At 65.8% G+C, this 56,754-nt stretch carries 51 protein-coding genes and 1 tRNA gene (2 of these 52 cut by a window edge); 37 read left to right on the top strand and 15 right to left on the bottom strand.

The features are described 5' to 3' along the window. From ACYVGS_RS06290 to ACYVGS_RS06275, 4 genes are all read left to right on the top strand, one after another. Positions 1 to 279, top strand: the 3' portion of a protein-coding gene (locus ACYVGS_RS06290; protein WP_460587814.1) for a MarR family winged helix-turn-helix transcriptional regulator. It extends 171 nt beyond the left edge of the window; the window shows 279 of its 450 coding nt (coding positions 172-450); its start codon lies off the left edge, out of view; its stop codon occupies positions 277 to 279. After that, on the top strand, positions 276 to 1,325 hold the full coding sequence (locus ACYVGS_RS06285; RefSeq protein ID WP_460587813.1) for an efflux RND transporter periplasmic adaptor subunit: 1,050 nt from the start codon (positions 276 to 278) through the stop codon (positions 1,323 to 1,325). Before ACYVGS_RS06290 ends, ACYVGS_RS06285 begins: the two co-directional genes overlap by 4 nt. Further along, positions 1,322 to 2,797: an MDR family MFS transporter gene (locus tag ACYVGS_RS06280; protein ID WP_460587812.1), complete on the top strand. Its 1,476-nt coding sequence runs from the start codon at positions 1,322 to 1,324 to the stop codon at positions 2,795 to 2,797. The genes ACYVGS_RS06285 and ACYVGS_RS06280 overlap by 4 nt, the downstream gene beginning before the upstream one ends. 63 nt (positions 2,798 to 2,860) lie before the next feature. Beyond that, positions 2,861 to 4,330, top strand: a complete 1,470-nt coding sequence (locus ACYVGS_RS06275) for an AsmA family protein (RefSeq protein WP_460587811.1) — start codon at positions 2,861 to 2,863, stop codon at positions 4,328 to 4,330. A gap of 43 nt (positions 4,331 to 4,373) precedes the next feature. On the opposite strand, the gene ACYVGS_RS06270 is transcribed toward ACYVGS_RS06275, so the two are convergent. Further along, on the bottom strand, positions 4,374 to 6,242 hold the full coding sequence (locus tag ACYVGS_RS06270) for an N-acyl-D-amino-acid deacylase family protein (RefSeq protein WP_460587810.1): 1,869 nt from the start codon (positions 6,240 to 6,242) through the stop codon (positions 4,374 to 4,376). Positions 6,243 to 6,328: 86 nt separating this feature from the next. On the opposite strand from ACYVGS_RS06270, the gene ACYVGS_RS06265 reads away from it, so the two are divergent. Together ACYVGS_RS06265 and ACYVGS_RS06260 are read left to right on the top strand one after the other, a co-directional pair. Beyond that, positions 6,329 to 7,807, top strand: coding sequence for a protein adenylyltransferase SelO (locus tag ACYVGS_RS06265; RefSeq protein WP_460587809.1), 1,479 nt, complete (start codon positions 6,329 to 6,331; stop codon positions 7,805 to 7,807). A gap of 87 nt (positions 7,808 to 7,894) precedes the next feature. Next, a complete protein-coding gene (locus ACYVGS_RS06260) occupies positions 7,895 to 9,520 on the top strand; it encodes an iron-sulfur cluster-binding protein (RefSeq protein ID WP_460587808.1) in 1,626 nt (541 codons plus the stop codon). Between the two features lie 75 nt (positions 9,521 to 9,595). Here ACYVGS_RS06260 and ACYVGS_RS06255 read toward each other — a convergent pair whose 3' ends face one another. Further along, the gene (locus ACYVGS_RS06255) at positions 9,596 to 10,840 is read right to left on the bottom strand and encodes an NAD(P)/FAD-dependent oxidoreductase (protein WP_460587807.1); all 1,245 of its coding nucleotides are present in this window, start codon (positions 10,838 to 10,840) and stop codon (positions 9,596 to 9,598) included. A gap of 185 nt (positions 10,841 to 11,025) precedes the next feature. On the opposite strand from ACYVGS_RS06255, the gene ACYVGS_RS06250 reads away from it, so the two are divergent. Further along, on the top strand, positions 11,026 to 11,796 hold the full coding sequence (locus ACYVGS_RS06250; RefSeq protein ID WP_460587806.1) for a sterol desaturase family protein: 771 nt from the start codon (positions 11,026 to 11,028) through the stop codon (positions 11,794 to 11,796). Between the two features lie 79 nt (positions 11,797 to 11,875). On the opposite strand, the gene ACYVGS_RS06245 is transcribed toward ACYVGS_RS06250, so the two are convergent. Then, positions 11,876 to 13,825, bottom strand: a complete 1,950-nt coding sequence (locus ACYVGS_RS06245; RefSeq protein ID WP_460587805.1) for an acetoacetate--CoA ligase — start codon at positions 13,823 to 13,825, stop codon at positions 11,876 to 11,878. A gap of 168 nt (positions 13,826 to 13,993) precedes the next feature. Here ACYVGS_RS06245 and ACYVGS_RS06240 point away from each other — a divergent pair. Further along, positions 13,994 to 14,070: transfer RNA gene (locus ACYVGS_RS06240), tRNA-Val, on the top strand. Positions 14,071 to 14,072: 2 nt separating this feature from the next. Here ACYVGS_RS06240 and ACYVGS_RS06235 read toward each other — a convergent pair. Next, positions 14,073 to 15,719, bottom strand: a complete 1,647-nt coding sequence (locus ACYVGS_RS06235; protein ID WP_460587804.1) for a caspase family protein — start codon at positions 15,717 to 15,719, stop codon at positions 14,073 to 14,075. A gap of 80 nt (positions 15,720 to 15,799) precedes the next feature. Here ACYVGS_RS06235 and ACYVGS_RS06230 point away from each other — a divergent pair, with 80 nt between their 5' ends. Next, entirely contained in the window at positions 15,800 to 16,627 is an 828-nt protein-coding gene (locus ACYVGS_RS06230; RefSeq protein WP_460587803.1) for an alpha/beta fold hydrolase, read from the top strand. On the opposite strand, the gene ACYVGS_RS06225 is transcribed toward ACYVGS_RS06230, so the two are convergent. Further along, entirely contained in the window at positions 16,569 to 18,308 is a 1,740-nt protein-coding gene (locus ACYVGS_RS06225) for a serine/threonine-protein kinase (protein ID WP_460587802.1), read from the bottom strand. The genes ACYVGS_RS06230 and ACYVGS_RS06225 overlap by 59 nt on opposite strands. A 172-nt stretch (positions 18,309 to 18,480) precedes the next feature. Between ACYVGS_RS06225 and ACYVGS_RS06220 the strand changes: the two genes are divergently transcribed. From ACYVGS_RS06220 to ACYVGS_RS06155, 14 genes are all read left to right on the top strand, one after another. After that, positions 18,481 to 19,035 (top strand): NAD/FAD-utilizing enzyme, encoded by a 555-nt coding sequence (locus ACYVGS_RS06220; RefSeq protein WP_460587801.1) that lies wholly within the window; start codon positions 18,481 to 18,483, stop codon positions 19,033 to 19,035. 80 nt (positions 19,036 to 19,115) lie between these two features. Continuing rightward, a complete protein-coding gene (locus ACYVGS_RS06215) occupies positions 19,116 to 20,468 on the top strand; it encodes a c-type cytochrome (RefSeq protein WP_460587800.1) in 1,353 nt (450 codons plus the stop codon). A 25-nt stretch (positions 20,469 to 20,493) separates the two neighbouring features. Then, positions 20,494 to 22,233 (top strand): cytochrome c oxidase subunit I, encoded by a 1,740-nt coding sequence (locus tag ACYVGS_RS06210; RefSeq protein ID WP_460587799.1) that lies wholly within the window; start codon positions 20,494 to 20,496, stop codon positions 22,231 to 22,233. Next, positions 22,230 to 22,904 (top strand): cytochrome c oxidase subunit 3 family protein, encoded by a 675-nt coding sequence (locus ACYVGS_RS06205; protein WP_460587798.1) that lies wholly within the window; start codon positions 22,230 to 22,232, stop codon positions 22,902 to 22,904. The genes ACYVGS_RS06210 and ACYVGS_RS06205 overlap by 4 nt, the downstream gene beginning before the upstream one ends. 10 nt (positions 22,905 to 22,914) lie before the next feature. After that, a complete protein-coding gene (locus ACYVGS_RS06200; protein ID WP_460587797.1) occupies positions 22,915 to 23,595 on the top strand; it encodes a heme-copper oxidase subunit III family protein in 681 nt (226 codons plus the stop codon). A gap of 14 nt (positions 23,596 to 23,609) precedes the next feature. Beyond that, positions 23,610 to 23,927: a cytochrome C oxidase subunit IV family protein gene (locus tag ACYVGS_RS06195; protein ID WP_460587796.1), complete on the top strand. Its 318-nt coding sequence runs from the start codon at positions 23,610 to 23,612 to the stop codon at positions 23,925 to 23,927. Between the two features lie 11 nt (positions 23,928 to 23,938). Then, entirely contained in the window at positions 23,939 to 24,640 is a 702-nt protein-coding gene (locus tag ACYVGS_RS06190) for an SCO family protein (RefSeq protein WP_460587795.1), read from the top strand. Between the two features lie 102 nt (positions 24,641 to 24,742). Beyond that, entirely contained in the window at positions 24,743 to 25,177 is a 435-nt protein-coding gene (locus tag ACYVGS_RS06185; protein ID WP_460587794.1) for a nuclear transport factor 2 family protein, read from the top strand. A gap of 2 nt (positions 25,178 to 25,179) precedes the next feature. Further along, the gene (locus ACYVGS_RS06180) at positions 25,180 to 26,184 is read left to right on the top strand and encodes an NAD(P)H-dependent glycerol-3-phosphate dehydrogenase (RefSeq protein ID WP_460587793.1); all 1,005 of its coding nucleotides are present in this window, start codon (positions 25,180 to 25,182) and stop codon (positions 26,182 to 26,184) included. A gap of 64 nt (positions 26,185 to 26,248) precedes the next feature. Beyond that, positions 26,249 to 27,097: a serine hydrolase family protein gene (pbpG, locus tag ACYVGS_RS06175; RefSeq protein ID WP_460587792.1), complete on the top strand. Its 849-nt coding sequence runs from the start codon at positions 26,249 to 26,251 to the stop codon at positions 27,095 to 27,097. A 67-nt stretch (positions 27,098 to 27,164) separates the two neighbouring features. Further along, complete coding sequence (locus ACYVGS_RS06170; protein ID WP_460587791.1) at positions 27,165 to 28,079, top strand: aldo/keto reductase; 915 nt, start codon at positions 27,165 to 27,167, stop codon at positions 28,077 to 28,079. A gap of 4 nt (positions 28,080 to 28,083) precedes the next feature. Continuing rightward, positions 28,084 to 29,409 carry an NTP/NDP exchange transporter gene (locus tag ACYVGS_RS06165; protein ID WP_460587790.1) on the top strand — a complete coding sequence of 442 codons (1,326 nt, stop codon included), beginning with the start codon at positions 28,084 to 28,086 and terminating at the stop codon, positions 29,407 to 29,409. Positions 29,410 to 29,510: 101 nt separating this feature from the next. Beyond that, positions 29,511 to 30,599, top strand: a complete 1,089-nt coding sequence (locus ACYVGS_RS06160) for a Rieske 2Fe-2S domain-containing protein (RefSeq protein ID WP_460587789.1) — start codon at positions 29,511 to 29,513, stop codon at positions 30,597 to 30,599. Between the two features lie 109 nt (positions 30,600 to 30,708). After that, complete coding sequence (locus ACYVGS_RS06155) at positions 30,709 to 31,542, top strand: M48 family metallopeptidase (RefSeq protein ID WP_460587788.1); 834 nt, start codon at positions 30,709 to 30,711, stop codon at positions 31,540 to 31,542. A 31-nt stretch (positions 31,543 to 31,573) separates the two neighbouring features. Here the strand turns inward: ACYVGS_RS06155 and ACYVGS_RS06150 are convergent, their stop codons facing one another. Together ACYVGS_RS06150 and ACYVGS_RS06145 are read right to left on the bottom strand one after the other, a co-directional pair. Then, the gene (locus ACYVGS_RS06150) at positions 31,574 to 32,272 is read right to left on the bottom strand and encodes an OmpA family protein (RefSeq protein WP_460587787.1); all 699 of its coding nucleotides are present in this window, start codon (positions 32,270 to 32,272) and stop codon (positions 31,574 to 31,576) included. 68 nt (positions 32,273 to 32,340) lie between these two features. Further along, entirely contained in the window at positions 32,341 to 33,903 is a 1,563-nt protein-coding gene (locus ACYVGS_RS06145; RefSeq protein WP_460587786.1) for an EAL domain-containing protein, read from the bottom strand. Positions 33,904 to 34,024: 121 nt separating this feature from the next. Between ACYVGS_RS06145 and ACYVGS_RS06140 the strand changes: the two genes are divergently transcribed. The 3 genes from ACYVGS_RS06140 to ACYVGS_RS06130 all read left to right on the top strand — a co-directional run bounded on the left by ACYVGS_RS06140 (position 34,025) and on the right by ACYVGS_RS06130 (position 39,004). Further along, positions 34,025 to 34,879: a helix-turn-helix transcriptional regulator gene (locus ACYVGS_RS06140; RefSeq protein ID WP_460587785.1), complete on the top strand. Its 855-nt coding sequence runs from the start codon at positions 34,025 to 34,027 to the stop codon at positions 34,877 to 34,879. Then, positions 34,876 to 36,486, top strand: coding sequence for a tetratricopeptide repeat-containing sulfotransferase family protein (locus ACYVGS_RS06135; RefSeq protein WP_460587784.1), 1,611 nt, complete (start codon positions 34,876 to 34,878; stop codon positions 36,484 to 36,486). The genes ACYVGS_RS06140 and ACYVGS_RS06135 overlap by 4 nt, the downstream gene beginning before the upstream one ends. A gap of 157 nt (positions 36,487 to 36,643) precedes the next feature. After that, positions 36,644 to 39,004 (top strand): TonB-dependent receptor, encoded by a 2,361-nt coding sequence (locus ACYVGS_RS06130; RefSeq protein WP_460587783.1) that lies wholly within the window; start codon positions 36,644 to 36,646, stop codon positions 39,002 to 39,004. A 57-nt stretch (positions 39,005 to 39,061) separates the two neighbouring features. Here the strand turns inward: ACYVGS_RS06130 and ACYVGS_RS06125 are convergent, their stop codons facing one another. Continuing rightward, on the bottom strand, positions 39,062 to 40,417 hold the full coding sequence (locus tag ACYVGS_RS06125) for a glutamine synthetase family protein (protein WP_460587782.1): 1,356 nt from the start codon (positions 40,415 to 40,417) through the stop codon (positions 39,062 to 39,064). A gap of 164 nt (positions 40,418 to 40,581) precedes the next feature. Here ACYVGS_RS06125 and ACYVGS_RS06120 point away from each other — a divergent pair, with 164 nt between their 5' ends. The 5 genes from ACYVGS_RS06120 (at position 40,582) to ACYVGS_RS06100 (ending at position 45,200) form a co-directional block, all read left to right on the top strand. Further along, positions 40,582 to 41,949 (top strand): PLP-dependent aminotransferase family protein, encoded by a 1,368-nt coding sequence (locus ACYVGS_RS06120; RefSeq protein WP_460587781.1) that lies wholly within the window; start codon positions 40,582 to 40,584, stop codon positions 41,947 to 41,949. A gap of 62 nt (positions 41,950 to 42,011) precedes the next feature. Beyond that, a complete protein-coding gene (locus ACYVGS_RS06115) occupies positions 42,012 to 43,385 on the top strand; it encodes an APC family permease (protein WP_460587780.1) in 1,374 nt (457 codons plus the stop codon). 81 nt (positions 43,386 to 43,466) lie between these two features. Further along, the gene (locus ACYVGS_RS06110; protein WP_460587779.1) at positions 43,467 to 44,051 is read left to right on the top strand and encodes a nuclear transport factor 2 family protein; all 585 of its coding nucleotides are present in this window, start codon (positions 43,467 to 43,469) and stop codon (positions 44,049 to 44,051) included. A gap of 112 nt (positions 44,052 to 44,163) precedes the next feature. Then, the gene (locus ACYVGS_RS06105) at positions 44,164 to 44,703 is read left to right on the top strand and encodes a DUF2878 domain-containing protein (protein ID WP_460587778.1); all 540 of its coding nucleotides are present in this window, start codon (positions 44,164 to 44,166) and stop codon (positions 44,701 to 44,703) included. Further along, on the top strand, positions 44,700 to 45,200 hold the full coding sequence (locus ACYVGS_RS06100) for a chalcone isomerase family protein (protein WP_460587777.1): 501 nt from the start codon (positions 44,700 to 44,702) through the stop codon (positions 45,198 to 45,200). The genes ACYVGS_RS06105 and ACYVGS_RS06100 overlap by 4 nt, the downstream gene beginning before the upstream one ends. Positions 45,201 to 45,226: 26 nt before the next feature. Here the strand turns inward: ACYVGS_RS06100 and wrbA are convergent, their stop codons facing one another. Then, positions 45,227 to 45,832 carry an NAD(P)H:quinone oxidoreductase gene (gene wrbA / locus ACYVGS_RS06095; RefSeq protein WP_460587776.1) on the bottom strand — a complete coding sequence of 202 codons (606 nt, stop codon included), beginning with the start codon at positions 45,830 to 45,832 and terminating at the stop codon, positions 45,227 to 45,229. Positions 45,833 to 45,944: 112 nt separating this feature from the next. Next, a complete protein-coding gene (waaA, locus tag ACYVGS_RS06090) occupies positions 45,945 to 47,216 on the bottom strand; it encodes a 3-deoxy-D-manno-octulosonic acid transferase (RefSeq protein ID WP_460587775.1) in 1,272 nt (423 codons plus the stop codon). A gap of 130 nt (positions 47,217 to 47,346) precedes the next feature. On the opposite strand from waaA, the gene lpxL reads away from it, so the two are divergent. From lpxL to ACYVGS_RS06070, 4 genes are read left to right on the top strand one after another with little or no spacing between them, the layout of a single operon-like run. Beyond that, positions 47,347 to 48,288, top strand: a complete 942-nt coding sequence (gene lpxL / locus ACYVGS_RS06085) for a lysophospholipid acyltransferase family protein (RefSeq protein WP_460587774.1) — start codon at positions 47,347 to 47,349, stop codon at positions 48,286 to 48,288. Positions 48,289 to 48,292: 4 nt separating this feature from the next. Then, positions 48,293 to 49,201 carry a lysophospholipid acyltransferase family protein gene (locus ACYVGS_RS06080; protein ID WP_460587773.1) on the top strand — a complete coding sequence of 303 codons (909 nt, stop codon included), beginning with the start codon at positions 48,293 to 48,295 and terminating at the stop codon, positions 49,199 to 49,201. Beyond that, positions 49,198 to 50,052 carry a glycosyltransferase family 2 protein gene (locus ACYVGS_RS06075; RefSeq protein ID WP_460587772.1) on the top strand — a complete coding sequence of 285 codons (855 nt, stop codon included), beginning with the start codon at positions 49,198 to 49,200 and terminating at the stop codon, positions 50,050 to 50,052. The genes ACYVGS_RS06080 and ACYVGS_RS06075 overlap by 4 nt, the downstream gene beginning before the upstream one ends. After that, a complete protein-coding gene (locus ACYVGS_RS06070) occupies positions 50,045 to 51,190 on the top strand; it encodes a glycosyltransferase (protein WP_460587771.1) in 1,146 nt (381 codons plus the stop codon). Before ACYVGS_RS06075 ends, ACYVGS_RS06070 begins: the two co-directional genes overlap by 8 nt. A gap of 107 nt (positions 51,191 to 51,297) precedes the next feature. On the opposite strand, the gene ACYVGS_RS06065 is transcribed toward ACYVGS_RS06070, so the two are convergent. Together ACYVGS_RS06065 and ACYVGS_RS06060 are read right to left on the bottom strand one after the other, a co-directional pair. Continuing rightward, positions 51,298 to 51,993, bottom strand: a complete 696-nt coding sequence (locus tag ACYVGS_RS06065; protein WP_460587770.1) for a BUD32 family EKC/KEOPS complex subunit — start codon at positions 51,991 to 51,993, stop codon at positions 51,298 to 51,300. Position 51,994: 1 nt separating this feature from the next. Next, positions 51,995 to 52,726, bottom strand: coding sequence for a protein kinase family protein (locus tag ACYVGS_RS06060; RefSeq protein WP_460587769.1), 732 nt, complete (start codon positions 52,724 to 52,726; stop codon positions 51,995 to 51,997). Between the two features lie 63 nt (positions 52,727 to 52,789). On the opposite strand from ACYVGS_RS06060, the gene ACYVGS_RS06055 reads away from it, so the two are divergent. Further along, positions 52,790 to 53,995: a glycosyltransferase family 9 protein gene (locus ACYVGS_RS06055; RefSeq protein WP_460587768.1), complete on the top strand. Its 1,206-nt coding sequence runs from the start codon at positions 52,790 to 52,792 to the stop codon at positions 53,993 to 53,995. On the opposite strand, the gene ACYVGS_RS06050 is transcribed toward ACYVGS_RS06055, so the two are convergent. The 3 genes from ACYVGS_RS06050 to ACYVGS_RS06040 all read right to left on the bottom strand — a co-directional run bounded on the left by ACYVGS_RS06050 (position 53,964) and on the right by ACYVGS_RS06040 (position 56,083). Continuing rightward, positions 53,964 to 54,719 (bottom strand): SDR family NAD(P)-dependent oxidoreductase, encoded by a 756-nt coding sequence (locus ACYVGS_RS06050; RefSeq protein ID WP_460587767.1) that lies wholly within the window; start codon positions 54,717 to 54,719, stop codon positions 53,964 to 53,966. The genes ACYVGS_RS06055 and ACYVGS_RS06050 overlap by 32 nt on opposite strands. Positions 54,720 to 54,846: 127 nt before the next feature. Beyond that, positions 54,847 to 55,254 carry a DUF6165 family protein gene (locus tag ACYVGS_RS06045; protein WP_460587766.1) on the bottom strand — a complete coding sequence of 136 codons (408 nt, stop codon included), beginning with the start codon at positions 55,252 to 55,254 and terminating at the stop codon, positions 54,847 to 54,849. 166 nt (positions 55,255 to 55,420) lie between these two features. After that, positions 55,421 to 56,083, bottom strand: coding sequence for a TetR/AcrR family transcriptional regulator (locus tag ACYVGS_RS06040; protein ID WP_460587765.1), 663 nt, complete (start codon positions 56,081 to 56,083; stop codon positions 55,421 to 55,423). A gap of 126 nt (positions 56,084 to 56,209) precedes the next feature. Here ACYVGS_RS06040 and ACYVGS_RS06035 point away from each other — a divergent pair, with 126 nt between their 5' ends. Continuing rightward, positions 56,210 to 56,754, top strand: partial view of a Rieske 2Fe-2S domain-containing protein gene (locus ACYVGS_RS06035; RefSeq protein ID WP_460587764.1) — the 5' portion only. The gene runs 412 nt beyond the window's last position; the window shows 545 of its 957 coding nt (coding positions 1-545); its start codon is at positions 56,210 to 56,212; its stop codon lies off the right edge, out of view.

Here is a 56,754-nt window from a genome sequence, read left to right as displayed (position 1 = left end):
GCGGAGCGGATGGATGTGGCGCCCATCAGTCTGGCCCGTCAGCTGGACAACCTCGAGCAGGAGGGGCTGGTGGAGCGCCGCCGGGATCAGGGCGACCGTCGCTGCTTCCGCATTTACCTGCACGAGGCGGCGGAACCGGTTCTGGATACCCTGCGCAACGTGGCCAACCTGACCCGGAGCGACGCCCTGGCGGGCCTGAGCAAGACGGAAGTGGAGCAGCTGAGCGGGCTTCTGGCACGCGTACGCGCAAATCTGGCAAAGGAGGAATCAAGCGAGTGACACGGACAGGTCGACATCTTTCCATGGGCGCGGGCATTGCGGTCGCCGGCCTGGTCACCCTGTGGCTGGTTTTTGGCGGCCGCGGCAGTGTCAGCACGGAAAACGCCTACCTCAAGGCCGACAAACTGGCCCTCTCCAGCGAGGTCTCCGGCAAGATCGTCGAGGTTCCCGTGCGCGCCCACCAGGCGGTCGAAGCCGGCCAGTTGCTGGTGCAGATAGAGGATACCCCCTATCGCATCGCGGTCGCCGAGGCGGAGGCCAACCTGGCCCTGGTGCGCAACCAGGTCGAGGCGCGCCGCGCCGATTACCAGGAGGTCGCGGCAAACCTGGAGCAGGCGCGCAGCGATACCGCCTTTTATGAGCGCCAGCTGGCGCGCAGCGAGAAAATGGGCCCCAGCGCCATCAGCGAATCCGAGCTGGACCAGGCGCGCCAGGAACTGGCCCGTGCCCGCTCGCAGATTGCGATTACCACCCAGCAGCTGTCGGCCCTGCGCGCCGAACTCGGAGGCAGCCCGGAGGCGCCCCTGGAGGCCCAGGCAGACGTGCGCGTGGCCCAGGCCCAGCTGGATCGGGCCCGCTATCAGCTGGAGCGCACCCGCATCACGGCACCGGTCGCCGGCACCATCGCCAACGAAGTACCCCAGGTGGGTGAAATGGCCCATGGTGGCCTCACCCTCCTGACCGTGATGGACACGCATACGGTATGGGTAGAGGCGAACCTGAAAGAGACACAGCTCGAACACATCCGCGCTGGCCAGCCCGCCAGTGTGGAAGTGGATGCCTACCCCGGGCTGACACTGGAAGCCGAAGTGGAGAGCCTGAGCCCGGCCAGTGGCTCGGAATTCGCCCTGATCCCCGCCCAGAATGCCAGCGGCAACTGGGTCAAGGTGGTACAGCGGGTGCCGGTCAGGCTGCGCCTGGCCATGCCCGCACGGGACTACACCCTGCGCCCCGGGATGAGTGCCGAGGTGCACATTGATGTCCGCGAGGCTGTCGCTGCCGCCATCAACCAACCCGGCGATACGCTCACCGCCCTGCTCCCGTGAGCCCGCGACTGCACTTGCCATGGCTGGCCACCACCAGTGTGATGCTGGCCACCATCATCCAGGTACTGGACACCACCATCGCCAATGTAGCCCTGCCCCACATGCAGGGCCACCTGGGCGCCGGGAGCGACCAGATCACCTGGGTGCTGACCTCCTACATTGTAGCCACCGCCATCATGACCCTGCCCGTGGGCTACCTGGCCAAGCGCTACGGGCGCCGCGAGGTCATGCTTACCGCCGTGGTCGGCTTTACCCTCACTTCCATGCTCTGTGGCCAGGCCGGCTCGCTGGAGGAAATGGTCTTCTGGCGCATTCTCCAGGGCGTCTTCGGTGCCCCGCTGGCACCGCTGTCCCAGTCCATCATGCTGGACAGCTACCCGCGGGAGAAACACGCCTCCGCCATGAGCCTGTGGGGCATGGGCGTCATGCTCGGCCCGATTCTCGGGCCGACCCTGGGCGGCTGGCTCACTGACGCCTATTCCTGGCGCTGGGTGTTCTACATCAACGTGCCCCTGGGCATCATCTCCTTTGTCGGCATCTGGCTGACCATCGCGCCCTCGCCCCGGGAGCGCCAGCGCATGGATTTCGGCGGCTTCCTGCTGCTGGCCCTGGCGGTGGCCTGCCTGCAGCTGCTGCTGGACCGCGGCGAGCATGTGGACTGGTTCGAGGCGCTGGAAATACAGATTTACTGCCTGCTGGCGCTGCTCGCGATGTACCTGTTTACCGTACACAGCGTCGGCAACCGCAACAGCTTCCTGTCCCCGGCCCTGTTCCGCGACCGCAATTTCGTCACCGGCACCCTGTTCACCTTCCTATTGGGCATCGTGCTCTTGGCCACCATGGCGCTGATGCCACCCTTCCTGCAGCAGTGGCAGGGCTATCCGGTAATGACCGCCGGCATGGTCCTGATGCCCCGGGGGATCGGCACCATGGCGGGCATGCTCGCCGCGCCACGGCTGCTGCGCTACGTCGACGCCCGGGCGGTCATTCTGGCGGGCATGAGCCTGCTCTGCGTGTCGCTCTGGCAGATGAGCGGCTTCACCCTGGAGGTGGGGACCCGCGACCTGATCATCACCGGGCTCCTGCAGGGCCTGGGCCTCGGCCTGGTGGTGGTACCCACGACCACGCTGGCCTACGCCACCCTCGACCCGCAGCTGCGCAACGAGGGGGCGGGGCTCTACAGCCTGGCGCGGAACCTCGGCAACAGCATCGGTGTGGCAATTGTCATGTCGGTACTGACCCGCAAATTGTGGATCAACCAGCAGGAATTGTCCGAGCGCCTGCAGCCGGACCCGGCGCTGCTCGCCCTGCTGCCGGACACCTCCACCCTGACCGCGGTACCCGGCATGCTGATCGGTGAGGTCCAGCGCCAGGCCGCGGAAATCGCCTTTGCCAACGACTTCCTGCTGTTGCTGTGGATCAACCTGCTGGCCATGCCCTTGGTCCTGCTACTGCGCGAGGCGCGGCACTAAAGCTGTTCCGCCGGGGGCTCTCTGCTAGGATGAGCCAGACCACTACGCCAAGGGAGACCTGCCATGCGACGCCTGCTTCTGCTGATCATTGGCCTGCCACTGCTGCTGATCGCCCTGGGCGGCCTGCTGGCCTGGCTCCTGGTGGACCAGCAGCGCCTGGTGAGCCTCGCCGCCACGCAGCTGGAACAGCGCACCGGCGCAGTGCTGGAAGTGCACGGAGACAGCAGTCTGCGCCTGTTTCCGGAGCTGGCCCTGGCACTCGGCGACGCGGAACTGACACTGCCCGGCGAGTCCCCCACCCGGGTACGCGCCGAAACCCTCAGCCTGGCGGCGAAACTGCTGCCCCTGCTACAGGGGCGAGCGGAAATCGACAGCCTGAGCATTCGCCAGGCCCGGGTTTTTCTGCCCCCCCAGCCCGGCAAAACCGCGGGCGAGCCACTGCTGATCAATAGCTTCCAAGCCCGGGATATCAATCTCGCCGGCGAGCCAACGCCCATCAGCCTGGACCTGACCGTCCCCGGCGACGAGCCGCTTACGCTGACACTGGAAGGGCGTCTGCTGACGGCGGCGGGCTTGGAGAATCTGCAACTACAGGACCTGCAGGCGATCGTGCGCGAGGCATCGGGCGAGCCCAGGGTGACCCTGGAAAATGGCAGCGGCGAGTTCCAGCTTGCGGACATGCGCGCCACGCTCCGGGCAGAGCGCCTGCAGATTCAACAACACCCCCTGACGACGGTGATCCTGCAACTTCGCCTGCGCGCTGGCGGTGACCTGCGCATCGACTCCCTGACCGGGGATCTGCACCAGGGACAGCTGGCTACCCAGGGCAGCATCTGGATCGGCGAAACGGCCAATCGCTATGCCCTGGAGGGCAAACTCAGCGGACTGTCCCTGGAAGCACTGCTGCAGGCGATGGAGTTGGAAGCCGGCCTGCAGGGCAAAGGCGACCTGCAGTGGCAACTGCGCGCCGAGGGTGCCGAGACCGACGAGCTGCTGCAGAGCCTGAGTGGCACCGTGGAGCTGGACAGTGACGCGCTTACCCTGCGCGATATCGGTGTCGAAGGCATGCTTTGCCAGGTGGTGGCGCAAGTCAACCAGGAAGCCCTCAGCACGGCGTTTCCAGCCGATACCGAGCTGCGCCCTCTGCACGCCACCCTGCATTTTGCCGACGGCCAGATGCGACTGGACCCGCTGCGGGGCAGTCTGGAGCACATCGAGCTGCGTGGCGACGGGCGCCTGGCGCTGCTCTCCGGCGACCTGCGCGCCGAGTTGCGCGCGCGGCTGTCCGAGGGGCTTGGCGAGACAGACCGGGCCTGCCGGATCAACCCGCGCCTGGCCGCCATCGACTGGCCCGTGAAGTGTCGTGGCCAGCTGGGCACGTCACCGCAGGACTGGTGCCGGGTCGATGCCGAGAGCATTCTCGCCGACCTGGCGCGCAACGAGCTGGAAGGCAAGGCCCGCAAGGAAGCCGGGCGGTTGCTGCAGCGCCTGCTCGGGGGCGACCGCGAGGAGGCACCCGCGACACCGGAATAGGCCGTCGCGAGGCCGGCAGTCCTGGAGCCCTGGTCCCGGCGCCTCAAGCCGCCCGCAGCGCCCGGCCCAGGGGTCGGCTGCCCAGGGCGTCGGTGTAAGCGTTGTTCTCCCACACCGGCTCGCCGGCAATGAACACCCGGCTGACCACGCCGTCGGAGCGATTGACCATCTGCCGGTGGTCGAACAGCTCGCGGTAGACGAACTCGCGGTGGCTATTGGTATCCCACGCGCGCAGTTGCTCCGGGTCGATCAGCACAATATCCGCCTGGGCACCGATCTCCAGGCTGCCGACATCCAGCCCGAAGAATTGCGCCGGCTCCCGGGTCAGGCGCCGCACCAGCGTGCTGACCGTGTCCAGGCCCTGCGCCTGGGCCAGCTTCAGGCCCATCAGGTTGCTGTCGAAGAAGGCCATGTTGGTAATGTGAGCGCCGGAATCGTTGAAGCCAGGCAGGGTGTTGCGGTGCAGCAGCAGGTCGAGGGTGGCAACATTGTCCTTGTTGGCCACGTCCACCCAGAAGCGGAAGCGCTTGTCGTAACGGCGCAACAGCGCCAGCATGAAATCGGCGTCATCCGCCACGGGCTCGCCAAAGCCCTCGAAGGCTTCGCGCTCAACCTCGGAACGGGCCTCGCCCTGGTCTCCCGACTGGAAACGCTGCAGGCGCTCCATCACTGCCTGCAGGGTCTCCCCCTCCCACTCGGGTACCGGAGCCCCGTCGAAGACCATGCGCTGCAGGTCGCGTACTACCAGTTTGTCGGGGAAGCCCAGGTGGGTTTTCAGGGTCGCCAGGTTGCGCCCGACGCGACCGTGCTGCCACTCGCGCCGGAATTCCTCGACGAAGGCGGGATCATCCAGCAGGGCGCGCCGCCCCGCGACATCGTCGTATTCCTTGGCAATCAACTTGCAGGTGGAATCCAGCTCCTCGAACAGCGGGCTGACAATACCGTCCGACCAGACCCGGAAGTTGGTCGCCAGGGCCTGGAAATGGATGCGCCCCTTGAGCAGGCGGCTGTTGATCAGGGAGGCCAGGCCGAGGAAGGCATTGGAAGCCTTCGGTGCCAGCACGAACTCCATCGCCGACAGCGCCGAGGTTTTCAGGGTACGCCCGTAGAGGCGGCCACTGCTGAGCAGGAAATAGAACAGCGCCTTGGCCCGATTCTCCAGCAAGGGCGTGGTCTGCCAGACGCGATCGTAGCGGCGCACCACCCCGAGCAGGCGCTTCAGCTCCTTGTAACTGGCAAACTGGGTGGGGATGCGCTGATCGGTATTGGGCGCATTGGCCAGGTAGTGGAAGGGCAGGCCATCGGTGCTCATGCCCAGGTAGCCCTGGGCCATGGCCTCCTCGAGCAGGTTTTCCATCTCCCTCAGCTCGGCGTCGGTGGGGTCGCGGCTAATGCTGTCCTGCAGCCCCATGACCTCCACCCGCAACATCGAGTGGGGCACAAAGCTGGCCACATTGGGCCCCAGGGGCAGGCTGTCCAGGTGCTCCAGATAACCCTCGGTACTGTCCCAGGTAATCGCCTCCACGCACTTCGACAGCACCTTCTTGGGGATGTTCTCCACTCGGGTGAAGCAGTCGACGATGGGGTTTTGCTCGCCCTCGAGCTGCTTGCCGAAGCAGGTACCCAAACTGCAGTTACCCATCAGCACCGTGGTGGTGCCGTGGCGAACCACCTCCGGCAGGCGCGGGTCCAGGTCCACTTCCAGGTCGAGGTGGGTGTGAATGTCCAACAGGCCCGGCATCAGCCACTGCCCGCTGCCATCCACCACCCGCGCCGCCTCGCCGCGGGGCAGCCCCTGACCGCGGGCGGCCACGCGCCCGTCCTTGATGGCGATATCCAGGGTTTGCGGGGGGGTGCCGGTGCCGTCAAACACCAGCGCGTCGTGGATCAGGGTGTCCCAGCTACCACTCATGCTATTTTCTCCTGTCTGCCGGGTGGGCCCGACTCTAGTTATCGGCGTGTAATCTGCCAGTCCCGGGTGCTACAGTAAAGACCACGATGACTGCATTTCATTTCGACAACAGCTATAGCCGCCTGCCGGAGGCCTGCTTCCGGCGGATGGACCCGGTACCCGTTGCCGCCCCGACCCCGATTCGCGTCAACCGGGAGCTGGCGACCGGCCTGGGCCTGGACGCCGACTGGCTGGCCTCCCCGGCGGGCACCGCTGCGCTGGCGGGCAACGCTCCTTTCCCCGGTGCGGAACCGCTGGCGGCGGCCTATGCCGGCCACCAGTTCGGCAGTTTCAACCCTCAGCTGGGGGATGGCCGCGCGCTGCTGCTGGGGGAATTTCTCACCCCGGAGGGCCGGCGCTTCGACCTGCAGCTCAAGGGCAGTGGTCCCACCCCCTGGTCCCGGGGCGGGGATGGCCGCTCGCCCCTGGGCCCGGTACTGCGCGAGTACCTCCTCAGCGAGGCCATGGCGGCCCTGGGTGTACCCACGACCCGCGCCCTGGCGGCGGTCAGCACCGGTGAGCCGGTATACCGCGAGCAGGCGCTCCCCGGTGCCATTCTCGCCCGCGTGGCCAGCAGTCATATCCGCATCGGCACGCTGGAGTACTTCTACGCCCGCAAGGACACGGATTCCCTGCGCGCCCTGGTGGAACACACCCTCGCCCGCCACTACCCGGAGCGGCGGGACAGCGACAATCCCGCACTGTCCCTGCTGGAAGGCGTCATCCAGCGGCAGGCGGCGCTGGTGGCCCACTGGCAGCTGCTGGGTTTCATTCACGGGGTGATGAACACCGACAACATGCTGCTCTGCGGCGAGACCATCGACTACGGCCCCTGCGCCTTCATGGAGGCTTTCGACCCCGCGACGGTGTTCAGTTCCATCGACCGTCAGGGGCGCTACGCCTGGGGCAACCAGCCGGGTATTGCCCACTGGAACCTGGCCTGCCTGGCCCAGGCGCTGCTGCCGCTGATCCACAGCGACAGCGAGCGCGCGGTGGCCCTGGCACAGGCCGCGGCGGATACCTTCGGAGAGCATTTCGAGGCGGCGCACCGGGTGGGCCTGCAGGCCAAGCTGGGCTTCACCACCCGGGAAAGCGGTGACGACGCCCTGGTCGGCGAACTGCACGAGCTGATGCAGGCGGCGGGCAGCGATTTCACCCTGACCTTCCGCCGTCTGGCGGATCTGGCCGGGCCCGACCCGGACGGTCCCGGCAGCGTGGCAGCGCTGTTCACCCTGCCGGAGCGCTTTGACGACTGGCTGGCGCGCTGGCGCGAGCGGCTGGCGCGCGAGGGTGCAGACCCGGCGGAGCGCCGGGCCGCCATGGTCCGGGCCAATCCCGTGTTCATCCCCCGCAATCACCAGGTTGAGGCGGTCATCCAGGCAGCCACCCGGGACGACGACTTCGCCCCCTTCCACCGCCTGCTGGAACGGGTCACCCGCCCCTTCGACTACGACCCGGCCGACCGCGACTACGCCCTGCCCGCCACCGAGGAACAGCGGGTACGCCGCACCTTCTGCGGCACCTGAAACGCAGCGGCAATTTTCGACTCCCCGCGGGCCAGGCGCTATACTGTGCGCCCCCACCCACCCCCTTGAAAATTGCCGAGCACCGCCTTGAAAACCGAGTTCCTGGGAAAGACCCTGTCCGGCCCCTTCACGATCCCTTCGGGCATCGTGACCACCGCCACATCCATCATCCAGTATGTCTTTGACCACATGCCCGAGGTCGGTGTGGTGACGACCAAAAGCATCGGCCTGTCCCCCCGCGCGGGCTATCGGGAGCCGGTGCTGAGCCAGTACGCCCCCGGCTGCTTCGTCAACGCGGTGGGACTGACCAACCCGGGGGCGGAGCAATCCCTTGAGTTGCTCCGCAAGCTGCGGGTGCCGGAAGACCGCTTTCTGCTCACCTCGATCTTCGGTGGCTCGGTGGAGGAATTTGTCGAGGTGGCGAAGCTGCTGGCGCCGGTCTCCGATGGTCTGGAGCTGAACCTCTCCTGCCCGCATGCCAAGGGCTATGGCATGGCCATGGGCCAGGACCCGGAGCTGGTGCGGGAGATCACCGCGGCGGTCAAGGCGGTGGTGGATATCCCCGTGATTCCCAAGCTGACCCCGAACACCAGCGATATCGCGGCGATCGCCCGGGCTGCCGCCGAGGGCGGTGCCGATGGTCTGTGCGCCATCAATACGCTCGGTCCCGGCTACACCGCGGCACATGGCCACCCCGTGCTGAGCAACGGCATGGGCGGCATGTCCGGCAAGGCGGTGTTGCCGATCGCCCTGAAGTGCCTGCGGGAAGTCGCCGCCACGGTGGACCTGCCGCTGATCGGCTGCGGCGGTGCCAGCAGTGCCGGTGACGTGCGCGCCTTTCTCGATGCGGGCGCCTCGGTGGTGGGTATCGGCTCCGCGCTGGTAGGCCTGACCACCGACGAGATCGGCGACTATTTCCAGGCCCTGCAGCGCGACCTGGAGCACGGCAGCGAACGCGCCGAATCGCACATCCGCTACGACATCGACATGGGCTTCCGCCCGGTCACCCTGGTGGAAAACCGCCGGGTCTGCGAGGACATCACCCTGCTCACCTTCGACCGCAAGGTGAACATCCAGGCGGGTGAATTTGTCTTCCTGTGGGTGCCGGGGGTGGGCGAAAAGCCCTTCTCCGCTCTCACCGACGATCCCTTCTCCCTGGTGGTCATCGATGTCGGCCAGTTCACCCACAGCCTGATGGACCTGCCGGTTGGCACCGAGGCCTATGTCCGCGGCCCCCACGGCATCCCGGTGGAACCGCCGGAAGATGCCCGCATCATGGCGGTGGCGGGCGGCACCGGCCTGGCGGCGGTCTACCAGGCGGCGCGGGACTTCGGCAACGCCGAGGTGTTTGCCGGTGCCCGTACCGCGGAGCGCCTCTACTTCCTGGACGAGTGCCGGGAAATCGCCGAGGTCCACGTGGCCACCGACGACGGCAGCGCCGGCTACCACGGCCGGGTCACCGAGCTGCTGCGGGAGCGCCTGGCGGGCATGAGCGACGACGAGCGCGCCAACCTGGTGTTCTACAACTGCGGCCCCGAGCCGATGGTGCACGCGGCAATTGCCGTGCAGCGGGAGTTCTGTGATGACAGCCGCATCTTCAGTGCCATCGACTACCTGACCAAGTGCGGGGTCGGCATCTGCGGCGCCTGCGCCACCCCCAGCGGTCGCCGCCTCTGTGTCGACGGCCCCTTTATCGCCGCCGACCGGCTCTGAGACCGGCTCGGCGCCTCTCCCAGGCAGCCCTCCGGGTATGCCGGGGGCCACTTCCGCCTGATCGCAGCAGGTGATTCAGGCCAGCACCGACTTGCTGCTCAGGGCAATCGGCGCGCGATCGACCCGGAAGAAGGCCGGGTCGGCTGTGGTATCGAAGGCATCCTGCTCGCCACTGATCATCCGCGCCAGCAGGGCCCCGGCCGCCGGAGCCAGCTTGAAGCCGTGACCCGAGAAGCCATTGGCCAGGTAAAAACCCGCCAGCTGCGTGGGACCGATCACCGGGTGCACATCCTGCTCGTTCACCGTGTACAGCCCGCAATAGGAGGTCACCCGCCCGGTGTAGGGCAGTGAGGGAATACGGTGGTGCAGGGCGTGCAGCTTGGCCTGCATGAAGCTGTCGTCGGCCAGGCGGTTGAAGTTCTCCGGGTCCGCCACCCGCTCCTGCTCGTCACTTTCCAGGGTCGAGCCCAGCACCAGCTGCTGGCCGCGATTCTGGCGCCGGAAATAGATCCCGGCGTCCATATCCACGGTGACCGGCAGCGCTGTCTGCAGCGCCGGCGGCAGGTCCAGGTAAACGATCTGGATGCGCGTGGGACTCAGTCGCCAGGGCAGGGACAGGCCGGCGCTGTGCAGCAGGACATTGCACCAGGGGCCGGCGGCATTGACCACGCAGCCGGCCGCGTACTGCGAACCGTCGGCCAGGCTCACGCCGGTCACGGCGCCACCGGCCTGCCGTATCTCCGCCACCGCCGCATTGAAGTGCACCGTGACACCGGCGCCACGGCAGGCAGCTAGCAGGTCCGAGGCCGCCGCGGTCGGGTCCATGTAGCCCCCCTCCACCTCGAAGAAGTGTTCACCGCCACCGACGCAGTCATGCTCCTCGCCGGTCTCGAGATCCGGTGCCAGGGTGCAGGTGGAGAGCGCCGGGAAGCGCTCCGCCAGGTCGCTGTCCTTGAGCACTTCGGTGGCAATACCCAGCCCCTGCATGCGGGCATGCTCCCGGGCCGCCCAGCCCGCGCGCTGCCCGGTCAGCCAGAGTACACCGTCCTGCTCGAAGCGGGCCGCGGGCTCGGCCAGCCCGGTAAATTCCTCCCAGTGACGGTAGGCGTGTATGCCGTCACGGGCCAGCTGCACCACGGTATCCAGGGAATAGCGGTAGCGGCAGACCGCCGAGGAGGCACCGGTGGAACCCTCGCCGACGCCGGCCCCCTTTTCCAGCACCAGCACGCGCAAGCGACTGCGCCGGGCCAGTTGCCAGGCGGTGGAGAGGCCGATGATGCCGGCACCGATGATGATGACGTCAAAATTACCCTGCATCATGCACACACTCCTCCCGCATCCCGCTCCCCGACTCTGGCGCAAGATTGGCGCGGCGGGCCCTGAAATACAAGGCCGCCGCAGCACCCGGCACTTTAATCAATCACAGTTGACCATATGTCAATACAGATTTACTATAACCGCACGCAAACCGTCGTGGCAGCTTTGCCCAGTGGAGGACGCGGGTCATGGAGTTCACCTACAACTGGCAGGCCAGCCTGGTAACACTGGTGCTGCTGATCGTTTCGATGAAAGTGCTGCAATGGCTGGCCTTTCAGGTGCCCGCCTTCGCCGAGGCGCGCAGCCAGAACCGGGAAGCCAATCAGAAAAAGTGGCGCGAGCAGGGCAAGAAGTACCATCACCGGGTCAAGAACAGCCAGAAAGTCGGCGGGGCCGTCAATCTGGTGTTCTATGTCGCCATCCTGCCTTTCTTCGTCACCCTGGAGGCACAGCCCCTGTGGCGAATCGCTCTGGATGTGGTGTTGATCCTGATGGTCTACGACTTTTTCTATTACCTGGTGCACCGTTTCCTGTTCCACGGCCAGGGCTACCTGCGCCGGGTGCATGCGGTCCACCACCAGGCCCGAAGCCGCATCACCTCCATCGACTCCCACCTGCTGCACCCCTGGGAGATCTTTATTGGCATCGCGCTGTACTTCGTCACTATCGTGGTACTGGGGCTGGCCGGACTGGCACCTTTCCAGGTCGCAACCATCCTGCTCTCCACCCTGGTATTCACCCAACTGAACCAGGTGAACCACTGCCGCATCGATCTCAACCGCTTCCCCTTCCGAACGGTGAACTGGATCGCCATGAAACACGATGCCCACCACCTGGACATGCACCGGGGCAACTACGCCACCATCACCCTGCTCTACGACTGGCTGTTTGGCACCGTGGAAACCCACCCCATGGAAAAATCCCCGCGGGATGAGCGGAATCAGCCGGTCGAAGCCTGAGCTTGCGGAAAGCCTGAGGCTGGAGAAAGCCTGAAATCGGTGGAAGCCTGATGCCGGACTGTGCCGGCGCAGCGCACCCTTACTGCAACTCGGGCAGGTCCCGGTACAAGTCCAGGGCCTCGGGGTTGGCCAGGGCGTCGGTGTTCTTTACCGGCTCGCCGTGCACTACGTTGCGTACCGCCAGCTCCACGATCTTGCCGCTCAAGGTGCGTGGAATATCCGCCACCTGGAGGATCTTCGCCGGCACATGTCGCGGCGTGGTATTGCGGCGAATCTGCTCGCGGATGCGCTGGCGCAGGGCATCGTCCAGTACCACGCCCTCGCGCAGCACCACGAACAGCACCACGCGGACATCGTCCTGCCACTGCTGGCCGATGACGATGCTCTCCAGCACCTCCTCGACCTGCTCTACCTGGCGGTAAATCTCCGCCGTGCCGATGCGCACCCCGCCCGGGTTGAGCACCGCATCGGAGCGCCCGTGAATGATGAAGCCGCCATGGGCAGTGATTTCGCCATAGTCCCCGTGGGCCCATACGCCCGGGAAACGGTCGAAGTAGGCCTCGTGGAAACGCTGCCCCTCGGGGTCGTTCCAGAAGCCCAGGGGACAGCTGGGAAAAGGCGCGGTGCAGACCAGTTCGCCCTTCTCCTCCACTACCGACTGCCCCGCCTCGTTCCAGATGGAGACCGCCATGCCCAGACCCGGGGCCTGGATCTCCCCCTGCCACACCGGCAGGGTCACCGAGCCACCGACGAAGCAGGAGAGAATATCCGTACCACCGGAGATGCTGGACAGGCAGACATCCGCCTTCACCGCTTCGTAGACCCAGGCAAAGCTCTCGTGGGAGAGGGGCGAACCGGTGGAGAGAATGGTCTTCAGACTGTCCAGACGGTGGCTCTGCCGGGGCACAATACCGGTCTTTTCCAGGGCGGCAAGAAATTTGGCACTGGTGCCAAAGACCGTGATCCCCTCGCGATCGATGGCATCCAGCAGCAATCGCCCCTTGCGGGCGAAGGGCGAGCCATCGTAAAGCACCAGGGTGGCACCGCTGGCCAGGCCGCTGGCCAACCAGTTCCACATCATCCAGCCGCAGGTGGTGAAATAGAAAAACACATCCTCCGGGCCGATGTCGCACATCAGCTGATGTTCTTTGAGATGCTGCAGCAGCGTGCCGCCGGCGCCGTGGACGATGCACTTGGGTACCCCCGTGGTGCCGGAAGAATACATCACGTAGAGGGGGTGATCGAAGGGCAGCCGGGCAAAGTCGATCCCGGTGGCCGCCGTGTCGGTGTAGTCGTCGAATAGCAGCGCTCCGGGCAGCCCCGACAGATCGGGGGCCTGGGACAGCACCGGCACCACCACCAGCTGTTCCACGCTGTCAATTTCCGCCAGAATCCCCCGCGCCCGGGCCAGGGAGTCGATGGCCTTGCCGTTGTAGTAGTAGCCATCGGCGCAGAACAGCACCCGGGGCTGTATCTGCCCGAATCGATCCAGCACGCCGTTGATACCAAAATCGGGGGAGCAGGAGGACCACACCGCACCCAGGCTGGCGGCAGCGAGCATGGCAATGACCGTCTCCGGCACGTTGGGCAGGAAACCGGCCACCCGGTCCCCCGGCTGGATGCCCACCTGGCGCAGTCGCGCCGCCAGGCCGGCGACACGCTGGTAGAGTTCTGCATGGGTGACTTCCCGGCGCTGACCGTTTTCCAGCAGGCCGATCAGGGCCACGCCCTCATCGCGCCGTCGCAACAGGTTCTCGGCGAAGTTCAGCCGCGCGTCGGGGAACCAGCGGGCGCCGGGAAAGTGCTGGCCATCCTCCAGTACGCGCTCGCCCTTGCACTCAGCGAGGACAGCACAGAAATCCCAGACGCTCGACCAGAAGGCTTCGGGGTGCTCCAGGGCCCAGGCGTGAATCGAGAAATAATCCGTGTCGGCCGCTACACCGCGACGGCTTTGTAAATGCGCCGAAAAACCCGCCAAACGGGCTTGTCGCCGGCGCGATTCCGGCGGGGACCACAGGAGCCTGGACATCGGCAGGGCGCTCCACGCAAAGACAAGACAGCACCAGAGTGCCCGCAGAAGGGGCGTTTTTCAATTGACCAGAGCCCGGCGCCGGGCACCTCCAAGCCACACTGATGGGCTTTTCTGTGCCGGGGCTCTTGTAAACCGGCCGTTTTCGGGTATTATGGCGCGCCTCGGAGGACCATAGCTCAGTTGGTTAGAGCGCTACCTTGACATGGTAGAGGTCGGCGGTTCGAATCCGCCTGGTCCTACCACCCTACCTCGCCACAAAGTAAAACTCCCCGACTTCATCCCCCGCGCGCTTGATCGCCTTGAACTCCGGATCCAGCCCCGGCAGGCTTTCATCGAGCAAATCCAGCATGCCCAGGAACAGCGCCGGCGCGGTAAGCACCGACTCGTTGTCCCGCAGAGCGCTGATAAAGGCGTCCGCAAAGACCGACACCTGGGGATTGCTTTCACTCGGCAGCGGCTGATCCTGGCCCGAGCTCAGCAACAGGCGCGACTTGTTGGGAAAGCGCAGGTCGATGTAGGCATCCGACAGCAGATTCTCCCGGCCACTGACCAGCAGGAAGGCGGGGTTGTCCGCCAGCAGGCCGGCGAAGGTGGAGTCGGTCACCACCAGGATGCGTCGGGCGGGCAGGCGGGCCAGATGGCTGCTGACCTGCTCCGTGGGCACCCAGAAGGTATCGTCCGGCGGTGGCTCGGCATTCACCGGCAGCCAATAGCCCGATTCGTAGGCCCCAGTGGCCCGGCGATTACCGTGACCGGCGTAGTAGATCAGCAGGTTGTCGTCTTCCTCCAGCACGCCGTTGAGCTGGTTGAGGGCGCGCATGACGCCGGCATCGCTGGCGTCATGCAGTACCTGGACACCGAAACCATACTTGCTCGCCAACATCCCGGCCACGCGGTCCACATCGGTCAGTGGCGTGGACAGTTGGTCCAGGTGGCGGTAGTTACTGTTGCCGATGACCAGGGCAAAATAACGCCCGAAATTGCGCCCGTCCCGGGCAACCGCCTTGCCCGGAGCCGGCACCGGCCCGCCGATGGCAATCTGCTCCGAGGCCTGCAGCGGCATCGCCGCCGCTTCGTCGTCCGCCTCATTTCCCGCGGTTCCCGCGGGCTCCCCGGCGACACTCGCCGCATCGGCGGCCCGCGCAGCCAGCTCAGCCTCGCGGCTGCGGGCCGCTTCCCGCTCCCGCGCCCGGGCTTCGCGTTCTTTCGCCCGGGCCTCGCGCTCGGCGGCCAATTGCTCCGCCAGGGTGGCCTTCTCTGCCTCCAGGGCCTGGTTCTCCTGTGCCTGGGCCACCAGTGCCGCCTTGGCATCGGACTCATAGACCAGGCTGTCGTCAGACAGCCCCCAGGCCTTGCGATACCAGTTCAGGGCCATGGCCTTGTCCTGGGGAACCCCGTTGCCGGTTTCATACAGCGTACCGAGGTTGAACTGTGCCCCCTTGTGCCCCTGCTCCGCCGCCTTGCGGTACCACAGCGCCGCTACCTGGTAGTTGGGGTCGGTGCCGAGGCCGCGCTCGAAGATCTCGCCGACGGAATTCTGCGCCTCGGCATCGCCGGCCTCCGCGGCGGGCATCCAGACCTTGAGCGCCGTCTTGTAGTCGGCGCGGTCGAAGGCGACATATTCGCCCCCCCGCACCCGGCAATCCTGGGCGGTGGTGCGCGTCGGCCGCCGGGGTGTCAGATAGGTGGAATTGCCCAGCTGACGCACCTGGCCGGGCAGCAGGCAGTCTACAATGTAGAGGTCCTGTACCCGGGCCTCCTCGGGAATGGGAATGGAACCCTCGGGGCTGGCGCAGGCCTGCAGCAGGAGCGCGGCCAAGACCGCAGACGGCGCGGCCAGCCAGTGCCGCGCGCGGCCCGGCAGGGGAAATCTGAAAACTGTGCTGATCATGGGGACGCCCGATTTTCACCTGTTATCGACATCTGAACATAGTGCATAAGCTTTGCAGGGACAACGGCCGGTGGGCGTTTTTGCTGATTGCGTCACTTCTCGCCGGCTGTGCCGCCCCGCCCGACGCTGCGAGCCTGGCCCGACACCACGCCATTCCCCTCAGCCAGGTACAGGCCGGCGGCTTCAGGCTGCCGGTTCTGGGCACACTGACGACGGCCTCCGGTGAATTGCGCGTCTACCTGCCCGGTGACGGCATCCCCTGGCGGGGACATCGGCCCGGCAAGAACCCGACCGGTCGTCGACACATGGCGCTGGAGCTACTGCTGCGGGACCCGGCGCCGGCGGTGCTGCTGGGTCGGCCCTGCTACCTGCAACGGCAGATGGACCCCGCCTGCGACCCCGACCTGTGGACAGGTGGCCGCTATTCGGAAACTGTGGTCTCCGCGCTGGATGCCGGCTTGCAGCAGCTGGTCGAGCGAAGCGGAGCGCAGTCGCTGCTACTGGTCGGCTATAGCGGCGGCGGCACCCTGGCGACCCTGCTGGCGGCGCGACAGCGGTTGCCCACCACCGTGGTCACCATCGCCGCCAATCTGGATACCGCGGCCTGGACCCGATACCACCGGCACCTGCCGCTAAGTGCCTCGCTGAACCCGGCCAGGGAAACTGACTCCGAGGCGCCCTTGCACCGGGTTCACCTCCATGGCGACCGGGACAAGGTCGTGCCGCTGGACACTCTGGACGCCTACCGCAAGCACCACCCCGACGCGGGCTGGCTAATACAGGCCGGGTTCGACCACCGCTGCTGCTGGGTGGAGGCCTGGCCCGAACTTCTCGAAACTGCCCGGGAAGTCAGGGCGGACCGGCCGGATCCTCGAGCGCCGCCCGGAGCGACTCACGCGCGGCCTTGAGCCGGGGGTGGCTCTCCAGGTATTCGTTTTCCGCCGCATAGTCGTCCATCAGCTGGAGCAGGTAGTCCTGCTGCCGCCCGGCCTGCATCGTGGGTGCCACTTGCGCCAGGTAATCCACCAGCTGATCCAGGCCCGCCTTCGCCTCGGGGTTGCGCGGGTGCAACTCCCAAGCCTGGGTATAGTAGCGGGCGGCGCCATCCCAGTCCTGGATCTGCGCCGACTGCTGGCCGCGGGAAATCAGCTCGCTGAACTGCGTCTGCACCACCGGCGGCAGTTCCTCGAAGGGGACCGCCGGCCCCTCGGGCTGGGCCGCCTGCCAGGCAAAATAGCCGGCCACCAGCGCCAGCACCACGACTGCGGCGGAGAGTATGCGGTTGCGCCGCGAGGTCCCGGAAAACTCCTTGATGAACTGGGCTGCGGAAGCGGTCCGCTGCTCCCGCTCGAGTTCAATGGCGCGGGCAATCGCCTTCCACTCGTGCCGCTTCAGCCCCTTGACCGGCGTCGCTTTCAAGCCCTTGGCCAGGGCGTCCTCGGCCGTGCGCCCACCGTAGGGATGGTGGCCGGTATACAACTGGTAGGCCATCAGGCCCAGGGCGTAGACATCGTCGGAGGGATGCGGCTGGTTGTCACGGCGCAGCATCTCCAGGGAGGCATAGCGCAGAGTCATGGCACCCAGTTCACCGGCGTCGAAGTGATCCTTTTCCAGCGCCGTATCCATGATTCGGGCGATACCAAAGTCGAGGATCTTGACCCGACCCTGGGTGGTCACGAAGACATTGTCGGGCTTGAAGTCGGAGTGCACCATGCCCTGCTCGTGGGCGTAGGCAAGGCCACTGGCCATCTGCAGGATCAGGTCGCGCACCTCGGGCTTCCTGCCCTCGGCGTAGTCGACCTTTTCCCAACTGCCCAGTGGCGCCCCCTGCAAGAGCTCCATGGTCATGTAGACCCGGTCGCCGTCGCGGTCGAAATCGTAGACCGTGACCACATTGGGGTGCGCCATCTGCTGGGACTTCTTGGCTTCCCGCTGCAGGCTGATCAGTGCCTTGGGGTGACGGGCAAACTCTTCCCCCAGGAACTTGATCGCCACCCAGGGATTGTCGTCGCGGGCCTCTTCCTTGCGCAGGTCGCGCGCCTTGTAGACCTGCCCCATGCCGCCCTTCCCGAGGCGCGCCTCGAGCACGAAGCGATCCTTGATGACATTGCTCGAATGGGGTGCGTAGGCGCGGCCGGTCAGCGGCGAGACCCCGGCATGGGTGGCCGCCTCGGTGGCACGGTCGGTGACCGCACGGGTGGGCATGTCGGCGGCAGTGTGCAGGCCGGGGGCCGGTGTCCCGGTATCTTCCGCGCCGCCCGCGGCGTCGAGCACCTGGGTGGGCGCTTCCCGGGCCGCCCTCTCGGCTGCGCTGATATCGCTAGCGCCCGTGCCGTCATCGGGGCTCGCGACATCGGGGGCCCGGGCGTCAGGCGCGCTCGGCGCGACCACGGTGGGCGCATCCGCACCACCGCCCGCAGCAGGCTCTGGAGCGTCGCCGGTCAGTAGAGTCTGATCCTCCGCCGGGCTCTCGTCCTCTTCGACCAGGACCGTGGGGGCTTCACTGTCGTCCACCAGGACGGTGCGATCGTCATCGACCGATGCGCGCTCCTCCTGTTTCTTTTCGACCTCGTCTTCTTTACCGGTCATGCGTCCCCCGGACCCTGGCATGTTCACAGAGCTCTATCCTAACCTGCCCGAAGGGAATTACGACAACTATCAGGCGATGACAGCATCACCTGTGAGGCGTCGCACAAAACTGGCGGCCCGCAAACCCACTGCTATACTTTTCCCCGAGGGATTGACCGGGAGTATTAAAATAATGAAGCGGCACTTCTTTATCTGTAACGATCTGGACGAGCTCGAGACCGTGGAGCGGGACCTGGAGGCAGCCGGTGTCACCACCCCCCAGATTCACGTGCTCAGCGAAGACGACGCCGGGGTCAAGGCACATCAGCTGAACGAGGTGGAAGCCGTACTGCGCAAGGACGTCGTCCACGGAACGGAGCGGGGCGCAGTCATCGGTGTTGTGGGCGCCGCACTGGTGCTGCTGCTCGCCTGGTCGACGGGCATTTCCGACACCATTACCTGGATACCGCCCATCTTCCTGGCGATTGTGGTGCTCGGCTTCTGCACCTGGGAGGGCGGCCTGATCGGGATCCAGGAACCCCACTCGGACTTCCAGCGTTTCCAGGATGACCTCCGCGAAGGCAAACACGTGCTGTTTGTCGATGTGTGGCGCGAACAGGAAAACATCCTGCGCGAGGTGGTGAAGTCTCACCCCAAACTGGAGGCCGCCGGAGAAGGTCCCGCGGCACCCGGCTGGTTCCTGGGTGTACGCAACCGCTTCGACCGGTTCATGAAGACTGCGCCCTGATCGACCCGACCCGATAACAATAATGACGACAGTCGTGGCGACCACTCCGCAAGCCGGGGGTCGCCACCCCGGGAGGCAACATGAAGCTGGTGATTGCCCTGGTACTGCTGGTACTCGGTTCACTCCTGTTCCACTGGTGGAGCCCCTGGTGGTTCACCCCGCTGGCATCCAACTGGGGCACGGTGGATACCACCGTCGATATCACGCTCTATATCACCGGCTTCGTCTTCGTCGCCGTCAACCTGTTCCTCGCCTGGAGTATCTACCGCTACCGACACAAGCCCGGCCAGAAGGCCGACTACGAACCCGAGAACCGCTCGCTGGAAACCTGGCTGACCGCCATCACCGCGGTCGGCGTGATCGCCATGCTGGCGCCGGGCCTGGTGGTCTGGGCCGACTTCATCAAGGTTCCCGAGGACGCGGAGGAGATCGAAGTCCTCGGGGAGCAGTGGCGCTGGAGTTATCGACTGCCGGGTGAGGACGGCACCCTGGGCAAGGTCGATGCACGCTTCATTTCCCAGGCGAACCCTTTTGGACTCGACCCGAATGACCCGGCTGCGGCCGACGACCTCCTGATTCGCGACGATGACCTGCACCTGCCGGCGGGACGCCCGGTCAAGGTGCTGTTGCGCTCCCGCGACGTACTGCACAACTTCGCCGTACCCCAGTTCCGGGTCAAGATGGACATGATCCCCGGCACCGTGAGCTACGTGTGGTTCACGCCGACCCGGGAGGGACGCTTCGACATCATGTGCATGGAGCTGTGTGGTATCGCCCACTACGCCATGCGCGGGGCCGTGGTGGTGGAAGATGCCGACACCCACCGCGACTGGCTGGCCCAGCAATCCAGCTGGAGCGACGTCCAGGGGATCCCCGCGGGCGACCTCGCGGCCGGTGAAACGGCCTACGCGCCCTGCAGTGCCTGCCACGGGGATCGCGGGCAGGGCAACCCGGCAATGAACGGCCCGGCCCTGGCCGGCCTGCCGGGCTGGTATATCCAGCGGCAACTGGAGCACTACCGACAGGGTGTGCGCGGCGCCCACCAGGAAGACACCCTGGGACAGCAGATGGCACCGATGGCCGGCGTGCTCGCCGGTCCCCAGGCGGTGCGCGATGTCTCCGCCTGGCTGGCCAGCCTGCCCGTTCCGGAGCCCGAAACCACGGTAGAGGGCAACCCTCAGCGCGGCGCGGCCCACTACAACAGCTGCGGCGCCTGTCACGGCGCGCGCGCCCAGGGCAACGCCGCCCTGCAGGCACCGCGCCTCGCCGACCAGCACGACTGGTATCTGCGCCGGCAGCTGGCGAACTTTCGCAATGGCATACGCGGCTATCACGAGGATGACCGCCACGGCAAGCAGATGATCCTGATGGCGCGCGCCCTGCAGCGCGAGCAGTCCATCGACGACCTGCTGGCCTACCTGAATACCCTGTGATTCTCGTCCCGGAGGGATAACCGGCATGCAACATACCGCCATCGCAGACCAGCCCGCCGAGCTGCACGATCCACACAGCTTTGTCACCAGATACATCTGGAGCCAGGACCACAAGGTCATCGCCATCCAGTACGGCATCACGGCAATCTTCGTCGGCCTGGTGGCCCTGGTGCTTTCCGGGCTGATGCGGCTGCAGCTGGGCTTTCCCGACACCTTCGACTTCATCGACCCCAGTGCCTACCTGCAGTTCGTCACCATGCACGGCATGATCATGGTTATCTACCTGCTCACGGCCCTGCTGCTCGGGGGCTTTGGCAACTACCTGATCCCGCTGATGATCGGCGCCAGGGACATGGTCTTCCCCTACCTCAATATGCTCAGCTTCTGGACCTACCTGCTCTCGGTCATTGTGCTGTTGGCCAGTTTCTTCGTGCCCGGGGGGCCGACCGGCGCCGGCTGGACCCTGTACCCGCCCCAGGCCATCCTGCAGGGCACCCCGGGCTACGACTTGGGCATCATCCTGATGCTGATTTCCCTGGCTATTTTCATCGTCGCCTTCACCATGGGCGGCCTCAACTACGTCACCACCATCCTGCAGGCGCGCACCCGGGGCATGACCCTGATGCGCATGCCCCTGACCATCTGGGGCATCTTCACCGCCACCGTACTGGGCCTGCTGGCCTTTCCCGCCCTGCTGGTCAGCGCCATCATGATGCTGCTGGACAAGGTGATCGGCACCAGTTTCTTCATGCCCGCGCTGGTGTCCCTGGGTGAATCCATGGACTACACCGGCGGCAGCCCGATCCTGTTCCAGCACCTGTTCTGGTTCTTCGGTCACCCCGAGGTCTACATCGTCGCCCTGCCCGCCTTTGGCATGGTCTCCGACGTGATCGCCACCCACGCACGCAAGAACATCTTTGGCTATCGCATGATGGTCTGGGCCATCGTCGCCATCGGTGGTCTCAGTTTCTTCGTCTGGGCGCACCACATGTACGTCAGCGGCATGCACCCCGCCTTCGGTTTCTTCTTCGCCACCACCACCCTGATCATCGCCGTGCCCACGGCCATCAAGGTCTACAACTGGGTCTTGACCCTGTGGCGGGGCAACATCCACCTCACTGTGCCCATGCTGTTTGCCATCGGCTTCATTTTTACCTTTACCCACGGCGGCCTGACTGGCCTGTTCCTGGGCAATGTCACCATCGACCTGCCCCTGTCGGACACCTATTTCGTGGTCGCCCACTTCCACATGGTCATGGGCGTGTCACCGATCATGGTGCTGTTTGCCGCCATCTACCACTGGTTCCCGCTGATTTCCGGTCGCAAGCTCCACGAGGGCCTGGGCAAGGCGCACTTCTGGTTCACCTTCCTCGGCACCTACGCGGTCTACCTGCCCATGCACTACCTGGGCTTTCTGGGCGTGCCCCGGCGCTACTTCGCCATGGGCGGCAGCGACTTCATCCCCGCATCCGCCGAGACGCTGAATGCCAATATCACCATCGCCGCACTGATCGTCGGGCTGAGTCAGCTGATCTTCCTCTACAACGTGGTGCGCACGCTGCGCCGCGGCGAACCGGCCGGACACAACCCCTGGGGCGCCACCAGCCTGGAGTGGCAGACACCCGATGTGCCGCCGAAACACGGCAACTGGGGGCCGGAACTGCCCAGTGTCCACCGCTGGGCCTATGACTTCAGCGTCCCCGGCGCCGAGAAAGACTTCATTCCACAGAACCAGCCTGAGAAGGCGGGAGGGACAGGCACATGAGTGTATTCAGGACCCTCGGGGAAAAACCCTGGCTGACACCCTCGGGCCACGATGCCGTGCTGACGCCGGTGGACCCGGCCGCCGCCTCGCGCACCGCTCTGCGCTTCATCATGGCGATCGTGGGGGTGCTCTTCTTCCTGTTCATCATCACCTTCCTGTCGCGCTCGCAGTACCCCGACTTCCAGGCGCTCGCGGGCCAGCCCTGGCAGCCCTTCACCGATGCCAGCCGCCTGTGGGTCAACACCGGGCTGCTGGCACTGGCCAGTGTGGCCTTGCAACTGGGCCTGCTAGGTGCCCGCCGCGATCGGCTGAACCTCGCAGTGGCAGGTATCAGTGCCGGTGTGTTCTTCTCCATCGCCTTCCTGGTCGCACAGATGGAGCTCTGGCGCTACCTGCAGTCCCTCGGCTATTACATGACCGGCAACCCCGCTAACAGCTACTTCTACCTGCTGACGGCGGTACACGGGCTGCATGTCATGGGCGGCCTGATCGTGCTGGCGAATGTGGTCTTCCGGGTCTGGTACGACGACAGTGTTGCCACCCTGAGCCAGCCGCTGGGGCTGTGCACGCAGTACTGGCACTTCCTCTTTGCCGTCTGGCTGGTGCTGTTCGCACTGCTGACCAGCCGCGCGGAGACCATCAATACACTCGCCGCACTGTGCGGTTTCTGAGGGCAGCATCATGGACGCCGGAAAGATCAGTAGCAGCGACTACGAACAGCCCGGGGTGAAGGGCATGGTGGCCGACTGGGCGGCCGACAGGCAGACCTTCGACATGCCCTGGGGCAAGGCGATGATGTGGATCTTCCTGCTCTCGGACACCTTCATATTCAGTATTTTCCTGACCGGCTACATGAAAGTGCGCATGGCGGCAACCGAGGCCTGGCCGCCGGTGAGTGAAGTGTTCGCCCTGACCATCGGCGGCGTCTACATGCCGTTGCTGCTGATTGCGATCATGACCTTCGTGCTGATCACCAGCTCCGGCACCATGGCCATGGCGGTTAACTACGCCTATCGGGGCGACCGTCGGCGCACCGTGATGCTGATCGCCGCCACGGCAGTGCTCGGCGCCAGCTTCGTGGGCATGCAGGCCTTCGAGTGGAGCAAACTGATTTCCGAGGGCGTGCGCCCCTGGGCCAACCCCTGGGGCGCCGAGCAGTTCGGCGCCGCCTTCTTCATGATTACCGGTTTCCACGGCCTGCACGTGAGCGCCGGCGTAATCTACCTGGCGATCGTCGCGCGCAAGGTCGCCCGCGGCGACTACGAGAAAAAGGGTTATGCCATCGTCGAGATCGCCGGCCTGTACTGGCACTTCGTCGACCTGGTCTGGGTCTTCATCTTCGCATTCTTCTATCTCTGGTAGCGGAGGTCACCGCCATGACAAGCGATACCGGACAACAACACCCCATCGGCATCTACCTGAAGATCTGGCTGCTGCTGTTTGTGCTCAGTTTCTTCTCCTACCTGGTGGACTATTTCCACCTCGAGGGCATGCTGCGCTGGTCGCTGATCCTGACCTTCATGTTCCTCAAGGCAGGCCTGATCATCGCCATTTTCATGCACCTGATGTGGGAGCGCCTGTCGCTGCAGTACGTCCTGCTGCTGCCACTGCTTGCGATAGTGGCCCTGATCGCCCTGATGGCCATTGAAGCCGACCACACCTTCCTGATGCGGATGCAGTTTCTCGCCACCTGAGGAGGTCGACCATGTCGGTGACGCCACGGCGGCGCATGCTGCTCGGCTTCGCGCTCGCCAATGCCTGCATTATCCTGGTCGCCGCACTGCTGTGGTGGTGGCGGCCGCTGCCACCGCCGCAGATCCAGGGCGTGCTGCTGCCCGAGTCGCGCCCCCTGCAGGCCTTCACGCTCCTGGACACCGCCGGGAACGAGGTCGGCCGCGACAGCCTGCGGGGCCAGTGGACACTGGTGACCTACGGCTTTACCACCTGTCCCGATGTCTGCCCCGCCACCCTCGCGGAACTGATGCGCTTCCGCAGCCGAATCCCGCTCACTTATGACGAGGACCTGGACATTCTCTTCTACAGTGTCGACTACCGCCGGGACACGCCGGAAGCCCTGCGCCGCTATCTGGATTTCTTCGATGAGCGCCTGCGCGGACTGACTGCCTCCTCCCGGCACCTGGCGGGCCAGCGGGCCTTTGAACGCAGTCTGGGCATCCTGGCGGAACTCGAGCCTGCGTCACCGGGGGGTCTGGACAGCGGTGATTACCAGGTGCTCCACGGCGTGACCCTGTTGCTGCTGAACCCCGCTGGGGAGCTGCAGGCGGTGTTCGAGCCCGACCCGGCAGGGGCGGGGCTGCCCTCCTTCGATGTGGACACCCTGGCAGCGGACTATGTCGCCCTGCGCGATTACCTGTCCGCCCGATCCGGCACACCCCTGTCCGGTTGAGCGTGCAGCCCGCCACATCCGCCCTACCCCGAAACCGCTCAATCACGCTACACTCGCGCCAGCCATACAAAACCGGCCAGCAACTGCCCAAGGAGACACGCCATGTTCGAGAATGAGCACCCCGCCCGCCGCGCCGCCCTGCTGTCCCGCGAATACGTGCACAGCAAGAACCGCGAAGGCTGGCTGGGCCTGTACGCAGAGGACGCCATCATCGAAGACCCCATCGGCGTTTCGCACATCGACCCGGTCGGCAAGGGCCACCGCGGCCCCGCGGCCCGCGAGGCCTTCTGGGAGAATTTCATTGCCCCGGCGGATATTCGTATCGAGATCCTGGAATCCTTCGCCGCCGGCAATGAAGTCGCCAACCTGGTGAACCTCACCGTGACCGCTGACGCCGGTCCCGGCAAGCAGGTGGTACAGAAGATTCACGGGGTATTCACCTACCACGTCAATGACGAAGGCAAGCTGCTCTCCCTGCGCGGCTACTGGGAAACCGACGCGCCCTACAACACCCTGGAAGAAATCGACGTCGCGTGAGCATGAAACCACTCACAGTCGGCCTGCTGGGTGGCGGCTCCTGGGGAACCACAGTTGCGGCGCTGCTTTCCCGCAACGCACAGGTGACCCTGTGGGCGCGCAACCCGGACACCGTGCGGGAAATCAACCAGCAACATACCAACGAGACCTACCTCCCCGGCGCGCGGCTGCCGGAGCGCCTGCTGGCGAGCAGCGACATCGCCGCCACCGCGGCCAGTGCCGACGTGCTGGTGGTGGGCGTACCCTCACAGAACTTTCGCGCAGTCCTCGAGGATGCCCGCGAACACATCCGCCCCTGGGTGCCGGTCATCAGCCTCACCAAGGGGCTGGAGCTGGACACGCGTCTGCGCATGACCGAGATCATCAACGAGGTCCTGCCCGGGCATCCGGTCGGCGTCCTCACCGGCCCGAACCTGGCCCGGGAGATCATGGCCGGGCAGGCGGCGGCGACCGTGCTGGCGATGCAGGACGCGATTATCCTGGGCGAATTGCAGGGCCTGTTTTCCAGTGGTCTGTTCCGCGTCTATACCAACACCGACGTCATCGGCTGCGAGCTGGGCGGGGTACTGAAAAACATCATCGCCATCGCCGTGGGCATGGGCGATGGCATGGGCGCCGGCGACAACACCCGCGCCGCACTGATCACCCGCGGGCTGGCGGAGATTACCCGCCTGGGCGTCGCCATGGGCGGCCAGGCGGAGACCTTCGCCGGCCTGGCCGGCATGGGGGACATGATCGCCACCTGCACCAGCCCCCAGAGTCGCAACCGCCACGTCGGCATGGAACTCGGGCGCGGCCGTACGCTAGAGGAGATCAGCGCCGAGATGTACATGGTCGCCGAAGGTGCAAAGAGCGCCCCCGCCGTGCTCGCCCTGGCGGAAGCGCACGGCGTGGAAATGCCGATGACCAGCGACGTCTACCGCGTCCTGACCGGCGAAACCACGGCGCAGCGGATCTTTCGCGGCCTGCTGCGGGTCTCCGCGGGCGCCGAATCGGAGCCCGGCTGAGGACTGGCCTCCCCCCGCTTCCCTGGGGCACAATGGCAGCAGCCTGTCATACGGATTGTTGCCCATGCCCGCGCGCCTGCTGCTTTGCCTGACCCTGCTGCTGACCAGCTCCCTTTCCCTGGCGGCAGACAGCCGCTTCCAGGGCCTGCGCGGCGACCCGGGCCTGCGCTCCGCGTCCGCGCTGGTACTGGACCGCGAGGGACGCGTGATTTACAGCAAGGATACCGACAGCGTCCGGCCCATCGCGTCGATTACCAAGCTGATGACTGCCATGGTGATCCTGGATGCCGGGCTCGACCTGGAAGAGAAGATCACAGTCACCCGGGAAGACCGCGACCTGATCCGTCTCACCGGTTCGCGACTGGACTACGGCGCTACGCTGACCCGGCGCGAAATGCTTCTGCTGGCCCTGATGTCCTCCGAGAACCGCGCCGCCCACGCCCTCGGCCGCACCTACCCCGGGGGCCTGAAGGCCTTTGTACAGGCGATGAATCTCAAGGCGGAAGCCCTGGGCATGCGCAACAGCCAGTTCGCCGACCCCGCGGGTCTCCACGGTGACAACCTGTCCACCGCCAGGGACCTGGCCCTCATGGTCCGCGCTGCCGAAGCTTACCCGCTGATCACCGAGGCCAGCACCACCCAGGGGGTCGCCGTACGTCCCTGGTCCAATCGCGGCCCACTGAACTACGCCAACACCAATCGCCTGCTGAAGAACGCGCAGTGGCACATCGCGTTGAGCAAGACCGGCTATCTGGACGAGGCCGGGCGCTGCCTGGTCATGCGCGCGACCATCCAGGGAGAGCCGGTATCCATCATTCTGCTCAACTCCTTTGGCAAGCTGACACCCTTCGGTGACTCCAACCGCCTGCGCAAGTGGTTGTTGAGCAGCAGCGGAAACCTGGCCCAGCGCTGAGACGGGGCGAGCCCGCCAATCCGGCTGGCGAAAGCGCGCGTAGGCCCCAGAGAGAGGAGAACACGCCATGCTTAAACGACGCCAGTTTGTTCAACTCAGCGCGGCATTGTCCGCACTGCCTGCCGTGACCTTTGGCGGCACCGATCCCGAACAGGGAGTGATCACCCGGCCCATCCCGAGCAGTGGAGAAGCGATTCCCGTGATCGGCATGGGCACCTCGCAAACCTTCGATGTGCCGCGCTCGAGCGAAGCCCTGCAACAGCTGGCCGCGGTTCTCGAAGCCTTCTTCGCGGGCGGCGGTGAGGTCATCGACTCGTCGCCCATGTACGGCGAGGCGGAATCCCGGGTCGGGGACATCCTGCGCGAACTGCAGCCGCGACCGCCGGTGTTTGCCGCCACCAAGGTCTGGACCGAAGGGCGCGAGGCAGGCATCGACCAGATGCAGGCCTCGGCCCGGCGCATGGCCGTCGAGCGCTTCGACCTGATTGCCGTGCACAACCTCACCGACTGGCGCACCCAGCTGGCGACTCTCAAGGCCTGGAAGGCCGAGGGCAAGGTCCGCTACATTGGCATCACCACGTCCCACGGGCGTTTTCACGATGACCTGTTGGAGATCATGCGCCGGGAGCCGCTGGATTTCGTGCAGTTCACCTACAACATCGCCAACCGCACCGCCGAGAAGGCCCTGCTGCCACTGGCAGCGGATCGCGGTATCGCGACCATGATCAACCGTCCCTACCAGCGCGGCGAGCTCTTTGCCCGGGCCGGTGACAAGCCCCTGCCCGGCATCGCCCGTGAGCTGGGTTGCGACAGCTGGGGGCAGTTCTTCCTCAAGTTCATCGTCGGCCACCCCGCGGTGACCAATGTCATTCCGGCCACCTCGAAAGTCCACCACATGCGGGACAATATGGGCGCCAATCGCGGGGCAGTGCCAGACGCGCGCCAGCGACAGGCCATGCTCGAGGCCTGGGACGCGCTGTAACCCCATGGCGGAGCCGAGCCCGGGCCTGATTCAGCGCGCCCTGAATGCCGCCTGCGAGGTGCGGCCACGGGAACTGCGCGCAACCCTGGCCTCCTTCAGCCTGGTACTGGTGTTGATGGGCGCCTACTACATCCTGCGCCCCGTACGCGACGCCATGGCCAGCGACTGGAGCGATGCCCGGGTCAGCCTGCTGTGGAGCCTGACCTTTCTGCTCAGCCTGGCCGCGGTGAGTCTCTACGGCGCGGCCATCTCCCGCATCCACCTGCGCCACCTGGTGCCAGCGGTCTACGCTTTCTTTGCCGGCAGCTTCGCCCTGTTCTGGCTGACCAGCCAGCACCTCGGCGGCAGCGACCTGGTTAACCAGGCCTTCTACGTCTGGATCAGCGTCTTCAGTCTCTTCCACATTTCCGTGTTCTGGACCTTCATGGCCGATATCTGGCGCAAGCCGCAGGCGACGCGGCTGTTCGGCTTTATCGGCGCGGGCGCGAGTGTCGGCGCCATGCTCGGGCCAGGGCTGACCACCCTCCTCGCCGTCAGGCTGGGACCCGAGGCGCTGTTGCTCCTGGGTGCCACACTGCTGCTGGCTACGCTGCCCCTGGTCTACTGGCTGCAATACCTCAAAGACCGCGAGCTCACGGCGGACACAGCGCCACAAACACCCCCGGCGGACATCCTGGCGGGCAACCCTTTGGCGGGCTTCAGTCTGTTCCTGCGCAGTCGCTACCTGCTGGGCATTGCCCTGTTCATCTTTCTCTACACCGCGATCAGCTCCTTCGTCTATTTCGAGCTGAAAAACCTGCTGGAAGCCCACGACATGGCGGCGCGCACCCGTATCTGGGCGATCATGGACTTGGCGGTCAACAGCCTGACCCTGCTGGTCGCCACCTTCGCCACCGGGCGCATCGCCACACGGCTCGGGCTGCCCTTCACCCTCGCCTGCGTTCCCGTCTTCCTCGCCGCCGGCCTGCTGGTGCTGGCCGCGCTGCCCCTGCTGAGTCTCGTGGTGCTGATCCAGATCGTCCGCCGCGCCGGCAACTACGCCATTTCCCGCCCGGGGCGCGAGATGCTGTTTACCGCCGTGGACACCGAAACCCGCTACCGCGCGAAACCCGTGATCGATATTGTGGTCTATCGGGGTGGAGACATGCTCAACGCCTGGCTGTTTACTGGCCTGACCCAGATCGCGGGTCTCGGTATGGGTGCAATGGCAGGTATCGGCGCGGGAATTGCCGGCCTGTGGGCACTCACGGGTATCTGGCTGGGACGGCGCTTCCATCAGGACAATCTGGAAAGCCGCCCCGAGGGGTACAATACCGAGCTAAATAGTTGAGCCAGCGCGCACTGGCTTGCTGCCCAGCGGGCCGTGGCGGACACTGCGGGGCCCCGGGCAGCTATACTGCGCGCATTCTTTGACCAAGGGAGGCCTGAGATATGGCAACAGCAGCAGATTACAACCTGGGGCCGAACACCTTCCCCCGGGGCTGGTTTATCGTCGCCGAGAGCACCGAGCTGGACAAGGGGCCGATGGCGGTTCGCTTCTTCGGCCGCGACCTGGCCCTGTATCGCGGCGAGAGCGGCAAACCGGTCCTTCTGGATGCCTACTGCGCGCACATGGGCACGCACCTGACCGCCAGCACCAGCGCCATGATCGTCAAGAACGGCGAACAGATCGAAGGCGATTCCATTCGCTGCCCCTATCACGGCTGGCGCTACAGCTGCGAAGGCGATGTGGACGACATCCCCTACTCCGACGGCCCCTACCCGAAATCCGCGTCGATCCGCAGCTACCCGGTTGTCGACAGCATGGGTTGTGTCATGGCCTGGTTCGACCCCGACGGCCGCGAGCCGGAATATGAGGCCCCCTTCCTCAAGCAGTGGGACGACCCCCAGTGGGTACGCTGGGAGCTGGACCACCTGGGTGAGCTGGCTATCCACCCCCAGGAAATCCTCGACAACATGTCCGACGTGCGCCACCTGGGCCCCACCCACGGGCAGCCCTGCGAGTATTTCTCCAACGAATTCCGCGACCACATCATCATCCAGCGCCAGGGCGGGGAAATGCAGCTCTACAATGCCAAGCTGCAGACCACCACCTGGTACACCGGCCCGGGTGTCCTGCTGTCCAAGCAGATCTTCGGCGAAGCCGAGATGTTCGAGCTGATTGCCAACACCCCGGTGGATGACGGCGTGGTCAAGTGCTGGCACGCGGTGCTCTACAAAGGTCAGCAAAACCCCGCCAACCACGGCGACAAGGCCGCACAGATCCAGGCCCAGGCAGGTGCACTGGAGGCCTTCGCGGCCGACTTCAACGTATGGAAACACAAGCGCCCCGCGATCAAGGTCATGCAGTTGAAAACCGATGGTCCTTTCCGCGCCGGCCGCAAGTGGTACTCCCAGTTCTACGCCACCCCCGAAGAGGCGGCGAAGATCCGCGAGGAAGTCAACGGCGTGCTGCTCACCGAGGGCATGACCAAGCCGGAAGACGCCGGTCACAATATCGACAACGACCTGCCTTTCTGAGTCGTTTCCGGCGGGTGACCGGCAAAGCCGCCACCCGCCACCTCCCGACTTGCTGCAGCTGCAGCCGAATGCTCTAGAATAGGGTACTGATCGGATCCGGGAGCCCGCCGTGCAAAAACTCTGCCTGCTGTTGATCACCGCGACCCTGGTTGTCGCCTGCGCCACCAGCCCGACCGGGCGCCGCCAGCTGATGCTGGTCTCTCCTGAAGCCGCCATCGTCCAGTCGCGCACAGCCTACCTGAACACCGTGTCCGAGCTGGGTGAGGCCGACAAACTGGCGGACGACCCCCGCCTGGCCAGCCGCGTGGCCACCATCACCGGGCGCGTGGTGAGCGCCGCCATCGAGCGCTATCCCCACACCGCCGATTGGAACTGGAGTGTCGCCCTGGTCGACGACGACGAGACCGTCAATGCCTGGTGCATGGCCGGGGGCCGCATGGCCGTCTACACCGGCCTGTTCGAAAAGCTGAAGCTGACCGACGCTGAATTCGCCCAGATCATGGGCCACGAGATCGCCCACGCCCTGGCCAATCACACCGCGGAGCGCATGTCCCGGGCTATGGCGACGACCCTCGGCGTGGTCGCCGTCGGCAGTGCCTCCGACAACCCCAACCTGGCCATGGGTGGCGCCGCCCTGGCGGCCAAACTGGCCCTGGAGCTGCCCAACAGCCGTACTGCCGAATCCGAGGCGGACGAGATCGGTCTGCAGCTGGCAACCCTGGCGGGCTTTGATCCCGATGCCGCAGTCAGCCTGTGGGAGAAAATGGGAAGTGTGGGTGGCGACCAGCGCCCCCCCGAGTTCCTGAGTACACACCCGGCCCCTGAGAATCGCCAGGAGCGCCTGCTCAACATGATTCCTCAGGCCCGCCAGCTCAACCCCCGTGGCCAGCCGACCCACGTTCACCCGGTGGATATCGTCAGCGCCAGCAACCCGGCGCGCTAGAGAGAAGCCCGACCGGCGCGGCAAGTCCCCCTCAGGGCCCCACCACCGGCCGGATCAGCAGCTCCACCCGCCGGTTGCTGCGGCGACCCGCCTCGGTGCTGTTTTCCGCCAGGGGGCGGGACGCCCCATAGCCCACTGCCACCAGCCGCGCAGGGGGCACGGCGCGCCCGGCCAGGAAGCGGGCCACTGATAACGCCCTTTGCTCGGAGAGCGTCTGGTTATAGCCGGGGTCGCCCTGGGTATCACTGTGACCCTCGATCACGACCTGGGTCTTGCGATACTCGGCGAGCACCTCCGCCACCCGCTCCAGCAGGGCTTTGGCGCCGGGCGACAGGCTGGCACTGCCACTGGCAAAGGTCATGTGCCCCGGCAACAGCAAGCGCAAATCGTTCTGCTCGCGACTCGGCGCCGATGCCTCACCGGGCAGGCGCAGGCGCAGGCTGGCCAGCAGGACGTCCATGTAGTACCCGACTTCGTCAACGGCAAGCGCCTCGTCGGGGCGCGCCAGCAACGCTGCCATCCCGGCGCCTATGGCAGTCTCGCCGCGGGCGATGCTGAGCGGCGCCGTGGCCTGCCGGCGCGACGCATCCTCGGCACTGCCCACCGAACGGGGAGCCGGCGACTCACGCTTGAAATCAGGGAGGCTGCACGCCGACAGCAGGGTGGCTGCCACCAGCCAGGTGGACGCAAGCCCGACCCGGCGACGAAAAGCGGAAAAATGACGCGGCACACACAGCTCCTGAAAGCGATCAGTGGCCCATTCTAGCGCCCGCCGGAAGCGCCGAGAAGCGTTACTGCTCAGGGGCGATGACGCAGGAAGTCCTCCAGCTCACGGATACCCAGTGGCTTGCTGAAATAGAAGCCCTGGGCGAAGTGCACGCCACGGCCACGCAGCCACTCCATCTGCTGGCGGGATTCCACCCCCTCGGCAACCATGTCCAGTCCCAGGGAGCGGGCCATGTCCACGACATGCTCGATCACAGCGCTGGTCACCGCGGGTGTGTCAATGGTATCGACGAAGGCCTTGTCGATCTTGAGGATATCCAGCTCGAAGCTCTGCAGATAGGAGAGGCTGGAGTAGCCGGTGCCAAAATCGTCAATGGCCAGGGGGTGTCCCTGTTGCCTGAGCTGCACCAGGCGACGCCGGGTGATATCGGTATCCAGCAAGGCCCGCTCGGTCAGCTCCAGCTTGATCGCTCGCGCGGGCAAGTGATGAGCCTGCAGCCCCGCCTGCAGGGCATTGAACAGGCGGTCGGTCTCGAGGTCCTGGGGCGACAGGTTCAGGTTGATACTGAATCCGTCCTGCCCGGCAATCAGCTCCCGGGTTTCCTCCAGGACACGCTCCAGTACCGCCAGGGTGAGGTCGGTAATAAAGCCCCCTTCCTCGGCCATGGGCACGAAGATGTCCGGGCTGACCAGTTCACCGTCCTCTCGGCACCAGCGCACCAGCGCCTCGGCGCCGACACAGTTGCCGCTATGCAGGTCGATGATGGGCTGGTACTGCACCAGGATCTCGCGGCGATCAATGGCATTGCGCAGCTCCCCCGCCAGGCTGAGGTGTCGGCGGGAGACGTGCAGTATCAGCAGCACCCAGAGCGCAACCAGCAGCAGCGCCAGCAGACCGGCGGCAATCAGCGTGGGCAGATAGCGCTCGTAGAACTGGCTCAGTGGCTGCACCGCCACCACGTCTATCGGGAAGAGTGTGCCGAGGGAGAAACGCGCTGTCAGTTGCCCCCGAGCGCGATCCACCCGCAAACCCGGCGGCAGGTCGCTGAGCGGTGGAAGCTCGGCGTTTTCCGGCGTGCTGGCCATCAGCAGGCCCTCGACCCAGAGCCCTGCACGCTGCTCCTCCAGAAGCCCGGCATTCAGCAGCAGTTGCGGGTCCATGGCGATGTCGTGGTTGCCGAAGCGCATGAGAAACAACGGCCGCCCCCCGACCTGGGTACTCTCCGAAGGCCACCAGGCAATCACGCCGTTGTCATAGATCCGGCTCGCCTGCGGCGGACGCAGGGCGGCACCCTCGGCGAAGCCAGTGCCACAAAGACGCTCGGCCGCCTGCCAGTAGCCCACGGCCCGAACCCAGGGCCGGGAAAAGGTGACCGCCTGCATTGCCTGCAGGTGGTCCGACTGGCAGCGGGGCGCGCTGCTCTCGTTGAGTCGCTGCAGGAAGGAGCGGGCGTCAATGATCGCCCCCTCGGTGTGTTCACCCAGGCGCTGCGCGAGGGCGCGCAGACGCTCCTCCTCGGCCACCACGGACTCGCGCCAGAGGAACCAGCCGAGCAGTCCCACCAGCGCGACAATACCGAGCAGGCTGCCTGCCAGCAGAGTCACCATCAAGGTATCGCGGCGTGTCAGTGCCACAGTGATTGCCCCTGGAGTATCAAGGCTTGCGCTCCTGTCACCGCTTGCGGCTTTTGTGATTTCGCCGCGGCAGCGGTTATGATGCCTGTGTTGCGATGATAGCACGGTAAGTGGCCCGCCCATGGCAGAGGATCCCCAGTACCACGCCCATCTGGCCTCGCTGATCGACAGTGTGGGCAAAGCGCCGTTTCCCGGGCGGCTGGTCTGCACCCTGAAAACCCTGGTGCCCTTCGATGACGCCACGGTACTGGTCTACCCGGATACCGACCTGCCAACCGTGGCCTACTTCGAGGTCCCCGCCCATCAGCAGCGTTCGACCCTGGATGTTTTTGTCGCCGGGGCCTTCCTCCTCGACCCCTTTTACCTGGCCGCCACCCGGGACCGTCGTTTTGGCGTCTTTCGCCTGCGCGACCTGGCACCGCGGGGCTTTCAGGACAGCGAGTACTATCGCGCCTGGTACCGCAACTGCGGCTACCAGGACGAGTGTGGCTTCCTGCTGCCAAACGGCGACAACGGCTTCATCAACATTGCCCTGGGGCGCACTGGCGCCGGCAGCCGCTTTCATCACGCCCAGGTGAAACGCCTGGCCGCGATATACCCGGTCATCGAGACACTCTGTCAGCAGCATTGGCAGCGCAGCGGCGAACCCGCCCCCGCGGGCAGCGTCAACCTGCGCGCCCAGCTGCACAGCGCCCTGCGCGATTTCGGCAGCAGCCTGTTGACCGAACGCGAGGCCCAGGTGGTCAACCTGATCCTGCACGGACACAGCACCCGAACCATTGCGGACAAGCTGGGCATTTCCGTGGAGACCGTCAAGCTGCACCGCAAGCATGCCTACGCCAAACTCGAGGTCAGCTCACAGGCGGAGCTGTTCTACCTTTTTCTCGATTCCCTGATGAGCGCCGGCAACTACCGCGGCGGCGACACGCTGGTGGCCTACCTGCAACCACCGGCGCCAAAGCGCGGCACCGCATGAGCCGCGTGGAGACCCTGCAGAGGCTGCTCGATCGCGGCTTCGCCGCCCTGTCACGGGGAGACCTGGACACCGCCGGCCGCTGCTGCCGCGAGGCCATCGGGCAGCAGCAGGACCTGGTGCCGGCGCATTTCCTGGTGGGGCTGGTGGCGCTGGAAGCGCGGGATCGTCCCACGGCCTTCAGCGCGTTCCAGTCGGTGGTGCGGCTGGACCGCGACCACGCCGCGGCCTGGGCGCAGCTGGCGCGCCTGTACCTGGGTGAAGGCCAGGTGCGACTGGCGGATGCCGCCCTGCGGGAAACCCGGCGACTGCAGCCCGACGACCCCGTGGTGCTGGACCTGGTGGGTATCGTGCTGTCGCAGATGGGCGAGCACGGCGCCGCTCAGGCCTTCTTCGCCCGGGCCAACACCCGTCGCCCGGGGCACCCCCCGTTCATGCTCAACCTGGCCAACAACCTGGTCTACCACGGCGATACCGCACGCGCCGACCAGATCTTCCGGGACATTATCCACCTGCAGCCGGACAGCCCCCAGGCGCACTGGGCCCTGGCGAGCTCGGTCAAGGCCCGCGACAGCCGTCACATCGAGACCATGCAGCAGCTGCTGTCGCGCCGCGGCGGCAACCCCCGGGCACGGGCGTTCTACCACTACGCCATCGGCAAGGAATTCGAGGACCTGCAGCAGTGGCCGGAGGCTTTCGCCGCTTTCAGTGCCGGCGCCGCCGCGCGCCGGGGCACCGTGGAGTACGACGAGAGCGCGGAAGTCGCGTTGTTTGAAGCGCTGGAGAATCTCTTTACCCCCGAATGGCTGGCAGCCCAGCCCCCGGGGGACCCCGACCCAGGCCCGATCTTCGTACTGGGGCAACCGCGTACGGGCACGACCCTGGTGGAGCGCATCATCACCAGCCACTCCCAGGTGCACTCCGCCGGCGAGCTGCAACAGTTCGGCCTCGCCCTGCGCCGACTCAGCGACTACCGCGACCCCCGGCGCTTCTCCGCCGAGCTGTTCCGGCGCGCCGCGGAGCTCGACCCACGCGCCGTCGGCCGGCTCTACCTGCAGACCAGCGCGCGCATGCGCGGCAACACCCCCCGCTTCGTCGACAAGCTGCCGCAGAACTATCTGCTGCTGCCGCTGATCCTGGCGGCCCTGCCCAATGCCCGTATCGTGCACCTGGTGCGCGACCCCATGGACGCCTGCTTCGCCAGTTTCAAGCAGCTGTTCGCGGATGCCTACCTGCACTCCTACGACCAGGGGGAGATGGCCCGTCACCATGCCCGCTACTTCCGGCTAATGCAGTGCTGGCGGGAGCGTTTCCCCGGGCGCTTCCTGGACCTGCGCTACGAAGACGTGGCCCGGGACCTCGCCCCCCACGCCCGCCAGCTGATCGAGTTTCTCGGTCTGCCCTGGGAAGACGCCTGTCTCGACTTCCACCGCCAGGACAGCGCCGTCACCACCGCCAGTGCCGTCCAGGTTCGCGAGCCCGCGCACACCCGCTCCATCGGCCGCTGGCAGCGTTACGCCGATGCGCTGCAGCCGATGCGCCAGACATTGGCCGCAGCCGGCGTGCCCGAAAGCCTGGATGCAGCCACCCCCATGGGGGTATACCCATGACCACTTCAGCGTTTTACGGTTTCACAAACCTGTCGCCGCAGCTTGCATGGAAGCCCCTGGCGCACTAAAAAGAACAGACGGCAAGGCAGTTACAAGAACAGATTCGTCGGCGCGCCCGCAGGCCACCACGACAACAACACTGCACACAGGGATAGTCATGACCGCAAACAATGCTCACCGGATGGCTTTTCGGCCCCGCCGTCGCCACCTGTCCACCGCCATTGCCAGCGTGCTGCTGGGCTCTGCCACCTCGCTGCCCCTGCAGGCACAAACCCTGGAGGAGGTGGTGGTCACCGCCACCAAACGCAGCGAATCCGTCCAGGATGTGCCCCTCGCCATCACCGCCCTGTCGGGCAACTTCGTCAACCAGGTCAACCTAAATGACGTCAAGGACCTGGTGTCCTACACCCCAGGGGTCACCGGCAACAGCCAGGACAGCTACATCGACGCCATCAGCGTGCGGGGGGTGCGTACCCAGGACTTCGGCGTGGGCGGCGACCCCTCTGCGGCCTTCTTCAAGAACGAGCTTTACGAGGGTCGCAACGGCTCGGCGGTGACCAGCCTGTACGACATGGATCGCGCCGAAATCCTCCGCGGCCCCCAGGGTTTCCTGTTCGGGCGCAACTCCATCGGGGGTGCTTTCAGCGTGCACACGCGGCGCGCCGAGCTGGGTGACAAGGTCACCGGCTACGCCGAGCTGGATATTGCCGAGCGGGGCCGGCGCACCTTCGAGGGCGCCATCAACCTGCCGGCCGGAGACCACTTTGCCCATCGCCTCTCCGGGTATTACTCGGAAGAGGACGGCTTTGTCGAGAATGTATTTCCCGGCTCGGAAGACCTGATCGAACACGAGAAGTGGGCCCTGCGCTGGTCCACGCAGTACCAGCGCGACCGGCTCTCCGTGCGCAGCATGGTGGAGTACGAGGATCGCCAGCAATCGGGTTCGGTGTATCGCGCGGTAGACCAGGGGGACATCTGGGAGGCTTTTGACACCGCCCTCGGTGGCGTGCCCCTGGGCGGCAGCGACGAGGACGTGGATATCGACCGCACCAGTGGCGACAACGACGACGCGGATATTCTCACCCTGGGGCTGCACGTCGACTACGACTTCGATTTTGCCACCCTGACCTCGAACACCGGCTACAAGGACCACGACTTCTACTACAACGAGGACTACGACGGCACCCCGCTGAACATCAACGATTATCGCCAGGATCAGAGCGGCGATTACTTCCAGCAGGAGTTCCGTCTGACCTCCCGCGAGCAGGGCCCCCTGAGCTGGTACGCTGGCGTGTCCTACTACGAGGAGTCGATCGACGCGCGCTTCCGTTTCTCCGGCCGCGAAGACTACTTCTGCCAGTACTACGGCTACTACTACAACTACGGCATGACCTTCTCCGGCTGCCAGGAGCTCTACGCCTACTACGGCTCGGCGTTCACTCCTTCCGCCGACGGCCTGCTGACCGAAACCGGGCGCATCAAGGGCGACTACTCGGGCTGGGCCGGTTACGTGAATCTGGCCTATGACATCACCGACACCCTGCAGGTGGAAGCGGGTGTGCGCTATACCCAGGACGACAAGGACTTCGCCATTGCCGTGCCCACCCCGGAAAGTGAGCTTGGGCCCTACTGGGCCTACGGATTCTCCACGGCAGAGTTCATCGAAGGCAGCGAAAGCTGGGACGACGTGACCACGCGTTTCATCGTCAAGTGGCGGCCCACCGCGGAACGGATGTTCTTCGCCAGCTATACCGAAGGCTTCAAGTCGGGGGGCTTTGGCAGCTTCAACCTCGACAACAACCCCGCGGGGGAGCCCGCCATCGGCAATGTCGACATCGTCCAGGCGGACGGCTTTACCCCCAACGTGTTTGACCCGGAAACCGTCGATTCCTGGGAGCTCGGCTACAAGGACACCCTGTGGGACGGACGCGCCAACCTCGACCTGACCGCCTTCTACTATGAATACGAGGACCTGCAGGTGGTCACCTTCGACGGCGGCGCCTCCCTGGTGGAGAACGTCGGCCAGGTGGAGGCCTGGGGCCTCGAAGGTGCGATCACCACGCGCCTGAGTGATCACTTCGATCTCTACCTGACCGCCGGTTACCTGGATTCGGAGGCGAAGGAACTGCAGGCGATCTGTGGCCTGGAAGACGTCAATGGCTGCGAGGGCAGCTCGCTGTTCTGGGCACCGGAATGGTCGGCAGCGGCGGTACTGAGCGCAAACTTCCCGGTGGCGGGCGGCGCCATCACCGGGAGCCTGGAAGTCTTTTACGAAGATGAGCGTGGCGGTGGCTGGGAAGATCTCGCGGTCACCAAAATCGACAGCTATGCCGAGTCGGCCCTGCGTATCGGTTTCGAGTCAGAGCAGAACTGGTTTGTCGAGGCCTACGTGGAGAACCTCACCGACGAGTTCACCTGGGATGGCCAGAACAACAACGGCGGACTGATTCCCGCGCACTTCTTCGGGCCCAAGCGACCGCGCACGGTGGGGATGCGCCTGGGCATGACCTGGGACTGACGGCCAGGACCACCCGGTCCAGGCCGGGTGGTATGTCAACGGCCAGGGCTGCGCCGCCTACAGGGTCGCGTCGTACTCCAGTGCCGTGACCTGGCGGTCGAAATCGTCCATTTCCTGCTCTTTCATCTGCGTGAACACCCGCTGGAACTCCGGGCCGAAATGCTCGCGGATGAAATCGGCGTGTTCAAAACGCTGCAGGGCCTCGGGCCAGTGCCGCGGGAGGCGCTCCGCGGACTCGTCGTAGGCATTGCCCTGCAGCGGTTCGGGCGCGTCGAGATCACCCTCGATGCCTTCCAGCATGCCCGCGAGCATCGCCGCGATCGCCAGGTGGGGATGAGCGTCGGCACCCGCGACACGGTGCTCGATGCGGGTGGCCTCGGGGGTGTCCGCGGGCACCCGGATCGCCGCGGTGCGGTTTTCATAGCCCCAGCAGGCTGCCAGCGGGGCGTGGGTGCCGCGACGGAAGCGCCGGTAGGAATTCAGGTGCGGCGCGAACAGCAGCATGCTGTCGGGCATTGCCCGCAGGCAGCCGGCCACCGCCCGGGCCAGCAGCGGCGTTCCCTGCCGGTTGCCGCTATCAAATACGTTCCTGCCCTCGGTGTCGAGCAGGCTGCAGTGCAGGTGCATGCCATTGCCGGACAACTCCCCGAAGGGCTTGGCCATGAAGGTCGCCAGCAGACCGTGCTGGCGCACCACGCTGCGAATTACCCGGCGCAGCATCACCGCCTGGTCGGCCGCCAGTAGCGCGTCGTCACAGTGATACAGGTTGATCTCGTACTGGGAGGGCGCGCCCTCCTTGATCAGCGTATCCACCGGCAGCTGCTGGACCTGACAGGCATCGCGGATGTCGTGCATCAGTTCGGCCACGTCCGCCATCGCCTCGATGCCGTAGGTCTGCCCCGCGGCCAGGCGTCCGCCCACGCAGTCAGTCTGGGTGTGACCCGGCCGGCCCAGGGCATCCGGCTCCTGGCGCAACAGGTAGAACTCCATCTCCGTCGCCACCACCGGAGTCAGGCCACGCTCGGCGAAGCGCTCGAGAACCCGGCGCAACAGATAGCGCGGGTCCAGCAGGCAGGGCGTGCCATCGGCCTCGTTCATGGACATCAGTACCTGCCCGGTGGCGCGGGCCGCCCAGGGCACCCGCACCAGGGTGCGGATGTCCGGCTGACAGTGGCCGTCGCCATCACCGCCACCAAACACCCAGCTTTCGATATCCCGGCCCCAGACATCGAAGGCCACGGAGCTGGCGGGCAGCTTGATCTCGCCGGCAAACAGCTTGTGGATCTTGTCCCGGGTAATCCACTTGCCGCGCAGCCCACCACCAATATCGGGCAGCATGACCTCGAACAGCTCGATGTCCGGATGCTGATTGAGGAATGCCTGGAGCTGTTCACTGCTCGCTGTATCGCTCATGCTGTCTCCACTGTTGACTCTTGAACCGAGGCCGGGCACCACTTTAGGGTAGTTGCCTGCCTTCCAGCCTGTGCCAGAATGCCTGACATCCGTATTAAACACCGCGGCCCGCCGGCTTCGCCATACTCGCCGGACGGGGCCCGACCACGCAACCCGAGGTGCCCATGAATCACGTCGCCGACGCCACCACCCTGCGCCAGCACGACCGCTCACACCACTTGCACCCGTTTACCGACCTGCGGGACTACGCCGCTCACGGTGGGCGCATTGTCACCCACGCCGAGCATATCTACATCCACGATGCCGAGGGCAACCGGATGCTCGACGGCATGTCCGGGCTGTGGTGCTGCAACCTGGGCTACAGTCAGCACCAGATCGTCGAGGCAATCTACCGGCAGCTGCAGGAGCTTCCCTACTACAACAACTTCTTCCGCTGCGCCAACCAGCCCGCCGTGGAGCTCGCCACCCTGCTGGCCGAGGTCACGCCGGCGGATTTCAATCACGTCTTCTTCACCAACTCGGGCTCGGAGGCCAACGACACCAATATCCGCCTGGTGCACCGCTACTACGACCTGCTCGGCAAACCGGAGAAGAAACTCTTCATCAGTCGCAAGAATGCCTACCACGGCTCCACCATCGCCGCCGGCAGCCTCGGTGGTATGAAGGCCATGCACGACCAGGTGCGCGGCCTGGACTACGTGCACCACATCAACCAGCCCCACTGGTTTGCCGAGGGGGGCGACCTGTCTCCCGAGGACTTCGGTCTCAAGGTGGCCCGGGAGCTGGAACAGAAGATTGACGAGCTGGGCGAGGACAGGGTCGCCGCCTTCATCGCGGAGCCGGTGCAGGGCGCGGGCGGGGTCATCATACCCCCGGACAGCTACTGGCCGGAAATCCAGCGTATCTGCGACGAGCGCGATATTCTGTTCATCGCCGACGAAGTGATCTGCGGCTTCGGCCGCACCGGCGAGTGGTTCGGCAGCCAGACCTACGGCCTGAAGCCCCACCTGATGACCTTCGCCAAGGCCATCACCAATGGCTACATTCCCCTGGGTGGCGTCATGGTGGGCGACCAGGTGGCGGAAGTCCTGCTCAGCCAGGGCGGCGAGTTCGCCCACGGCCTGACCTACTCGGGCCACCCCGCCGCCTGTGCCGCGGGCATTGCCACCCTGCAGACCCTGCGCGAGACCGACATCATCGCGCAGGCCGCCGCACAGATCGCGCCGCACCTGCAGTCGCGACTGCGCGAACTGGCGGACCACCCCGTCGTCGGCGAAGTGCGCGGCCGCGGCATGTTCGCCGCCGTGGAGCTGGTGCGGGACAAGGGCTCCCGGGAACGCCTGGCCCCCGAGTCCCAGGGCGCGGTCTACTGCCGGGACCGCGCCAACAGCAACGGCCTGATGGTACGCCAGACCGGGGATGCCATGATCATGGCCCCCCCACTGGTGAGCCGACGGGAGGAAATCGACGAGCTGGTCGACAAGCTGCACCAGGCACTCGACGAAACCGCTCGCCACTACGGCGTGAATTGACCCCTGACACCCGGCCACGCGCCGGGTGTTTTGTTTCTGGCCTCAGCCCGGGAAGCCCCGCGATGACAGCAACCGTTCCACACGTCAAAACCCTGCGCCAGCGCGACCTGGTCCTGTTCACCGTCTCGGCCATCCTGCTGCTGGATACGCTGACCGCCGCGGCCTCGGTGGGCACTCCGGCCCTGTTCTGGTGGCTGTTCCTCGGCCTGGTATTCTTTCTGCCCTTCGCCTTCATCAGCGCCGAGATGGGCTGCAGCTACCCCGAGCAGGGCGGGATCTACGCCTGGATCCGCGATGCCTTCGGCGGCCGCTGGGCGTCCCGAGCCACCTGGTGCTACTGGGTCAATACCGCGGTCTGGCTACCGGCCATTTTCATCCTCTTCGCGGGTATCTTTGCCCAGCTGTTTGCCCCGGGGCTGGCCCTGCACTGGCAGATCCTGATCGGACTGGGGCTGACCTGGCTGGCGGTGGCGGTCAACATCGTCACCCTCGAGGTCGGCAAATGGATTCCCAACCTCGGCGCCATTCTCAAGGTGCTGATTTTCCTGACCATTATCATCGGCGCCCTGGTGCATGTCAGGGCGCATGGCATGGCCAACCCACTGACCCTCGCCAGCATCACCCCGGACTGGAGCAGCAGCCTGCAGTACATTCCGGCGATCATCTACGGCATGCTCGGCTTCGAGCTGGTCAGTGCCGGCAGCGCGGAGATGCGCAATCCGGCCAGGGATGTCCCCCGCGCCATCCTCATCTCCGGCAGCCTGATCCTGTTGCTGTACACCGGGGGCACCCTGGCGGTACTCGCGGCGATTCCCACCGCCGACATCAACCTGGTCGAGGGGCTGGTGGATACCCTGCGGCTGTTCTTCGCCGGCAGCCCGGCCGGAAGCCTGCTGGTCACCGTACTCGGCGTCTGCGCCCTGTATACCTTTTTCTCCAATGGCGTGACCTGGGCGCTGGGCTGTAACCGCGCCGCCGCGGAGGCGGCCCTGGAGGGCGAACTGCCGCGCGTCTTCGCAGTGGAGCACCCCACCCTGGGCACGCCGGTTGGCGCCGCCGTCCTCATGGGGGCTGTCAGTAGCACGGTGCTGATCCTCTACGGCTGGCTCTCGGTCAGCAACGAGGATCTGTTCTGGGCCCTGTTCGCTTTCAGCGCGGTGATCTTCCTGCTGCCCTACCTGGGCATGCTGCTGGCCTTCCTCCGCCTGCGCGAGACCGACCCGGGCCACGCGCGGCCCTGGCGGGTTCCCGGCGGAGCCGCCGGGGCCGCCATCTGTACCTGGCTGTGCCTGCTGGTCTTGGTGCTGGCCATCGCCCTGTTCCTGTACACCCCGGAGGTCGGGGTCGAGTGGGCCGTACTGGCCGGCGTGGTGGTCACGCTGCTGCTGGGGGAAGCGGTGATTCGCCGGGCGGAAAAGCACCGGCGCCTGGCCTGACTATTCAGTCTGACAGCGGATGACCGTCGCTCGCGCCGACCGTACACTGGCCGGATAACGCATCGATACAGGAGCAAGGGCATGAGCGAGCAGCGACAGAAACTGAACCGGCAGACCATGGGCATCACCGAGGGCCTGCCCCTGGAGGCCACCGGCACCGATATCGAGGGCCTGCGCCGGGATATCCAGCGGCTTATGGATATCGAGGCCATCAAGCAGCTGAAACACCGCTACTTCCGCTGCATCGATACCGCCAACCTGGAGGAGCTGGCCGAGCTGTTCCACGATGATGTGAAAGTGCATTTCATCGGCGGCACCTACGAATGGAAGGTCGATGGCAAGGCCGATTACATGGGCAACATCGGCAAGTCCTTCCACAACCGATCCGTCGGCCACCACAACGGCCACCAGCCGGAAATCCAGATCCTCAGCGAGAACGAGGCCACGGGCATCTGGTACCTGGCCGACCACATGTGGCAGCTGGACTACAACAGCCTGACCACCGGGACCGCCATCTACTGGGACCGCTACGTCAAGGAGAACGGCCGCTGGCTGATCATCGATACCCGCTACGAGCGGCTCTACGAGATCAACGAAACCCTGCCCGCCGAGCCGCGACTGAGCTCCCACTATCTCGGGGCTCACGGTACACCCGCAGAGCAGTGAGCGCACCCGCCGCGCAGCCTCTGGCGCTGCGCGGCCCCGCAATCCAGTTACCGGCGTCGGGCGTACTTACCTGCAGATTTGCTGCGAGGTAGCCGATGTGCCCGCCGACTCCATGATTCTGTCTCCCCCACGCGCGCAAGCCCTGGCGGAGCGCCCCTGGTTCAACGCCCTGTGGTTCCAGACCACCTGGTTCTGTACCGTGCTCGGGCGCGACGCACTGCTGCCGGCAAGCCTGGCACTGATCGCCCTGCATCTCTGGCTGGTACCGCGGCGCGGCAGGGAGCTGGCACAGCTGGCCCTGCTCGGGGGCCTGGGCATGCTGCTGGACACCGCGCTCAGCCTGACCGGGGTCTTTGTCTTCCCCGGGGATGTGATCCTGCCCGCCTGGCTGGCCTGCCTGTGGCTGGCCTTTGTTACCACGCCGGGGCGCAGCCTGGCTTTTCTGGCACCCCGCCCCTGGTTGATCGCTGTGCTCGGGGCCCTGGTGGTCCCCTTCAACTACTACGCCGGCTCACAATTCGGTGCGGTCAGCTTTGGTGTGCCGGTCTGGCAGGCCCTGCTGATCATGGCGCTTGCCTGGAGTCTGCTGCTGCCGGCACTATACTGGCTATACGGACGCCTGTTCGCACCCGGGGAGGAACGGCTGCCATGAGGGTCTTGCGATGCGGAATTCTCTGCCTGCTGATGCTGCCAGCACTCGGCCTGGCCAACGTTCCCTCCGGACTGCAAATGGTCGGGGAAGCGCGGCTCTCCGTGCTGTTCTGGCAGGTCTACGATTCCCGGCTGTTTACCGAAACCGGGCGCTATCGGGAGGGCGAGCGCCCCCTGCGCCTGGAAATCGAGTACCTGATGGATATTCGCAGTGATGCCCTGGTTGAGCAGACCGCGGAGGAATGGGACCACCTCGCGGTTGACCACCCGAACCGGGACGACTGGCTGCAACGGCTGGGCGAGCTGTGGCCCGATGTATCAAAGGGCGACACCATCACCCTGGCACTGGACACCGAGAACCGGGCTCGCTTCTATCTCAATGGTGAGCTGCTCGGGGACATGAACGATCCCGACTTCGGCGAACACTTCGTCGCGATCTGGCTCTCGCCCGACACCAGCCGTCCCAAATTGCGAGAGGCACTGCTGGGAAGTCTCTGAGCAGTGCCTTCTCGCCGGCGGAAATCTCAGCCTTGCCCCACAAGGCGACGGGCGATATCGGCCACATGACGCCCCTGGAAACGCGCCATGGCCAGTTCCTTGTCCGAGGGGCTGCGCGATCCGTCTGAACCGGCGAGGGTTGCGGCGCCCAGCGGCGAGCCGCCGCGAGCCTCACTGATATCCGTGGCTTCCGGGATGGCGTAGGGCATACCCACCACCACCATCCCGTGGTGGAACAGGGTGGTATGGAAGGACTGAATGGTGGTTTCGTTGCCACCGCCGGTGCCCGTACTGGTGAACACGCTACCGACCTTGCCGATGAGAGCGCCTTTTGCCCACAGGCCACCGGTCTGATCGAGGAAATTGCGCATCTGGGCGGCCATGTTGCCGAAGCGGGTCGGCGTACCGAAGATGATGGCGTCGTAGCCTACCAGCTCCTGGGGATCGGCAAGCGGTGCATCCTGGTCGAGTTTGAAGCCGTTGCGTTTTGCCGACTCCTCGGAAACCAGCTCGGGGACTCGTTTGAGTACCACCTCGACGCCCTCGACGGCCCCCGCGCCCTCGGCGACCGCACGGGCCATGGTTTCCACGTGGCCGTAGGTCGAGTAATACAACACCAGGACTCTGCTCATGACACTTCTCCTTTGTTCACAATGACGGGTCAGCACGACCACGAGATAATGAACTCAGAGTAAAACACCAGAATTCCGATAAAAAACACAAAAAAAGGCGCAAAGCTTTCGATTAAGGCGAACCCTGGTTCAGCAATCCCGAAACACCCGCGACCACGCGGTCCAGCGCACCGCGATTGGCTTCCACGACCGCCAGTGCCCTGGCGCCCTGCTCCCTGGCCTCCTGCGGATTGCCCAGCAATCGCAGCAGCACCTGCGCCAGCGACTCGGCATCGGTCACCACGGAGAGGGCCCCGCCCGCCGAGAGTGCCGCATAAACCGCCTCGAAATTGAACACGTGCGGACCAGAGATCACCGGCAAACCCCAGGCCGCGGGCTCCAGTGGGTTGTGACCGCCGCGGTCGATCAGGGAGCCACCGATAAACGCCGCGTCGCTGGCGCCGTAAAGCTGCATCAGCTCCCCCATGGAATCTCCCAGGTAGACCTCCGCCGTCTGCGCATCCTCGCCGCGCGAGCGGCGCGCCAGGCGCAGGCCGGCCCCCTCCACCAGTGCCGCGACCTGGTCGAAGCGCTCCGGATGCCGCGGCACCAGAATCAACAGCGCATCGGGATGACTGGCCAGCAAGCGCTGCTGCGCCGCCAGCAGGAGTTCGGACTCCCCGGGGTGCGTGGAGCCCGCCACCCAGACCGGACGCTGCTCGCCCAGTTGCGCGCGCAATGCTGCCGCGGCCTCGCGCAGGGCCGGCTGCACCGCGATGTCGTATTTCACCGTGCCGGTCACCGCGACCCGGTCTTCCGGGGCCCCCAGGGCCAGGAAGCGGTGGGCATCCTCCGGCGCCTGGGCGGCGATCCAGGCCAGGTCCTGTAACAGGGGTCGCACCAGGGCCGCCACCTTGCGGTAACCGCGGGCCGACCGCTCCGAAAGCCGGGCGTTGACCAGGGCAACCGGTACGCCCCGGGCCCGGCTCTGGGCAATCATGTTGGGCCACAGCTCGGTTTCCATGATCACCAGCGCCCGGGGCCTGACCCGGTCGAGAAAGCGCCGAACCGAGCCCGGTGAATCCCAGGGCGAATAGGCATAGCGCACCCGCTGGCCAAACAGTGCGCGGGCCCGCTCGCGGCCGGTGGCGGTCATCGCCGTCAGCAATATCGGCTGCTCGGGGTGGCGCGCCAGCAAAGCCTCCACCAGGGGAGCGGCGGCAATGGTCTCCCCCACCGAGACCGCGTGCACCCAGATCACCGGCTGCGGGCTCCGCGGCACCAGACCGAGACGGTGCTGCCAGTCGCGAAGCAACTCCCGCTTGCCCAGACCCTGCCACCACAGGCGCAGCAGGATACAGGGGAGCAGCAGTCTGACCAGCAGTGAATAGAGCGCGCGGGGCATGGCACTTCCAATGGAACGTGTCAGCGCATTCTACCCAAGGGAGTGCCGTCTCGCCTGCGAGGAATGTCACAATCCCGCAGTGCCCTGTTACACTCTGCATCCCCCACAATACCGAGAGACCCCGCCCGACGTGAGCAAGCGCCGGCCCCGCAATACGGACTATCGCGCCTACCTGGCTCCGCGCTGGTGGCCTACCTGGCTGCTGGTGGGGCTGATGTGGTCCCTGGCGCGTCTTCCCCTGCGCGTGCAGTGGCGCCTGGGGCGCGGCATCGGCACGCTGCTCTGGCATTTGCTGAAGCGGCGGCGCCATATTACCGCGGTGAATATCCGGATGTGCTTCCCCGAGCTGTCCCCCGGGGAGCAGTCCGACCTGGTAAAACGCGCCTTCCAGTCCAACGGTATCGGCCTGCTGGAGCTGGGGCTGGCCTGGTTCCGCGACCCGCGGGACTTCCTGGCGGTGACCCGGGTCCACGGTCTGGAACACGTGGAAGCTGCCCTGGCCCGCGGCAATGGCATCCTGGTGCTCGGGGCGCACTACAGCAGCCTGGATCTCTGTGGCACCATCATCACGCAATACATCGAGGCGGACGTGATGCAGCGCGACCATAACAATCCCCTGCTGAACGCGGTCATGACCCGCGCCCGGGAGCGCCACTACGGCGCGGCCCTCAGTGCCCGGGACCTGCGCGGCCTGCTGCGGCGCCTGAAAATGAATCGAACCGTGTGGTATGCCACCGACCAGGACTACGGCCGCAAGGGCATTGTCTTCGCGCCCTTCTTCGGTGTGCCCACGGCCACCATTACCGCCACCTCGCGCATCGCCGAACGCAGCGGCTGCCAGGTGCTTCCCTTCAGCCACTTCCGCCGCGAGGATGGTCCGGGCTACGACATCTACTTCCACCCGCCACTCGAACACTTTCCCTCGGGGGACGACCTCGCCGATGCCACGCAGGCCAACGCCGCCCTGGAGCGCGAGATCCGCCGCCACCCGGCGCAGTACCTGTGGATGCACCGGCGCTTCAAAACCCGCCCCTCCCGGGAGGATCCCGATCCCTACCGGCGGGGGGCCTGAATACATGGCGATCAATCGCGGCACCCTGCTGATCGGGCTGATCCGCACCCTGGGCAAGCTCTCACTGCCCGCGGCCCAGCGCCTGGGCCGGGCCGCGGGCTGGCTGATGAGTCACCTGCCCACCCGCGCCCGCAAGGTGACCATCACCAATCTGCTGATTGCCTTCCCGGAACTGGATGATGCGGCGCGGCGTCGCCTGCTGCACGACAGCCTGAGCCACACCGGCCAGACCGCCCTGGAAATCCCGCTGATCTGGGAGTGGCCGGTAGAGCGCTGCCTGGAGCTGGTGCGGGAAATCGACGGCGAGGAGCACCTGGAAGCTGCCCGGGCCGGTGGCCGCGGCCTCATCCTGCTGTCTCCCCACCTGGGCAACTGGGAGCTCTGCGGGCTGTACTTTTCCTCCCGCTATCGCATGGCGGCCCTGTACAGCCCACCCCACATCGAGGAATTCGAGGACTACATGAGCAGCGTGCGCGGCCGCCTCGGCTCGCGGCTGGTCCGCGGCGACCGCCGCGGCCTGGCACACCTGATCGGGCTGCTGCGCGAAGGCGAGGTCACCGGCATCCTGCCCGACCAGAGCCCGCGGGGCGCCGGGATGGCCTACGCCCCCTTCTTCGGCATGACGGTGCGCACCATGACCCTGGTGGGCAAGCTGATCCAGAAGTCCGGCGCGGTGCCATTGATGACCTGGTGCCAGCGCCGCCCGGATGGCCAGGGCTTTACCCTGATGGTGCGGCCCTGCGAGCCGGGTATGGATGACCCGGACCCGGTGCTGGCCACCACCGCCCTGAACCGCTCGGTGGAAAACTGCGTGTGCCTGGCGCCGGCCCAGTACCAGTGGGAATACAAGCGTTTCCGCCACCGCGAGCCGGGCCAACCCAATCCCTACAACCCGAAGCAGCTGTGCCGATGACACCAGCGAGTGCCACGGGGCCGCGCCAGATTGGCGTGGTCATCACCACCTACAACAGCCCGCGCTGGCTGGAGAAGGTCCTGTGGGGCTACGAGCACCAGGAGGACAGCGAGTTCACCGCGATCGTGGCCGACGACGGCTCCGGAGCCGAGACCGCAGCGCTGATCGAGCGCTTTCGCGCGCGCGGCCGCCTGCGCCTTGTGCACGAATGGCAGGCCGACGAGGGCTTTCGCAAGTGCCGCATCCTCAACCAGGCCATCGCCAATACCGACTGCGACTACCTGATCTTCACCGACGGCGACTGCATTCCGGAACCGGGCCTGATCCGCACCCATCGCCAGCTCGCGGCGCCCGGCCGGTTCCTCTCGGGGGGCTATATCAAGCTGACCCTGCCGGTCTCCGAATCCCTCGGGGAAGAGGATATCGCCAGCGGCGCCTGCTTTGACCGCGACTGGCTGGTGGCGCGGGGTCAGCCGCGCAGCCACAAACTGTGGAAGCTGCTGCAGGCTCCCTGGAAAAAGCGCTGGCTCAACCGCCTGACGCCGGCCGCCGCCAGCTGGAACGGCATGAACAGCTCCACCTGGACCGCCGACCTGCGCGCGGTCAACGGTTTCAACGAAGACATGCAATACGGCGGGCTGGACCGCGAACTGGGGGAGCGGCTGTGGCACTACGGCCACCACTCGCGGCAGATCCGATACAGCACCGTGTGTCTGCACCTGGACCACCCCCGGGGTTACGCGAAGCCGGAAATCTGGGCCCGCAACCGCACCATTCGCGACGCGGTGAAGCGCGAGAAACGCTGGTGGAACCCCAATGGCATCCTCAAGCAGGCGACCCCGGATGGCTGAACGCCAGCGCACCCTGGTCATCGTCCACAGCCTCAAGCTGGGAGGCATGGAGCGGGTGGCGGTGAACCTGGCCGAAGCTTTCGCCGAGGCCGGCCACGACAGCCACCTGATGAGCTGCCGGCGCGCCCACCGCGAACTGACGGTCGACCCGCGGGTGACCCTGCATGTGCACGACCAGTTGCGAGCGCTGCTGTTCTCTGTCGTGGGTATCCCGGTCTTCCTGGTTTCCCGGCTGCTCCTGGGCGTGCTGCTGCCCCGCTCCCACTTCATCTGGACCGGCTGGCTCGGCGGCTGGCTGCTGACGCGCAAGATCCGCCGCCTGGAGCGCCGGCACGGACGCTTCGACCGCATCATCTTCCGCGGCCTGGGCACCTTCAAGTATTTTTGGGGCTTTCGCGACCCCCGCTGCCGCTACGTGCTGGAAAACGTCATCCACCACGACCGTCCCGCCTGGCAGAAGCGCTGGGAATGGCGACTGGTCTTCCAGGAACGCAAGCTGGTGTGCGTCTCCAGCGGCGTGCGCGACTCCGCTCGGGCCGCCTTTGAGCAGGGCGGTATCCGGCCCGCCAGCCTGCAGGTGATCACCAACCCCTGTCCGATAGAGACCATTCGCAGCCTGGCCGGTGAGGCTGAGCCGGACCTGCCTGCCGAACCCTATATCGTCAATGTAGCGCGTCTGGTACCCCAGAAGGGCCACGCCCTGTTGTTGGAGGCTTTTGCCCGGGTGCGCACGGCGCACTCGCTGGTGATTGTGGGTGACGGCGAACTGCGGGAGTCACTGGAGGCAAAAGCCCGCAGCCTGGGTATTGCCGACCGGGTGCTGTTCGCCGGCAAGCGCAGCAATCCCTACCCCTGGATGGCCGGGGCCGACCTCTTCGTGCTGGCCTCGGAATACGAGGGTCTGGGCATCGTGCTGACCGAAGCCCTGGCCTGCGGTACACCGATCCTCTCCGTGGATTGTCCCGGGGGCGTGCGCGATGTGTTCCGCGGCGAACTGGAAGCCTTCCTCTCCCCGCGCACCCCGGAAGCGCTCGCCGCGCATCTGCAGTCGAGCCTTGCCCGCCTGCCAATCCCGGTGAAAGACGACTGGCTGGCGGCGTTTCAGCCGGAGCATATCGCCCGCCAGTTCCTGGCCTGAGCCTGCCGGAAAACGCCGGCTCCTGATCATTAACGGGGGCCACCGCGCCGTGCACCTCGTACCGCCAACCCCCAAGACCTCAGGTCGAGCAGGACGGACGCGCGACCTCAATCAAAGCGCCGGCGAACCACCTGGCCGCGCCGGGCCCGCTTGTCCTCGGCGCGACGTTGCCAGGCCTCTGCCCTGCGGTAAAAGTCCGCCGCCTGCCAGGCCCTGCGCAAGGCCTCGGGGGCGCCCTCCAGGTAGGCCGCCTCCAGCCGCTCGCGCATGGCTGGCTCCGGCAGCCGCGAGGCGATATTTGCCAGATTGTCGACGGCCTGCGCGGGGGCAAGCGTCCCCCCCGTGACCCGAATGTCGTCCTCGTCCACCAGGACCAGATCGCCCGCCGGTCCCGCCAGGAAGTTGGTGAGATTGCCGTCCGGCTGCAGGATACCCAGCGCATGGACACGCGCCATCAGCTGCCCCAGGGTATCGATTAGGGCCGACTGGTGATCCGGTTGCTCCTCACTCGCACGCAATACCTCCCGCAGCGGGCGGTGATCCGGCAAATAACGGGTCCCGAAGCCGAAGCAGCCCGCCGCAGACACCCAGCCGGAGTAAACAATCGGCGGCACCGGTGCACCCAGACGGCGCAGACGTCGACCACCGCGATGGGCTCGCCACCAGTGCCAGAGCCCCCACAGGGGGCGGTGATAGCACTTGAGTGCCATGCTTTCATCGCCCAGGGTAGCCCGGCGGGTGATACGGCTGCGGCGCGTGTTCGCATGCAACTCCTCTTCGAGGCGGATCCCGGCCGGCCGCATGTCAGTCCTGACCTGTCGGTTCGGCGCGGTAACCCGCCAGCAGACACTGCCAGAGCCGCTGACGACTGCGCTCGGACAGCTGTTCGCAACGCTTGTTCACCGAGCGATAGAGGCGGCGCAGATTGCGCCGCTGCCAGAGTGTGTCGCGGCGGTTGGGTGCGCGCAGGCAGCAGCGGTCGAAGTCGATCAGGGAAACCGTTTGCCCGGCCACCAGGATGTTGTCGCAGTTGAGGTCGCGGTGGTCCAGGCCGGCGTCGTGAAACTGCCGCAGTACACGCCCGACCTCCTCCCAGAGCTGCGGCTCGTCCAGCCGCTCCTGCTCCGGCAAGGGGCTGGCGCCCGGCAGCCGGCGCAGCAGAATACTCGCGCGATAGGTCAGGCCGCTGCGGCAGGCCAGGGCGGCAATCGGTTGCGGTACCGGTAATCCCAGGTCATGCAGGCGCTGCAGCAGGCGGAACTCGGCGTGGGCCCGCGTGTGCCGGTAGCCCAAAAACAGGTAGCCACTGCTGCTGAAGCGGGCCGCGATACCGCCGCGCCGGTAGCGGCGCAGCACCAGCTCTCCCAGCGGCGTCTTGACGAACCAGGCACCGCCGCGCCCCCCGGTCACTACCGGCCTGGCACGCCCCTCCCAGTGGTCGGGCCGCAGCCAGCGCCGCGACACCTCCTCCAGGGACCGATCACGCAGCAGCAGACAGCGTCCCGAACGCACCAGCTGCTCTGTCTCTGTCGCCATGCAGCGCCCCGATCAATACTCCGCGCGGCGAGAGCCAAGACCGCCACCGGGGAGTTGGTTAGAATGGGCGAGAGTTTAGCAACCTTCAACGGCAGCGCTCCAGCCTGCCAGAACAACCGGGACCCCTACGTGCTGCAATCCGTCTGCATACTCCGTCTTTCCGCCATCGGCGACGTGACCCATGTGATCCCGGTGGTACTGAGCTTGCAGTCGCAGTCGCCAGAGACGCGCATTACCTGGATCATCGGCAAGCTCGAAGCCCGACTGGTAGGCGATCTGCCGGGCGTGGAGTTCATCGTCTTCGACAAGCGGGCCGGCTGGCGCGGCTACCGCAAACTCTGGCGACAGCTGCGCGGCCGGCGTTTCGACGCCCTGCTGCACATGCAGGTCGCCGCCCGGGCCAACCTGGCGGCGGCACTGGTCCGTGCCCGGATTCGGGTGGGCTACGACCGCGACCGCAGCAAGGATGGCCACGGCCTGTTCATCAACCGGCGCATCGCTTCCACACCTGCGCAGCATGTGCGCGACTGCCTGGCGAGCTTCCTCGAACCCCTGGGCCTGGCGGCGGCACCACCGCGCTGGGAGCTTCCCCTCGGCGACGCCGACCGCGCCTTTGCCGAGCAACACCTGGCACCGGACCGCCCCACCCTGGTGATCAGCCCCTGCTCCAGCCACGCCCTGCGCAACTGGCCAATCGAGCGCTACGCTGCCCTCGCCGATCACGCCGCGTTACGCCACGGGATGCAGGTGATTCTGGTAGGAAGTCCGGCGGATGAAGAGAAGGCCACCTGTGCCGCCATCGCCGGCGCCATGCAGGCGCCGGCACTGAACCTCTGCGGGCAGGACACCCTCAAACAACTCGCCGCACTGCTGCAGGGTGCCGACCTGCTGGTTGCACCGGACACCGGACCGGCCCACATTGCCAGCGCCCTGGGTACCGACGTGCTGGGACTGTACGCCGCCAGCAACCCGCTGCGCTCGGGGCCCTACCGCTCACTGCCGTGGTGTGTTGACCGCTACCCGGAGGCCCTGCGTCAATTTAAGGGCCTGACAGTGGACTCCGCCCGCTGGGGCACCAAGGTCGAGGAGCCCGGGGCGATGGACTTGATCAGCGTATCGGACGCGACCGACACGCTGGATCGCTGGGTGACCCAGCGACTGGGCCACAGACCGGGCGAGTNGCTGGCTGGCTGGCTGGCTGGCTGGCTGGCTGGCTGGCTGGCTGGCTGGCGAGAGCCTAGCTGGCCAGCTGGCCGCCGTCGATGGTGAACACCGAACCGGTGACAAAGCGCGCTTCCTCGGAGCCAAGGTAGGCCACCGCAGCGGCAATCTCCTCGGGCTCGCACATGTCACCGGTCTTGGGTGAAAGCGGCGTGATCAGGCCGAAGTCGACGTCCTCGGGGATCGGGTTGGCAGCCTGGCCGGCCTTGACGCCGCCGGGGGCAATGGCATTGCAGCGCACGCCCCGCGAGGCGTATTCCACCGCAACCGAACGGGTCAGACCGATGACCCCCGCCTTGGAGGCACAGTAGGCCGCGTTGTAGGCGATGCCCGTCAGGCCGGCCACCGAGGCGACGTTGATGATGTTGCCCCGGGTCTGCTCCAGCAAGGGCATCGCCTCGCGGGAGATGAAAAACACGCTATTCAGGTTGATGGCCACCAGGCGGTTCCAGGTATCGTCGGAGATCTGGGCGAAGTGATCCCACTTCTGGATGCCGGCAATGTTGCACACCAGGTCGAGCCGACCCAGTGCCTCGCCGGCGGCCGCCACCAGCTGTTTGCAGGACTCGGCGTCCGCGGCGTCGAAACTGCCGGCAAAAGCCTTGACCCCATGCTCTTTGGCGAGCTCTACGGCGAGCGCTTCGACGCCCTCACGGTTAATGTCGGCGAGATAGAGGTCGGCGCCCTCGGCGGCGAGACGGGTCGCAGTGGCCTTGCCAATACCGGCGGCGGCGCCGGTGACCAGGGCGGCCTTGCTTGCAAATCGCTTCATGTCAGTGAGTCCTTCAGACAGAGCCGGGGTGATCCCGACTGGACAGGGTCAGTGCGGCGCGCAGCACGACAGCGAGGCACACGCAGTTAAAAAAGCGCCATTAAACTATTGGGTATTCACGCTGAGGTCAAGCCAATGGGGCCGTATAGTCCTGGTAGGACTTTTCCTCGACGTAACGCGAGCCGAGTGCGAGATTAATGTCCTTCTTCAGAGCCGCACGCTTGTCGTTGGTGAAGTACACCGCCCGCGCCAGCTCGATGAATTTTTCACCGAAGTCACCCGCGCGCTCGCAATCGCGGATATCGTCCTCGATCTCCCACAGGGCCTCGTTGACCGTCTTGAGCTGGCGGCGCAGCTCGGCAATCGCAGACTCGTCGGGCACGGCTTCCCGCCAGGTGGTGTTCAGTGCCTGAAGCTCTCGGCGCACGTTCTCCAGCTTTGCGGAATCGCTTATTCGCTCCGACTTGATTTCGAGGATGGTCATTTTGTCGAGAACCTCGCCGAAGGAAACGGGGACGGTGATGACGTCGGTCATGGAATAATCTGCCTGCCGGGTACGAAGTAAGGCCGACCATTCTAGCAGCGATTGTCCGCCCCCTTCACGCCACGCGACTAATGGCTCACCGGGTACCGAATAGGGTCGACACGCGGAGCGTGCTCCGCTTCGGGACGGGAAAGGGGCGCAAAAGTCGCATCGGGCCTCAGAAGATCAGCTTCATCAAAGAAGCGACAAATTCCCGCCGCCGCTCGGCACTCAAGGGGTACACCCCCACCGCCTCCTGTCCAGCAGCGAGGGCGTGGGAGCGCTCCAACAGCGGCCCCAGGGTCACAAAAGCCACCAACGCACTGGACAGGATATCCCGGAGCACCGTGGTTCTGACCCGCTCCTGCAGAGCGGCGTCTCCCAGGGCAAGCTTAAGGGCCCGACGCGGGGCGAAGTGGCGCGCCAGCCACTCCATGCGCGGCCCCTCCGATACCCCTTCCAGCAGGTAAATGCGCCCGTATTCGGGCACCTCGCACAGGGCGTCGACATAGCACGCCAGGGCATGCCGCACTGTGTCGCGATCGCCATCGCAGCGGCCGGGTTCGAAATTCGCGTCGAAGGCCACGGTGAAACGTCGCTCCACCTCTTCGGCCGCACACTGCCACAGGGCATCCTTGCTGGAAAAGTGGTAGAGGATCAGCGAACGCTGGGCACCGGAGAGCCGGGTAATTTCGCGAAAATGCGTACCCTCGAAGCCCCAGCGGGAGAAAGCCGCCACGGCGGCATCCACGATCGCCCGGCGGGTCGCCGCGCGGCGGCTCGCGCGCCGGGTTCCACTGGCCTTCCCAGCTGTTTCATCGACGTCAAGGTCTCCAGACATCCAGGCCACCTCGTTTTGACACCGCACATTACCACGGTTTGGAAATGTTTTTTGTTTGACAGAGGCGCACGCCCTGCCTATAGTCCCTGACATATGTGTCAGCCAAAATAACAGGCGGAGATCGCCATGAGCAAGCAACGCTTCCCCTTCCCCATTCCCCACGGCTGGTTCCACGTCGCCTTCGACGATGAAGTCGGCCCCGGCGAGATCAAGCCACTGCGCTACTTCGGCCGCGACCTGGTGATGTGGCGCAGCGAGAACGGTAGATTGCATTTGCAGGACGCCTACTGCCCACACCTCGGTGCCAATTTCGGTGTCGGCGGCAAGGTGCTTGGCGAGCGCATCCAGTGCCCCTTCCACCACTGGGAGTTCGACAGCAACGGCAGGGCGGCACATATCCCCTACGCAAAAACCCTTAACCAGAAAGCCTGTGTGCGCACCTACCCCCTGGACATCAAGTACGGGCTGGTAATGGCCTGGTACCACCCGGAGGACAAGGCCCCGGCCTTCAGCCTGCCGGAGATTCCCGAGCTGGCCGACGAAGACTTCGTCAAGCCCAAGGTTACCCGCCACGAGATCCGCTCCTGCCTGCAGGAAATGGCCGAGAACACCGCAGACGGGGCGCACTTTGTCAGCATCCATCAGCATCCCGGTGCGGCCGAGTACGACCG

It is taken from the genome of Haliea atlantica, from assembly GCF_054779855.1.
The sequence above is the reverse complement of the archived record's forward strand: the minus strand, read 5'-3'. Positions and strand labels throughout refer to the sequence as shown.

Bases quoted from the DNA above. Each gene is read 5' to 3' on its own strand.
- ACYVGS_RS06170 (WP_460587791.1), top strand. From the start codon at position 27,165: ATGCTTAAACGACGCCAGTTTGTTCAACTCAGCGCGGCATTGTCCGCA.
- ACYVGS_RS06200 (WP_460587797.1), top strand. From the start codon at position 22,915: ATGGACGCCGGAAAGATCAGTAGCAGCGACTACGAACAGCCCGGGGTG.
- ACYVGS_RS06105 (WP_460587778.1), top strand. From the start codon at position 44,164: ATGATTCTGTCTCCCCCACGCGCGCAAGCCCTGGCGGAGCGCCCCTGG.
- ACYVGS_RS06130 (WP_460587783.1), top strand. From the start codon at position 36,644: ATGACCGCAAACAATGCTCACCGGATGGCTTTTCGGCCCCGCCGTCGC.
- ACYVGS_RS06245 (WP_460587805.1), bottom strand. From the start codon at position 13,825: ATGTCCAGGCTCCTGTGGTCCCCGCCGGAATCGCGCCGGCGACAAGCC.
- ACYVGS_RS06250 (WP_460587806.1), top strand. From the start codon at position 11,026: ATGGAGTTCACCTACAACTGGCAGGCCAGCCTGGTAACACTGGTGCTG.
- ACYVGS_RS06270 (WP_460587810.1), bottom strand. From the start codon at position 6,242: ATGAGTGGTAGCTGGGACACCCTGATCCACGACGCGCTGGTGTTTGAC.
- ACYVGS_RS06125 (WP_460587782.1), bottom strand. From the start codon at position 40,417: ATGAGCGATACAGCGAGCAGTGAACAGCTCCAGGCATTCCTCAATCAG.
- ACYVGS_RS06120 (WP_460587781.1), top strand. From the start codon at position 40,582: ATGAATCACGTCGCCGACGCCACCACCCTGCGCCAGCACGACCGCTCA.
- ACYVGS_RS06220 (WP_460587801.1), top strand. From the start codon at position 18,481: ATGAAGCGGCACTTCTTTATCTGTAACGATCTGGACGAGCTCGAGACC.
- ACYVGS_RS06135 (WP_460587784.1), top strand. From the start codon at position 34,876: ATGAGCCGCGTGGAGACCCTGCAGAGGCTGCTCGATCGCGGCTTCGCC.
- ACYVGS_RS06235 (WP_460587804.1), bottom strand. From the start codon at position 15,719: ATGATCAGCACAGTTTTCAGATTTCCCCTGCCGGGCCGCGCGCGGCAC.
- ACYVGS_RS06180 (WP_460587793.1), top strand. From the start codon at position 25,180: ATGAAACCACTCACAGTCGGCCTGCTGGGTGGCGGCTCCTGGGGAACC.
- ACYVGS_RS06195 (WP_460587796.1), top strand. From the start codon at position 23,610: ATGACAAGCGATACCGGACAACAACACCCCATCGGCATCTACCTGAAG.
- ACYVGS_RS06160 (WP_460587789.1), top strand. From the start codon at position 29,511: ATGGCAACAGCAGCAGATTACAACCTGGGGCCGAACACCTTCCCCCGG.
- ACYVGS_RS06100 (WP_460587777.1), top strand. From the start codon at position 44,700: ATGAGGGTCTTGCGATGCGGAATTCTCTGCCTGCTGATGCTGCCAGCA.
- pbpG (WP_460587792.1), top strand. From the start codon at position 26,249: ATGCCCGCGCGCCTGCTGCTTTGCCTGACCCTGCTGCTGACCAGCTCC.
- ACYVGS_RS06190 (WP_460587795.1), top strand. From the start codon at position 23,939: ATGTCGGTGACGCCACGGCGGCGCATGCTGCTCGGCTTCGCGCTCGCC.
- ACYVGS_RS06185 (WP_460587794.1), top strand. From the start codon at position 24,743: ATGTTCGAGAATGAGCACCCCGCCCGCCGCGCCGCCCTGCTGTCCCGC.
- ACYVGS_RS06050 (WP_460587767.1), bottom strand. From the start codon at position 54,719: ATGAAGCGATTTGCAAGCAAGGCCGCCCTGGTCACCGGCGCCGCCGCC.
- ACYVGS_RS06165 (WP_460587790.1), top strand. From the start codon at position 28,084: ATGGCGGAGCCGAGCCCGGGCCTGATTCAGCGCGCCCTGAATGCCGCC.
- ACYVGS_RS06225 (WP_460587802.1), bottom strand. From the start codon at position 18,308: ATGACCGGTAAAGAAGACGAGGTCGAAAAGAAACAGGAGGAGCGCGCA.
- ACYVGS_RS06115 (WP_460587780.1), top strand. From the start codon at position 42,012: ATGACAGCAACCGTTCCACACGTCAAAACCCTGCGCCAGCGCGACCTG.
- ACYVGS_RS06215 (WP_460587800.1), top strand. From the start codon at position 19,116: ATGAAGCTGGTGATTGCCCTGGTACTGCTGGTACTCGGTTCACTCCTG.
- ACYVGS_RS06040 (WP_460587765.1), bottom strand. From the start codon at position 56,083: ATGTCTGGAGACCTTGACGTCGATGAAACAGCTGGGAAGGCCAGTGGA.
- ACYVGS_RS06075 (WP_460587772.1), top strand. From the start codon at position 49,198: ATGACACCAGCGAGTGCCACGGGGCCGCGCCAGATTGGCGTGGTCATC.
- waaA (WP_460587775.1), bottom strand. From the start codon at position 47,216: ATGCCCCGCGCGCTCTATTCACTGCTGGTCAGACTGCTGCTCCCCTGT.
- ACYVGS_RS06265 (WP_460587809.1), top strand. From the start codon at position 6,329: ATGACTGCATTTCATTTCGACAACAGCTATAGCCGCCTGCCGGAGGCC.
- ACYVGS_RS06140 (WP_460587785.1), top strand. From the start codon at position 34,025: ATGGCAGAGGATCCCCAGTACCACGCCCATCTGGCCTCGCTGATCGAC.
- ACYVGS_RS06060 (WP_460587769.1), bottom strand. From the start codon at position 52,726: ATGGCGACAGAGACAGAGCAGCTGGTGCGTTCGGGACGCTGTCTGCTG.
- ACYVGS_RS06255 (WP_460587807.1), bottom strand. From the start codon at position 10,840: ATGATGCAGGGTAATTTTGACGTCATCATCATCGGTGCCGGCATCATC.
- ACYVGS_RS06210 (WP_460587799.1), top strand. From the start codon at position 20,494: ATGCAACATACCGCCATCGCAGACCAGCCCGCCGAGCTGCACGATCCA.
- wrbA (WP_460587776.1), bottom strand. From the start codon at position 45,832: ATGAGCAGAGTCCTGGTGTTGTATTACTCGACCTACGGCCACGTGGAA.
- ACYVGS_RS06110 (WP_460587779.1), top strand. From the start codon at position 43,467: ATGAGCGAGCAGCGACAGAAACTGAACCGGCAGACCATGGGCATCACC.
- ACYVGS_RS06070 (WP_460587771.1), top strand. From the start codon at position 50,045: ATGGCTGAACGCCAGCGCACCCTGGTCATCGTCCACAGCCTCAAGCTG.
- ACYVGS_RS06045 (WP_460587766.1), bottom strand. From the start codon at position 55,254: ATGACCGACGTCATCACCGTCCCCGTTTCCTTCGGCGAGGTTCTCGAC.
- ACYVGS_RS06275 (WP_460587811.1), top strand. From the start codon at position 2,861: ATGCGACGCCTGCTTCTGCTGATCATTGGCCTGCCACTGCTGCTGATC.
- ACYVGS_RS06080 (WP_460587773.1), top strand. From the start codon at position 48,293: ATGGCGATCAATCGCGGCACCCTGCTGATCGGGCTGATCCGCACCCTG.
- ACYVGS_RS06205 (WP_460587798.1), top strand. From the start codon at position 22,230: ATGAGTGTATTCAGGACCCTCGGGGAAAAACCCTGGCTGACACCCTCG.
- ACYVGS_RS06065 (WP_460587770.1), bottom strand. From the start codon at position 51,993: ATGCGGCCGGCCGGGATCCGCCTCGAAGAGGAGTTGCATGCGAACACG.